At 38.6% G+C, this 57,256-nt stretch carries 61 protein-coding genes and 1 tRNA gene (2 of these 62 only partly in view); 8 read left to right on the top strand and 54 right to left on the bottom strand.

All coding sequences use genetic code 11. The features are described from left to right. Positions 1-287: the 5' end (the start) of a hypothetical protein gene (locus BMZ41_RS05575; protein ID WP_143001993.1), read on the bottom strand. Its footprint begins 346 nt before the window's first position; 287 of the gene's 633 nt are visible here — the first part of the coding sequence; its start codon is at positions 285-287; its stop codon lies beyond the left edge, outside the window. Continuing rightward, the gene (locus tag BMZ41_RS05570; RefSeq protein WP_090527545.1) at positions 256-1,560 is read right to left on the bottom strand and encodes a serine/threonine protein kinase; all 1,305 of its coding nucleotides are present in this window, start codon (positions 1,558-1,560) and stop codon (positions 256-258) included. Before BMZ41_RS05570 ends, BMZ41_RS05575 begins: the two co-directional genes overlap by 32 nt. Positions 1,561-1,798: 238 nt before the next feature. On the opposite strand from BMZ41_RS05570, the gene BMZ41_RS05565 reads away from it, so the two are divergent. Beyond that, the gene (locus BMZ41_RS05565) at positions 1,799-2,548 is read left to right on the top strand and encodes an adaptor protein MecA (RefSeq protein WP_090167320.1); all 750 of its coding nucleotides are present in this window, start codon (positions 1,799-1,801) and stop codon (positions 2,546-2,548) included. Between the two features lie 153 nt (positions 2,549-2,701). Here BMZ41_RS05565 and BMZ41_RS05560 read toward each other — a convergent pair whose 3' ends face one another. Next, positions 2,702-2,872, bottom strand: coding sequence for a DUF362 domain-containing protein (locus BMZ41_RS05560; protein ID WP_072917003.1), 171 nt, complete (start codon positions 2,870-2,872; stop codon positions 2,702-2,704). Between the two features lie 280 nt (positions 2,873-3,152). On the opposite strand from BMZ41_RS05560, the gene BMZ41_RS05555 reads away from it, so the two are divergent. Next, positions 3,153-3,359, top strand: coding sequence for a DUF1858 domain-containing protein (locus BMZ41_RS05555; protein ID WP_015550586.1), 207 nt, complete (start codon positions 3,153-3,155; stop codon positions 3,357-3,359). Between the two features lie 59 nt (positions 3,360-3,418). Here BMZ41_RS05555 and dnaB read toward each other — a convergent pair whose 3' ends face one another. The 3 genes from dnaB to BMZ41_RS05540 are packed head-to-tail and all read right to left on the bottom strand — an operon-like array spanning position 3,419 to position 7,291. Further along, positions 3,419-4,768 carry a replicative DNA helicase gene (dnaB, locus tag BMZ41_RS05550; protein WP_090167318.1) on the bottom strand — a complete coding sequence of 450 codons (1,350 nt, stop codon included), beginning with the start codon at positions 4,766-4,768 and terminating at the stop codon, positions 3,419-3,421. 19 nt (positions 4,769-4,787) lie between these two features. Beyond that, positions 4,788-5,237, bottom strand: coding sequence for a 50S ribosomal protein L9 (rplI, locus tag BMZ41_RS05545; RefSeq protein WP_090527542.1), 450 nt, complete (start codon positions 5,235-5,237; stop codon positions 4,788-4,790). Then, positions 5,234-7,291, bottom strand: a complete 2,058-nt coding sequence (locus BMZ41_RS05540) for a GGDEF domain-containing protein (RefSeq protein WP_090527539.1) — start codon at positions 7,289-7,291, stop codon at positions 5,234-5,236. The genes rplI and BMZ41_RS05540 overlap by 4 nt, the downstream gene beginning before the upstream one ends. A 308-nt stretch (positions 7,292-7,599) precedes the next feature. On the opposite strand from BMZ41_RS05540, the gene BMZ41_RS05535 reads away from it, so the two are divergent. Next, a complete protein-coding gene (locus BMZ41_RS05535; RefSeq protein ID WP_090167312.1) occupies positions 7,600-8,706 on the top strand; it encodes an ABC transporter ATP-binding protein in 1,107 nt (368 codons plus the stop codon). Positions 8,707-8,773: 67 nt separating this feature from the next. Further along, positions 8,774-9,667 (top strand): PucR family transcriptional regulator, encoded by an 894-nt coding sequence (locus BMZ41_RS05530; RefSeq protein ID WP_143071322.1) that lies wholly within the window; start codon positions 8,774-8,776, stop codon positions 9,665-9,667. A 30-nt stretch (positions 9,668-9,697) separates the two neighbouring features. On the opposite strand, the gene BMZ41_RS05525 is transcribed toward BMZ41_RS05530, so the two are convergent. The 23 genes from BMZ41_RS05525 to BMZ41_RS05415 all read right to left on the bottom strand — a co-directional run bounded on the left by BMZ41_RS05525 (position 9,698) and on the right by BMZ41_RS05415 (position 35,259). Then, on the bottom strand, positions 9,698-10,867 hold the full coding sequence (locus BMZ41_RS05525; protein WP_090527533.1) for a galactokinase: 1,170 nt from the start codon (positions 10,865-10,867) through the stop codon (positions 9,698-9,700). A gap of 2 nt (positions 10,868-10,869) precedes the next feature. After that, entirely contained in the window at positions 10,870-11,400 is a 531-nt protein-coding gene (locus BMZ41_RS05520; RefSeq protein ID WP_090167306.1) for a DUF6106 family protein, read from the bottom strand. 68 nt (positions 11,401-11,468) lie between these two features. Continuing rightward, on the bottom strand, positions 11,469-14,486 hold the full coding sequence (locus BMZ41_RS05515) for a beta-galactosidase, LacZ type (protein ID WP_090527530.1): 3,018 nt from the start codon (positions 14,484-14,486) through the stop codon (positions 11,469-11,471). An 11-nt stretch (positions 14,487-14,497) separates the two neighbouring features. Continuing rightward, entirely contained in the window at positions 14,498-15,310 is an 813-nt protein-coding gene (locus tag BMZ41_RS05510; protein WP_090167492.1) for a carbohydrate ABC transporter permease, read from the bottom strand. Positions 15,311-15,326: 16 nt separating this feature from the next. Continuing rightward, a complete protein-coding gene (locus tag BMZ41_RS05505) occupies positions 15,327-16,208 on the bottom strand; it encodes a carbohydrate ABC transporter permease (protein ID WP_177184166.1) in 882 nt (293 codons plus the stop codon). A gap of 90 nt (positions 16,209-16,298) precedes the next feature. Next, positions 16,299-17,657 (bottom strand): ABC transporter substrate-binding protein, encoded by a 1,359-nt coding sequence (locus tag BMZ41_RS05500; RefSeq protein WP_090527524.1) that lies wholly within the window; start codon positions 17,655-17,657, stop codon positions 16,299-16,301. Positions 17,658-17,890: 233 nt separating this feature from the next. Next, complete coding sequence (locus BMZ41_RS05495; RefSeq protein WP_090527521.1) at positions 17,891-18,826, bottom strand: helix-turn-helix domain-containing protein; 936 nt, start codon at positions 18,824-18,826, stop codon at positions 17,891-17,893. Then, positions 18,801-20,006 carry a pyridoxal phosphate-dependent aminotransferase gene (locus tag BMZ41_RS05490; RefSeq protein ID WP_090167296.1) on the bottom strand — a complete coding sequence of 402 codons (1,206 nt, stop codon included), beginning with the start codon at positions 20,004-20,006 and terminating at the stop codon, positions 18,801-18,803. Before BMZ41_RS05490 ends, BMZ41_RS05495 begins: the two co-directional genes overlap by 26 nt. 98 nt (positions 20,007-20,104) lie before the next feature. Continuing rightward, complete coding sequence (locus tag BMZ41_RS05485) at positions 20,105-21,490, bottom strand: sensor domain-containing diguanylate cyclase (RefSeq protein ID WP_090527518.1); 1,386 nt, start codon at positions 21,488-21,490, stop codon at positions 20,105-20,107. An 84-nt stretch (positions 21,491-21,574) separates the two neighbouring features. Continuing rightward, positions 21,575-22,393: a nickel pincer cofactor biosynthesis protein LarC gene (locus tag BMZ41_RS05480; protein ID WP_090167292.1), complete on the bottom strand. Its 819-nt coding sequence runs from the start codon at positions 22,391-22,393 to the stop codon at positions 21,575-21,577. 8 nt (positions 22,394-22,401) lie between these two features. Further along, the gene (locus BMZ41_RS05475) at positions 22,402-24,102 is read right to left on the bottom strand and encodes a methyl-accepting chemotaxis protein (RefSeq protein ID WP_090167290.1); all 1,701 of its coding nucleotides are present in this window, start codon (positions 24,100-24,102) and stop codon (positions 22,402-22,404) included. 155 nt (positions 24,103-24,257) lie between these two features. Then, the gene (locus BMZ41_RS05470) at positions 24,258-24,440 is read right to left on the bottom strand and encodes a hypothetical protein (RefSeq protein WP_090527515.1); all 183 of its coding nucleotides are present in this window, start codon (positions 24,438-24,440) and stop codon (positions 24,258-24,260) included. Positions 24,441-24,516: 76 nt separating this feature from the next. Further along, complete coding sequence (locus tag BMZ41_RS05465) at positions 24,517-25,449, bottom strand: D-2-hydroxyacid dehydrogenase (RefSeq protein WP_090167286.1); 933 nt, start codon at positions 25,447-25,449, stop codon at positions 24,517-24,519. A gap of 15 nt (positions 25,450-25,464) precedes the next feature. Beyond that, positions 25,465-26,340: an N-carbamoylputrescine amidase gene (aguB, locus tag BMZ41_RS05460; RefSeq protein ID WP_090167284.1), complete on the bottom strand. Its 876-nt coding sequence runs from the start codon at positions 26,338-26,340 to the stop codon at positions 25,465-25,467. 2 nt (positions 26,341-26,342) lie between these two features. Beyond that, a complete protein-coding gene (gene aguA / locus BMZ41_RS05455) occupies positions 26,343-27,437 on the bottom strand; it encodes an agmatine deiminase (protein WP_090527513.1) in 1,095 nt (364 codons plus the stop codon). A gap of 9 nt (positions 27,438-27,446) precedes the next feature. Beyond that, entirely contained in the window at positions 27,447-28,592 is a 1,146-nt protein-coding gene (gene nspC / locus BMZ41_RS05450) for a carboxynorspermidine decarboxylase (protein WP_090167280.1), read from the bottom strand. A gap of 18 nt (positions 28,593-28,610) precedes the next feature. Continuing rightward, positions 28,611-29,870, bottom strand: a complete 1,260-nt coding sequence (locus BMZ41_RS05445; protein ID WP_090527509.1) for a saccharopine dehydrogenase family protein — start codon at positions 29,868-29,870, stop codon at positions 28,611-28,613. A gap of 16 nt (positions 29,871-29,886) precedes the next feature. Continuing rightward, positions 29,887-30,774, bottom strand: coding sequence for a polyamine aminopropyltransferase (gene speE / locus BMZ41_RS05440; RefSeq protein WP_090527507.1), 888 nt, complete (start codon positions 30,772-30,774; stop codon positions 29,887-29,889). Next, a complete protein-coding gene (locus tag BMZ41_RS05435) occupies positions 30,774-32,228 on the bottom strand; it encodes an aminotransferase class I/II-fold pyridoxal phosphate-dependent enzyme (RefSeq protein WP_090167274.1) in 1,455 nt (484 codons plus the stop codon). Before BMZ41_RS05435 ends, speE begins: the two co-directional genes overlap by 1 nt. Before the next feature lie 168 nt (positions 32,229-32,396). Further along, positions 32,397-32,939, bottom strand: coding sequence for a rubrerythrin (gene rbr / locus BMZ41_RS05430; protein WP_090167272.1), 543 nt, complete (start codon positions 32,937-32,939; stop codon positions 32,397-32,399). A gap of 80 nt (positions 32,940-33,019) precedes the next feature. Further along, positions 33,020-33,523, bottom strand: a complete 504-nt coding sequence (locus tag BMZ41_RS05425; RefSeq protein WP_090527505.1) for a 5' nucleotidase, NT5C type — start codon at positions 33,521-33,523, stop codon at positions 33,020-33,022. A gap of 120 nt (positions 33,524-33,643) precedes the next feature. Next, positions 33,644-35,023 carry an aldehyde dehydrogenase gene (locus BMZ41_RS05420; RefSeq protein WP_090527503.1) on the bottom strand — a complete coding sequence of 460 codons (1,380 nt, stop codon included), beginning with the start codon at positions 35,021-35,023 and terminating at the stop codon, positions 33,644-33,646. 23 nt (positions 35,024-35,046) lie between these two features. Continuing rightward, entirely contained in the window at positions 35,047-35,259 is a 213-nt protein-coding gene (locus BMZ41_RS05415) for a hypothetical protein (RefSeq protein WP_090527500.1), read from the bottom strand. Between the two features lie 190 nt (positions 35,260-35,449). Between BMZ41_RS05415 and BMZ41_RS05410 the strand changes: the two genes are divergently transcribed. Then, on the top strand, positions 35,450-35,959 hold the full coding sequence (locus tag BMZ41_RS05410; protein ID WP_090167264.1) for a helix-turn-helix domain-containing protein: 510 nt from the start codon (positions 35,450-35,452) through the stop codon (positions 35,957-35,959). A gap of 119 nt (positions 35,960-36,078) precedes the next feature. On the opposite strand, the gene sfsA is transcribed toward BMZ41_RS05410, so the two are convergent. From sfsA to BMZ41_RS05320, 19 genes are all read right to left on the bottom strand, one after another. Next, entirely contained in the window at positions 36,079-36,729 is a 651-nt protein-coding gene (gene sfsA, locus BMZ41_RS05405) for a DNA/RNA nuclease SfsA (protein WP_330386131.1), read from the bottom strand. Then, the gene (locus BMZ41_RS05400) at positions 36,730-37,215 is read right to left on the bottom strand and encodes a hypothetical protein (RefSeq protein WP_090527497.1); all 486 of its coding nucleotides are present in this window, start codon (positions 37,213-37,215) and stop codon (positions 36,730-36,732) included. 71 nt (positions 37,216-37,286) lie between these two features. Then, positions 37,287-37,556 (bottom strand): DUF1294 domain-containing protein, encoded by a 270-nt coding sequence (locus tag BMZ41_RS05395; RefSeq protein WP_242870627.1) that lies wholly within the window; start codon positions 37,554-37,556, stop codon positions 37,287-37,289. 144 nt (positions 37,557-37,700) lie between these two features. Then, positions 37,701-37,865 (bottom strand): hypothetical protein, encoded by a 165-nt coding sequence (locus tag BMZ41_RS15565; RefSeq protein WP_176754469.1) that lies wholly within the window; start codon positions 37,863-37,865, stop codon positions 37,701-37,703. A gap of 215 nt (positions 37,866-38,080) precedes the next feature. Then, entirely contained in the window at positions 38,081-39,112 is a 1,032-nt protein-coding gene (locus tag BMZ41_RS05390) for a PDDEXK nuclease domain-containing protein (RefSeq protein ID WP_090527494.1), read from the bottom strand. Positions 39,113-39,261: 149 nt separating this feature from the next. Continuing rightward, positions 39,262-39,771 carry a hypothetical protein gene (locus BMZ41_RS05385; RefSeq protein WP_090527491.1) on the bottom strand — a complete coding sequence of 170 codons (510 nt, stop codon included), beginning with the start codon at positions 39,769-39,771 and terminating at the stop codon, positions 39,262-39,264. Positions 39,772-39,838: 67 nt separating this feature from the next. Next, complete coding sequence (locus BMZ41_RS05380; protein WP_090527488.1) at positions 39,839-40,708, bottom strand: DUF6017 domain-containing protein; 870 nt, start codon at positions 40,706-40,708, stop codon at positions 39,839-39,841. A gap of 240 nt (positions 40,709-40,948) precedes the next feature. Next, positions 40,949-41,203 carry a 30S ribosomal protein S18 gene (rpsR, locus tag BMZ41_RS05375; RefSeq protein ID WP_015550621.1) on the bottom strand — a complete coding sequence of 85 codons (255 nt, stop codon included), beginning with the start codon at positions 41,201-41,203 and terminating at the stop codon, positions 40,949-40,951. 46 nt (positions 41,204-41,249) lie between these two features. After that, positions 41,250-41,687: a single-stranded DNA-binding protein gene (locus tag BMZ41_RS05370; RefSeq protein ID WP_090167254.1), complete on the bottom strand. Its 438-nt coding sequence runs from the start codon at positions 41,685-41,687 to the stop codon at positions 41,250-41,252. Positions 41,688-41,711: 24 nt separating this feature from the next. Further along, positions 41,712-42,002 (bottom strand): 30S ribosomal protein S6, encoded by a 291-nt coding sequence (rpsF, locus tag BMZ41_RS05365; protein WP_028247183.1) that lies wholly within the window; start codon positions 42,000-42,002, stop codon positions 41,712-41,714. 146 nt (positions 42,003-42,148) lie between these two features. Then, positions 42,149-42,907 carry an NAD-dependent protein deacylase gene (locus BMZ41_RS05360; RefSeq protein WP_090167488.1) on the bottom strand — a complete coding sequence of 253 codons (759 nt, stop codon included), beginning with the start codon at positions 42,905-42,907 and terminating at the stop codon, positions 42,149-42,151. 45 nt (positions 42,908-42,952) lie between these two features. After that, positions 42,953-43,411 carry a divergent PAP2 family protein gene (locus BMZ41_RS05355; protein ID WP_090167252.1) on the bottom strand — a complete coding sequence of 153 codons (459 nt, stop codon included), beginning with the start codon at positions 43,409-43,411 and terminating at the stop codon, positions 42,953-42,955. Between the two features lie 14 nt (positions 43,412-43,425). Beyond that, positions 43,426-44,268 (bottom strand): 16S rRNA (cytidine(1402)-2'-O)-methyltransferase, encoded by an 843-nt coding sequence (gene rsmI / locus BMZ41_RS05350; RefSeq protein WP_090527485.1) that lies wholly within the window; start codon positions 44,266-44,268, stop codon positions 43,426-43,428. Next, positions 44,269-45,018 carry a tRNA1(Val) (adenine(37)-N6)-methyltransferase gene (locus BMZ41_RS05345; RefSeq protein WP_090527482.1) on the bottom strand — a complete coding sequence of 250 codons (750 nt, stop codon included), beginning with the start codon at positions 45,016-45,018 and terminating at the stop codon, positions 44,269-44,271. It abuts the gene before it with no gap. Then, entirely contained in the window at positions 45,018-45,896 is an 879-nt protein-coding gene (locus BMZ41_RS05340; protein ID WP_028247178.1) for a PSP1 domain-containing protein, read from the bottom strand. Before BMZ41_RS05340 ends, BMZ41_RS05345 begins: the two co-directional genes overlap by 1 nt. Beyond that, a complete protein-coding gene (locus BMZ41_RS05335; RefSeq protein ID WP_090527480.1) occupies positions 45,893-46,930 on the bottom strand; it encodes a DNA polymerase III subunit in 1,038 nt (345 codons plus the stop codon). The genes BMZ41_RS05340 and BMZ41_RS05335 overlap by 4 nt, the downstream gene beginning before the upstream one ends. A gap of 32 nt (positions 46,931-46,962) precedes the next feature. Next, the gene (locus tag BMZ41_RS05330) at positions 46,963-47,403 is read right to left on the bottom strand and encodes a YaaR family protein (RefSeq protein ID WP_090527477.1); all 441 of its coding nucleotides are present in this window, start codon (positions 47,401-47,403) and stop codon (positions 46,963-46,965) included. 8 nt (positions 47,404-47,411) lie between these two features. Continuing rightward, a complete protein-coding gene (locus BMZ41_RS05325) occupies positions 47,412-47,996 on the bottom strand; it encodes a nucleoside/nucleotide kinase family protein (RefSeq protein ID WP_090167243.1) in 585 nt (194 codons plus the stop codon). Positions 47,997-48,041: 45 nt separating this feature from the next. Continuing rightward, positions 48,042-49,409, bottom strand: coding sequence for an aminotransferase class I/II-fold pyridoxal phosphate-dependent enzyme (locus BMZ41_RS05320; protein WP_090527474.1), 1,368 nt, complete (start codon positions 49,407-49,409; stop codon positions 48,042-48,044). A 99-nt stretch (positions 49,410-49,508) separates the two neighbouring features. Here BMZ41_RS05320 and mobA point away from each other — a divergent pair, with 99 nt between their 5' ends. After that, positions 49,509-50,126, top strand: coding sequence for a molybdenum cofactor guanylyltransferase (mobA, locus tag BMZ41_RS05315; RefSeq protein WP_090167239.1), 618 nt, complete (start codon positions 49,509-49,511; stop codon positions 50,124-50,126). A gap of 17 nt (positions 50,127-50,143) precedes the next feature. On the opposite strand, the gene BMZ41_RS05310 is transcribed toward mobA, so the two are convergent. Both BMZ41_RS05310 and BMZ41_RS05305 read right to left on the bottom strand, forming a co-directional pair. Beyond that, positions 50,144-50,998 (bottom strand): hypothetical protein, encoded by an 855-nt coding sequence (locus BMZ41_RS05310; protein ID WP_090167237.1) that lies wholly within the window; start codon positions 50,996-50,998, stop codon positions 50,144-50,146. Then, positions 50,998-51,630 (bottom strand): type IV toxin-antitoxin system AbiEi family antitoxin domain-containing protein, encoded by a 633-nt coding sequence (locus BMZ41_RS05305; RefSeq protein WP_090527471.1) that lies wholly within the window; start codon positions 51,628-51,630, stop codon positions 50,998-51,000. Before BMZ41_RS05305 ends, BMZ41_RS05310 begins: the two co-directional genes overlap by 1 nt. Positions 51,631-51,824: 194 nt before the next feature. On the opposite strand from BMZ41_RS05305, the gene BMZ41_RS05300 reads away from it, so the two are divergent. Beyond that, positions 51,825-52,337: a hypothetical protein gene (locus BMZ41_RS05300; protein WP_090527468.1), complete on the top strand. Its 513-nt coding sequence runs from the start codon at positions 51,825-51,827 to the stop codon at positions 52,335-52,337. A 128-nt stretch (positions 52,338-52,465) separates the two neighbouring features. On the opposite strand, the gene BMZ41_RS05295 is transcribed toward BMZ41_RS05300, so the two are convergent. Next, positions 52,466-53,857 carry a D-alanyl-D-alanine carboxypeptidase family protein gene (locus BMZ41_RS05295; protein ID WP_090527465.1) on the bottom strand — a complete coding sequence of 464 codons (1,392 nt, stop codon included), beginning with the start codon at positions 53,855-53,857 and terminating at the stop codon, positions 52,466-52,468. A 155-nt stretch (positions 53,858-54,012) separates the two neighbouring features. On the opposite strand from BMZ41_RS05295, the gene trmB reads away from it, so the two are divergent. Then, complete coding sequence (gene trmB / locus BMZ41_RS05290; protein ID WP_090527462.1) at positions 54,013-54,657, top strand: tRNA (guanosine(46)-N7)-methyltransferase TrmB; 645 nt, start codon at positions 54,013-54,015, stop codon at positions 54,655-54,657. Positions 54,658-54,919: 262 nt separating this feature from the next. On the opposite strand, the gene BMZ41_RS05285 is transcribed toward trmB, so the two are convergent. The 3 genes from BMZ41_RS05285 to fliY all read right to left on the bottom strand — a co-directional run. After that, positions 54,920-54,992 (bottom strand) — tRNA-Lys (locus BMZ41_RS05285). Between the two features lie 216 nt (positions 54,993-55,208). Next, the gene (locus BMZ41_RS05280; RefSeq protein WP_090527459.1) at positions 55,209-56,753 is read right to left on the bottom strand and encodes a hypothetical protein; all 1,545 of its coding nucleotides are present in this window, start codon (positions 56,751-56,753) and stop codon (positions 55,209-55,211) included. Between the two features lie 9 nt (positions 56,754-56,762). Continuing rightward, positions 56,763-57,256 carry the 3' portion of a flagellar motor switch phosphatase FliY gene (fliY, locus tag BMZ41_RS05275; protein ID WP_090167225.1) on the bottom strand. Its footprint extends 118 nt past the window's final position, so 494 of the gene's 612 nt are visible here — the last part of the coding sequence; the start codon falls outside the window, past its right edge; the stop codon is at positions 56,763-56,765.

Genomic DNA, 57,256 nt, shown 5'->3' with positions numbered 1-57,256 from the left:
ATAGCATTAATATCCTCACTAAGGATATACTTAACGCCTTTATATTCATAAGCTAATAAATCACCTATCAAAATCTGCTTTACTCCCACCATACTTAATAATTGGCTGTGTTTACTTAACTCAATATAAATCACTTTCTGACCAAGCACTGAGTGAAGAAAATTTGCAAGTGACAAACACAGGTGGGTGACACCAACATTAGCTGAAACACCGACTACACAAAGCTTTTTGTTTTCGAATCGATTTTTTATTTTGTTATTGTTGCGTAGTAATAGAATCTTTTTCATTTTTAAAAATCGCTGAAAAAACATTTTCCTCATCCTTTGAAATATCTAAACTTTTGACTATAGGATACCTGTAGACCTTCTTTTTTAGGGTCTTTGCCAACAAGATACTGCTGATTTTGTCTGTGAAATTAGTTACGACATAAACACTGTCGTTTTTTATCCACTCAGGCATATCATCTTCCTGTTGCCACGGTGCTCCTCCGGTAACATAAATCACAATATCCGTTCCCATCGGAATGTTTTTATTTGTCCCGCAGTCAATTACATATAAACCCTTTGGAGGATTTTGATCTTCTACTGCCTCTCCATACTCGAACAGGCCCTTGAAGTTATCGTGGTATAAGATCCCCTGCTGTAGCTTGGTATTCTTTAGATTCATCCAAAGTCTTCGTACTGTGTCTTTTTCGTTATCCCTGTAATAGCAGTCAATTTTCCTTTTATTGAAAAACTGACATAAGGATATGGCTATACGTGTCGTACCTATGGCAGGACTTCCGCCAATTACTGCGATTCTCTTTTCGAGATGCTTCTCTCCGACTTTATCATTAACTCGATTATTCTGTAGACGCTCTAGCAGTTCTTTCAGTTCTGTGATTGAGCCAATTCTTTTATTAATATCTGCTTCTGTAGCACAGTCTACAATCTGTTTTATTTTAAAATCATCGTTTGCATAACTATTAATTTGCATGAAACCAATAACCTTACCAACACCATAAACATCACAACGCTCATCAAGATATTCACCTTCCAATTGTTCAGGCGCTGCCCAGCCTTTAGTACCTAGCGGCTTTGCGTTATTGGCTTCAGACTTTCTTACAGATATGCCAAAATCTATCAGCCTAATTGCATCCCCTTCCATAAAAACGTGTTCAGGCTTCATATCCCTGTATAGCACAGGCTCACTCCCTGCCGTATGTAAGGTTTCTACAATTTTACAAAGCTCTACTGCTATGTATAAAAGCTTTTCAGTTGTTAATTTGGTTTCTAACAAATACTCCCGTAGAGAAATTCCCTCTACATATTCTTCAACCAAATATATAATTTCTTCTGTATCTTCTACTTCAAAAATTGTGGGTATTTGGGATGATTTTATCCCTTGTAAAAGATTTGATTCGGATAGGATGCTGTATGCATCGGGATGGGCCTTGTGAATAGCCTTGAGAATCCTCAATGCTCCTATCGGTTTATAACGGACAAGTAAAACTGCGGTAGCTGCTGTCTGTTGCAGTATTCGAATTACTTCGTACTTGTCTTCAATACCTTTTGGTATCATAAACTTGCGCTCCTTCCTTTCGGAAAAAGCATCTCGCGGATAATTTTATATCACAGATAAAATTATATTGCAACCCCTAATTTGAAAATATTAATTTTTCAATAATGTTCTCTTTATAAAATTTTTAGATTTTTCTCACTATTTTTATGGATAGTTTCCTTTACTTTCCGATATAATATATATATAATAGTCGAACAAGAAATGTTCCAGCATCTTTTTCGATTCGGGAGGTGATTTTATGAAGATTGAAAAAATCAACGAGAACCAAATCAGATGCACCCTTTCTAGAGAAGATTTAATTAGCCGCCACATTAAGCTATCAGAGCTTGCCTATGGCTCAACCAAGGCACGTGAGCTTTTCAGAGAGCTTATGGAGCAGGCTTCATACCAGTACGGTTTCGAAGCGGAAGACATTCCACTTATGATAGAGGCAATACCGCTTTCATCAGAATCCATTGTACTTTTAGTTACAAAAGTTGAGAGTCCAGACGAGCTTGATACTCGTTTCTCTCGTTTCTCAGAATGTGACGATGATTACGATGACGATGATGTGGATGCTACAGATGCTCCTATTAAGCCATTTAACGAGGCAGCTGCCGACGATATTCTTAATATCTTCAACAGCTTAATCGAAAAGGCACAGGAAGCAATAAAAGCTTCACCAGAGAAAGCTGCAGCCAAGGGCTTGCCAGTAGACATTACAAAGATGTTCGTTTTTGACAATCTTGAAGATGTGCTTAAGCTTTCCGGTGTACTTGCTACTTTCTACAAAGGAAAGAATTCTCTTTATAAGAGTCCATTTGATAACAGATACTATCTTGTAGTTAGCAAATCAGATGATACTGCAGAAAACTACAATAAAGTATGCAACATTTTATCTGAATACAGCGACCAGCAAAACTTCGTAGTTGGTACAGACGCATATATGTCAGAGCACTATGAGACAATGGTCAAAGGAAATGCAATTCAGTCGCTGGCATTAATTTAACATCTAAAAATCCTGTTACATTAACAAGCATAATGATTTCTACGCTCAGCATAGAAAGCTTCGCTTAAGAAATATTATAGCTTGTTAATTACAGGATTTTTTTATTATAAAAAAAAGTGCCGCCGCAGCGACACTTTCTTTAATCGTATTTGATTAGCCCTGTGAAATAGCACCTGTTGGGCAAACACCAGCGCATGTACCGCACTCTACACAAGCTCCCTCATCGATCTGGAACTGTGAATCGCCCTGTGAGATTGCTCCTACTGGACACTCAGGCTCGCATGTACCGCATGATACGCATGAATCAGAAATAACGTATGCCATAATTAAAATCCTCCTTAAAAATCTAATCAATAAATTTTATCAATTAGTCAACTGATGAATACATCATACATCTAAATTGTGTCTAAATCAAGAACAGAATTGTATTTTTAGAAATACCTATAAAATCAAGGCTTACCGTTGTTCAGTTCAACTAACCAGCGTTGATTGTGGCGAACAACTTTGATAATTGTGTACACAACTTGGTGGTAATTGATGTTGCACAATTGATTGAAGCATGGTATCATTTGTTAGAATTTTTTACGAAAGGAAGGATTATAAAATGGCAAGAGTTTCTAAGGCAACTATGATTGGCGAGCTTCTTCAGATTGATGCTGATGTAGCTCCTATTTTACTTAATATCGGCATGCACTGTCTCGGATGCCCATCATCTCAGATGGAGACAATCGAGGAGGCAGCTATGGTACACGGTATCGATGCTGATGATCTTGTAGAAGAGATCAACACATTCCTTGATAGCAAGGCTTAATACGCATATAAAAAAGAGCTAGTATTTCACTAGCTCTTTTTTGTTTGCTTATATTCATTTTATTCTTCTCTATTATGATACTGACTTCTATCTCGATTTGCGAAACGAGTGTATTCTGGGAGCCATGTAAGCTCTATAGTTCCGATAGGACCGTTACGCTGTTTAGCAACGATGATTTCCGAAACACCCTTCATCTCTGAGTCGTGGTTATAGTAATCATCACGGTAGATGAACATAACCACGTCCGCATCCTGCTCAATAGCTCCGGATTCACGAAGATCCGAAAGCATAGGTCTGTGATCAGGTCTCTGCTCAACGGCACGGGAAAGCTGTGAAAGCGCAATAACAGGTACGTTAAGCTCACGGGCTAATGCCTTAAGAGAACGAGAGATATCTGAAATTTCCTGCTGTCTACTCTCTGACTTTCCAGAACCAGACATCAACTGTAAGTAGTCGATGATGATAATGGAAAGCCCAAATTCCATCTTATACTTACGACATTTACTACGCATCTGGCTAATAGAAATACCAGGGGTATCATCAATAATAAGCTTAGAATTACCGATTTTTCCGGCACCCTCGATAAGGTTCTCCCAGTCTGCTTCCTGGAGATTACCGGTACGGAGCTTTTGGGCGTCTACTCTTGATTCAAGAGCAAACATACGATTTACCAGCTGCTCCTTTGACATTTCCAAAGAGAATATGGCTGCGCAAAGATTCTCTCGAAGGGTAATGTGCTGTGCAAGGTTAAGTACGAAGGCTGTCTTACCCATTGAAGGACGCGCCGCAATAAGAATAAGATCTGATGGCTGCAAGCCTGCTGTCTGACGGTCCAAGTCAATGAATCCTGTAGGAATACCAGTAACAGCACCCTTCTGCTTTGACGCCTGATCAATCTTAGCGATTGCGTTCATAACAACCTGCTTAATTGGTACGTAGTCAGTCTCACCACGATTTTGAACAAGTGAAAAGATATCCTTTTCTGTCTGATTCAGGATAGTATCAACCTCTTCTGTACCTTCAAAGCACATGTTTTCAATATTCTGATTAACCTTGATAATGTTTCTAAGTAACGCCTTATCTTTTACGATATTGGCATAGCTTTTTGCATTAACAGTAGTAGGAACTCCAAGTACCAGCTCCTGAATATATTCAAGAGATGCTATCTCAGGTGAAACTCCCTTTTCCTTAAGCTTATTCTGCAGAGTGACCTCATCTACAGGCTCGCCTGCATTATAAAGCTCAACAATTGCCTCAAATAAAATACCGTACTGCTGGTGATAGAAATCATCCTTAAGAAGGATTTCTGAACACTCCACAATCACATCACGGTCAACAATCATTGAACCGATAACAGACTGCTCAGCCTCCAATGAGTTCGGCATTTGTCTGCGAATCACATCATCCATAACAATTATTATCCCCTAATTATTTTCCCTCTGAAACGTGAACTCTCAAAGTAGCTGTAACCTGTGGGTGAAGCTTAACCTTTACCTCATAAGTTCCAAGTGCTCTGATTGGATCTTCAAGAACAATCTTTTTCTTATCAATCTCCTTGCCATACTGCTTCTTTGCTGCTTCTGCAATTTCTTTTGTTGACACAGAACCGAAAGTTCTTCCGCCTTCTCCAGTCTTGATTGTAGTCTCTACCTTCCAGTCTTCCATTTCTTTTGCGAAAGCCTGTGCTGCTTCAAGATTCTCCTGAGCAACCTTTTCATCATGTTTATTCTGAAGCTTTAAGTCGTTAAGTGCTGCATTTGTTGCCTCAATACCGAGCTTTTTCTTGAAAAGCATGTTGCGAGCATAGCCTTCGCTTACTTCGACAACCTCGCCCTTCTTTCCAAGTGACTTAACGTCCTGAAGTAATATTACCTTCATAGTTTGATTTCTCCTTCTTCTAGCATTTTATCAATAGTCTCTTCCAAATCCTTGCGAACCTCTTCTAAGGTACGGTTCTGGATCTGTGCGCCTGCAATATTTACATGACCACCGCCACCCAGGCGTGCCATGATGCTCTGAACGTCAATCTCATCGATTGAACGTGAGCTGATATAAATCTTATCCATAAATTTTGTAAGAACAAAAGAAGCCTTTATTCCTACGATATTAAGAAGCTCATTAGCTGCTTGTGCTGCAATAACAGTTGGTGATTCAATCTGACCATCTGGCTCACACTCCGAAATAGCAAATGCACCTCTGAAGGTAGATGCATGACGGACAACCTCAGCTCTGGCCTTATAGGTCTCCATGTCCTCTCTGAGCATCTTACGAACTCGTGTAACCTCTGCACCGTTTCTCCTAAGGAAAGCGGCTGCTTCAAAGGTTCTAACACCAGTCTTTGTCATAAAGTTGTTGGTATCGATAAGGATACCAGCGTAAATACAATCAGCCTCTGTAGGGTTCAAAGTAATCTTCTCTGCGAAGTACTGAAGAACCTCAGCAATCATCTCGCTGGCTGATGAAGCGTATGGCTCGATGTAGGAAAGAATTGGATTTTCAATGGTTTCCTCCACCTGTCTATGATGATCAATTACTACGATATTTTTGTTCTTATATAGAAGTGCTGGGCACTCTACAATGCTTGGTCTGTTAGTATCAACTACCATTATAAGAGTATTGTCATTGCAAAGATTGATAGCCTGCTCACTGGTAATGAACATATCATTTGGATATTCTTCCTTCTCAGTGAAGCTTTCAACTACAGGTCTCATCGAACTTGTAATTGTATCAATAACAATGTTTACTGGCTTTCCGATTTCACGACCTGCACAATAAACACCAACGGATGCACCAAGACAGTCTGCATCGGAAAGATTGTGGCCCATAACGATGATTCTATCACGGGTCTCCATGATTTCGCGAAGCGCCTGTGCCTTTACACGGGCTTTAACACGAGTGGTTCGCTCTACTTCCTTACCGTGTGTTCCGTAGTAAGAAACGTTCTGACCATTTTTAATAACAACCTGACAACCACCACGTCCCAATGCCAAGTCGATAGCCATGTGTGCATACTGAGCATTCTGTGTATAACTGTCGCTGCCAAGACCAACACCAATGCTGACGGTGATGTCTCTGTCATTTCCCATTTTTATAGAAGTAATATCTTCCACAAGTGAGAACTTATCCTCTTCAAAAGCTTCCAAATACTTGCGCTGGAAGGTAATTAAATACTTATCCTTTTCAAGACGACGTACAATAGCATCGCCCTCGCCAAAGTATTTGTTAATCTTTCTATCTAATAATGCAAGAAGCATTGAGCGCTTTGCATTTTCTACCTGATCAAAAACTTCGTCATAGTTATCGATGTAAAGGAGTGCCATGACCATTGCCTGGTCGTTAATCTTTGCCTTTGTTTCCTGAACATCCGTCTCATCAAAAAGAACTATTGCTACAAGACCATCTTCGCTACCATCTATATTTGCCAATATTCCACTTCCAGATAATGGCTCTGTCATATCAAGGCGTTGAAGGCTTGCAAGATATTTTCTCTCATTGTATTCAATATGCATATCAAAGGTATCATCCTTTGCATGCTCGATGCCTTCGCGGGTAATCTCTGGGAATATTGTGGTAATTGATTTATTGTAAGTTTTGTTTTTGTCAGCTAAGGCACGAAACTCTTCATTCATCCACATTACTTTTCCAGTAGAATCCAAAAGCACATAAGGAAGTCTGAAGTTTTTAAGTAGCTCCTTCTGAACAGTACCATAATGTACTGCATATTCAATTATCGTGTTTTTGAATGCTTTAAGATTGGCTTTGTAATACGCAAAGGCGACTATTGCATAAATCAGCACAAAAATAGTCATAAACACCGCTGCGCGAGTGTTTACAAAGCTCACTATGATACAGCCTATTATGAAAATAATAAGCATGTACAGAGGAAATCTTAGATAACGCTTTAATCGATTCCTATACTTTAACGCTTCCATTTGTTAATTCTCCCAAAATAAACGCTTGATATAAGCATAATTCAAACGTGACTATTCTCCATAATTATCTAGTATTATAACATATAATTTCTTATTTTAATCAATTATTAATCTAAGTATAGAATAATTATCCAAAAACCTTTTTGGCTATTTGTGCACCTTTTACATAGGGTTGTTAAAATACCGAAAGGTTTTTGTATTTTTTGGTTATTCTAACATTGTTCACAATTCCTTCATTTTTTATAATTTTTATTAGTTGATGGGGGTAACCCAAATTTAAAGTAATTCAAAAAGAGAGGATTTTTATTATGGCAGACATTCAATTAAAAAACATTAATAAGAAATACCCAAACGGCTTCCACGCTGTAAAGGATTTCAATCTTGACATTAAGGATCAGGAATTCATCATCTTCGTAGGTCCTTCAGGTTGTGGTAAGTCTACAACACTTCGTATGATCGCTGGTCTTGAGGAGATTTCTTCAGGTGAGCTTCTCATTGATGGAAAGCTTATGAACGACGTAGAGCCAAAGGACAGAGATATCGCAATGGTATTCCAGAACTACGCTCTTTATCCACATATGACTGTTTATGATAACATGGCATTCGGCCTTAAGCTCCGCAAGGTACCAAAGGACGAAATCGATAAGAAGGTACGTGAGGCAGCTAGAATCCTTGACCTTGAGAAGCTTCTTGACAGAAAGCCAAAGGCTCTTTCAGGTGGTCAGAGACAGCGTGTTGCTATGGGTCGTGCAATCGTTCGTAATCCTAAGGTATTCCTTATGGATGAGCCTCTTTCAAACCTTGATGCAAAGCTTCGTGTTCAGATGAGAACTGAGATTTCTAAGCTTCATGATTCACTTGGAGCAACAATGATCTACGTTACACACGATCAGACAGAGGCTATGACACTTGGTACAAGAATCGTAGTTATGAAGGACGGTGTTGTTCAGCAGATTGATACACCAGCTAACCTTTATCAGAAGCCATGCAACCTATTCGTTGCTGGATTCATTGGATCACCTCAGATGAACTTCCTTGAGGGAACAGTAAGCGCTGATTGCACAACTATCCAGGTTAACGGCGCTAGCCTTCAGATTCCACCAGCAAAGTCAAAGGCTCTTAAGGAGAAGAACTATGGTGGTAAGGTAGTTATCCTTGGTATTCGTCCAGAGGATATCCACGATTCACAGATCTTCGTTGATACACAGGCTTCATCAGTTATCGAAGCTAAGATTTCTGTATACGAGCTTCTTGGTGCTGAGGTTTACTTATACTTCGATTATGCTGGAACTCAGGTTACAGCAAGAGTTGACCCACGTACAACAGCTAGAGGTGGCGACACAGTTAAGTTTGCTCTTGATATGGAGAAGGCTCACTTCTTCGATAAGGATACAGAGCTTACAATTGCTAACTAATCTATAGCGAATAAAAGCTTAATAGACTATAATTAGAGGTATCTTTTTGAAAGGTACCTCTTTTTTTATGGATTTTGAAGATAAGAAAAACAAACTATTAGATCAACTTAATAAGGCTACTGGCATTAATTTTGATATTACTGACTCTTCTTTGTCTGAAGACGAGATATTAAATAAGCTTAAAGAATTAGTTGTACACTTTAATGTTATAGATTCTAAAACAGGTTTGTACAGGCTCTTTCTATCAAAGGAATTAGCTTATTCTGATGCTCTTTCCTCTTTAAGCAGGTTTCATATTGATGAGGAACACCTTCGCCAGATATTCTATTTAGAGAGTCCTAATGAATATAACAAAGAAACCGTTTCTTTACTTAAAAGCTTACTTCCAGATTCAAAGGATGTTGTACTTGAGTTAGATTCTAGGCACTTAGCTTTAATTATTAATTTTGATACAGCGCCATCTTCAGAAGAGATTTTTCAAACTGCAAGTTCTTATCTTGATATGCTGGAGACCGAAGCCTTCACAGCCTTTAAGCTTAGCTATAGCAAGGCTGTCCTGTCCTTTAAGGAGCTTCCTAACGCTTATAACGATGCTATTACTGCTATGGAGATCGGAAACACCTTCAATAGCCACGGAAGAATATACTGCTATGAGGATTTAGGTTTAGGACGATTACTTTATAATGTCCCACCATCAGAAATTAAAGCTTATTTAAATAAGCATATAAATGTCGATGTTTTATCACAGATTGATGAGGAAACCTTATCTCTTATAAATGCTTTCTTCGAGAATGATTTGTCACTTGCTGAGACAGCCAGACAGACCTTCATTCATAGAAATACTTTGATTTACAGACTTGATAAGTTTGCGGATTTGACTGGATATGATGTTAGAAAGTTTAGAGATGCCATCACTGTTAAGATTTCATTGATGTTATTTAACTATATAAAAGCACAATAAAAATGCGGCCTATGGCCGCATTTTTTATATCTATGCTATTCTTCTAGCACCATCGCCAATGTCTACTACGTAGAATTCAGCGTCTAAGTTGTATTTCTCTTTGTAAGCCTTGCCTACAACCTCTTTGAAGTTCTCTACAGCATCGTTCTCTACGATTGCTACTGTACAACCTCCAAATCCGCCGCCGGTGATGCGTGCTCCGATTACACCAGGAACGCTCCACTCTGTCTCTACAAGGAAATCAACCTCCTCGCAAGAAACCTCGTAATCATCACGAAGTGATACATGGCTGGCATTCATAAGCTCACCAAACTTCTTGATATCGTTGTTGTTGAGAGCCTCTACAGCTGTGATTGTACGCTGATTCTCAGCTACAGCATGCTTAGCTCTTCTGTAGCAAACCTCATCCTTAATAGCGCTTCCGTACTTCTCAAACTCTTCGTTTGTAAGCTCACCAAGCTCCTTGATACCGCATACTGTTTGAAGATCCTTAAGAGCCTGTGAACTCTCATTTCTTCTGTCGTTATATGCGCTGTCTACAAGTGAATGCTTAACCTTTGAATTTGTGATAACAATCTTAGCATTTGGAAGCATAACTGATGCATACTTATATGATAAATCTGCACAGTCAAGGAAAATGGCGTGGTCTTTTTGTCCCATTGCAACCGCAAACTGGTCCATTATACCGCAATTACATCCATTAAAGTTGTTCTCAGAGTACTGTCCTACAAGTGCAAGCTCTGTCATAGTCTTATCTAAACCAAAGAAATCATTAAGAACTGTACCTGTAAGTACCTCTAAAGAGGCAGATGATGAAAGGCCTGAACCGTTAGGAATATTGCCCCAAACCGCCATTTCAAATCCTGATTTAATTTCTGCACCCTTCTCAATTAAAGCCCAAACAACACCAAGTGGATAGTTTGCCCAGTTGTATTCATCCTTGTTTGTAAGTTCATCAAGTGAGCTTTCGATCACTCCTACTCTTTCGATGTTTGCTGAATAAAGCTTAATTACCTTATCATCACGCTTTCTTGCTACTGCATATGTACCAATTGTAAGAGCGCATGGAAATACGTGTCCGCCGTTGTAATCAGTATGTTCGCCAATAAGGTTTACACGGCCTGGTGCGAAGTATGTGCGGATATCTCCACCCTCTCCGAACTTTTCTTCAAAGATAACTTTTAATTCTTTTTCGTTCATGATTATCCCCTGTAAATATCTCTCTTATTATATTTCTCCATTGCACTAAGCAACTTATCAGAAGGTGTGAATAATACTTTGAAATCGTTGCCTTTTGCCTCGCTGTGAGCCACTAAGATGTAATCTTTTAACTCTTCATTGTGGGCACTACAGTCGTATGTTTTTAACTTAACATGATCATACTTTAAAGATTCATTTGTTCCCATTGCAGCAACCATCTTTAATTGTGCAGATTCGACTGTTAAAAGCTCTTTCCTTTTTGAATTATCAATTATCTTTGCAATTGAAAGGCTTCCATTTGTATAATCATATTCATACTCTACATTTTTGTTATTCATAATTAAAAACAAATCAATTAGCATCATAACAACAAAAGCTATAAGGAATATGTACTTAAGATGGTTATCCATTACAGTAAATCCACCTAAGGTAACCAGACACATTGCCATTAATCCAAGCTTTCTTGTCTTATCCTGAGATGTTTCAAGAACCTTTACCGAGTCTTCTACAAAAGTGTCATTTGATTCAAACATAATTCGTCCCTCCATAATAAACAATTGTCGACCGCCATCTCTAAACAGCAGTCGACAATTATTATAGCTTAAATCCCCCTAAAACTAAAGGAAATCTGCATTTCTTTGCTATTATCGAGCATAAATTCTGGATGGGTTTTAGCACCCCATGTATCATCTCCTGCTACGCCCATCTGTGTACCCACTCTTACATGTGTAAAATGTGGATTTGGAAGCTCTGTTGGATGCTGTGCCTCATCTATTTCGTGCACAGTATATGGAAGGGCTGAAAATCCGAAATTTTCTGTAAGGAATAAAATTCCATCACCCTTATCATCTGTAAGCTTGGCATATCTTACCTCCTGATGATTTCCACACTCCTGAGGAACAAGGTATTTAGCCATGTTATCCTCTACCTTATTAGAAAATACACCTACTTTGGCATGATTTCTATCGTTATATGTCTCCTGCGGTCCCTTTCCATACCATTCAAGGTTTGAAAGCTCCTTATCAAAAGCAAACGCCATTGAAAGCTCTGGGAGCTCACCAATGTCCGCAGACTTAGGAAGTTTTAAAGTACAGTCAACCATTCCGTCAGAATTAACGACATACTCCACCTTACAGGTTCCTGCTGGCTTGGTTGGAAGGTGATATGTGTAAACCACCTTTACCCTATCTTCAGAAGCCTCTACAACAGGTGCTTCATTAACTCCCTCGTCCATGATATTTGTTGCAAGATATTTGCTTGCAAGCTTCCACTGACCTGCTCTAAATGGTAGCTGATTAGCTAAATCATTCTCTGTCATTGGTCTCCAGAAGTTTGGAAGAACAAATCTCTTCAGCAGCTCTTTTCCATGATACTTGTATGAGCTTAAACCTCTCTGTCCAACAAATAATACTTCAAAATCCTCGCCCTTTACGCCAAGATTGTGGAAGCCCTGTGTAACCTCAAGAGATTTCTTCTCACCTCTCTCATAGATGAATCTGCCAACTGTAGCCTGCCCATACGCCACCTCATGGCCCTTTCTAGCCCAAAGAGTATCCTCTGAAAGCACAAAGGAAAGTGTTACCACGTACTCATTATCCCTTGGTAAATCAAGCTCTAAGCCATAATCTATTGACTGAAGTGGTGGACAGTCGATTGTAAGCTCCTCTTCTGCAATAAGCTCTCCAATCTTCTCTACTGTGAGAATTGCCGTGAACTCATTTGTATTTGTAAACAGATTTCTGTTCTCAATGTGAGCCTTACCATCTTCTATAGTAATCTTTATATTCTGGTAATCATACTTAACTTCCTGCATTTTAGGGCTAGGAAGTCTACCCTTGCTATAGCAGATACCATCGCCTGAGAAGCTGCCATCATTAGGTCTATCGTCGAAATCTCCGCCGTAGCCCTCAAACTCTACGCCGTAGCAGTCCTTTTTTGTGATAGCCTGATCAATGTAATCCCAGATAAATCCACCCTGGAAACGAGGTTCTTCATAAGCAAGCTCAGTATACTTTGACATGGCTCCGCAGGAATTACCCATTGCATGCATATACTCGCAATTGATATAAGGCTTATCCTTGTGTTCCTGAAGCCATTTTTTGATGTTCTTTACATAAACATACATTGTAGATTCCATATCTGATAAATCTACACGTCTGTCATTAAACACACCTTCATAATGGACAAGTCTACCTCTATCGAGATTATGCAACATATCCTGCATCTTGCGTAAGTTCGTGCCGCCGTAGGACTCATTTCCTAATGACCATATCAAAATACATGGATGATTCTTGTCTCTCTGGAACATATTGTTAGCTCTATCGAGAACATTATCGGTAAACTCTGGTCTGTCACCAGGAACAGCATAGCTGTCATCTCTTACCTTAAGAATCTGAATAGGTGTCTGCCATGTTCCATGTGTTTCAAGGTTTGTCTCGTCTATTACGTACAATCCAAAGATATCGCACAACCTGTAGAAGATTGTCTGATTTGGATAATGGCTTGTACGAATAGCATTTATATTATTCTTCTTGATAGTAATAATATCCTGAAGAATTTCTCCCTCTGAAAGAACACGTCCTGTTGATGAAGAAAATTCGTGACGATTGACGCCCTTAAACACGATGCGCTTTCCGTTAATGTGCATCATGCCGTCCTTCATCTCGAATCTTCTAAAACCTACTTTTTCCTTCAAAACCTCAGCAAGACGACCTGTCTCACCGAAAACGTTAAGCTGTAAGTCGAAAAGAAATGGATGCTCAGCGCTCCAAAGCTTTGGCTCTCTAACGTGAAGTTCGAAATGGTTGCTACCTTCTGTTATGGTAATCTTGTTTAAAATCTCTACTTCATCATCTGATAAAGTCATCTGGATAAGTCCATCGCCTGTTGATTCCATATCGAGCACAAGAGTAGCATCCTTGTAGTCATCATCAAGGAGTGTCTGGATTCTGATATCTCTGATATGTGTAGCAGGAACGGTATACAAATATACCTCTCTAAAGATTCCTGAGAATCTAAAGAAATCCTGATCCTCACACCAGCTACCAGCTGTCCATTTGAATACCTGTACTGCCAGCTTGTTTTCACCATCTTTTATAAATGGTGTTAAATCAAACTCAGACGGAGTGAAGGAATCTTCACTATAACCTACATATTTTCCATTGAGCCAGAGTGCAAATCCGCTTTCCACGCCCTGAAATGATATATATACAGGCTGTCCCTTCATAAAATCTGGAACAGTAAAGTATTTTACGTAATTTCCTACTGGGTTTTCTTCTGTAGGAATTTCCCCCGGAACAAGAGCCTCGTGTCCATCCCATGGATACTGGGTGTTGACGTACATAATCTTGTCATACCCTTCCATCTGGATGTGTGCAGGGACTTTTATATCGTCCCAACACTTACAGTCTCTATCCTCTTCATAAAAAGTCTTGTCACAGCACTCGTAGTTTTTGGCATATTCAAACTTCCACATTCCATTAAGAGAATGCTTAAAATTGGATTTCTCACCATAAGCAAAATTCTCGCTATCGTAATACTCGTGGTCTGAGTGTGGAGCTAATCGATTTTCTTGAAAAATTCTAGGGTCTTTTACAATTGAATAATTGAATTCAGCCATAGTTTTTCCCCTTACTTGACACTACCTGTAATACCTTCTGCAAACTGCTTCTGAAGTACGAAGAATACTACCATTGTTGGAAGTGAACAGAATAATACTCCAAGCATTGTCATACCGTAATCTACTGTGTAACCACTTGATATATTAGCGATGAACATTGGCATTGTCTGCGCTCTGTTGTCGCTCATAACTACCTTTGGCCACATGTATGCATTCCATGCATTCATGAATGTGATAACAGCTGCTGCTGCATAGATTGACTTCTGAACTGGAACATACATCTTAAAGAAAATCTTCCATTCTGAAAGTCCATCAATACGAGCTGCTTCCATGATGTCAGGTGGAAAATTACGAGAATTCTGTCTGAACATCATAATCATGAATGGTGTTGAAATACCAGGTAAAATGAAAGCCCATACGGAATTTAAAAGCTTTGCCTTTGATACAAGTCCATATAAAGGAACCATTGTTGCAACAGCTGGAACCATCATAGCAAGAAGAAGTACTCCGAAAAGTCTATCCTTTCCCTTGTCATGGTAAAGCTCAAAACCGTAGCCCGCTATCGAACAAACAAAAAGTGTAAATACAGTCTGTACTATTGAGTAAAGGAATGAGTTTCCCATACTGCTCCAAAGTGTGCCCTGCACTGCATTCTTTAAATGCTCAAAATTTACTAAAAGCTGATTTCCAAATACAATTGAGCCTCTTGCCACGTTTATAGATTCATTTGTGGCTGCTGCAATCATCCAATAAAGTGGAAATACTGAAATAAACGAGCAGATAATCAAAAATATGTATGTAGGAATTAGCCTACGCTGTACCATTGATCTATTCTTTTTCTTAGTCACGTGTATCACCTACTTTCAAATTGATGAATGCTAAGATAGCAACCATTACAAATACTACAAAGGACATAGCTGATGTGTATCCAAAGTTGCCAACACCCTGTCCGAATGCCTGATTGTAGATGTAATGTGACATTGTAATTGTTGAGTTTGCAGGACCACCGCTTGTAAGGTTTACTGACTCATCAAAGAGCTGTAATGTACCGTTGATTGACATAATCGCTGTCATTACAATTGTTGGCTTAAGAAGTGGCACTGTAATGTTCCAGAATGTCTTCCAGCCATTTGCACCATCAATCTTTGCTGCCTCGTATACTGAATACTCAATATTCTGCAAGCCAGCAAGGTAGAACACCATATTGTAGCCTGTCCATCTCCAAATTAACGCGATAATAATTACCGCTCTGGCTGTACCTGCTGTTCCTAGGAAATTGATGTTTTCATTGGTAATACCAATGCCTTGAAGAATGGTATTGATAAGACCCTGTGTTGCAAACATTGATTTGAAAATCAAAGAATATGATACAAGGGATGTGGCACATGGTAAGAAGATACATGTTCTAAAAAATCCCTTGAATTTAAGGTCCTTGTTGTTAAGAAGCTGTGCTAAAAGAATAGCAAGCACCAACATTACTGGAACCTCTATTATTAAATAAAGGAATGTATTTTTCATTGATGTTTTGAAAATTACATCCTGTAGCATTCGAGAATAATTATATGTTAGTGGGTCTGCAAACTTGATGTTTACGCCCTTTCCTGTTTTAAATGATGTAATTAAAGCCTGTACGATTGGATAAAAACTCATTATAAAAATGAGAATTGTTGCTGGAGTAAGGAACAACCAGCCGGCTGCCAATTGTTTATTTGCAAGCGTCATTCCATGTTTTTTCTTATCCACTTTGGCATCCCCCTTCTTTAAAAAAGGGAAGTGGGCTAACCACTTCCCATACAATACAATATCTTTTAATTAAAGACCCATCTCAAATCTAAGGTTTGTCTCAGCCTCTTCAAGAGCCTGCTCTGTTGTGTAACCATTCTCGATTACGTTCTGAAGAGCTGTGCCAAGAGCTGTTCTTGCTGAGTAGTGATAATCAGACTGCTCTACTGTTGGAACATTCTGTGTGTATTCAACGATGTCAGCATAGATTGCCTGACCATTGAAGAAATCAACACCCTGCTGGTAAACATCTGACTCAGCAGCTGCTGCACATGTTCCGATAACACCACCGTTAAGAAGTGCCTCATCATATGTGATAGACTGTCCATCCTCAGCTGAACGACCACCAAATGTGTAAGCTAAGAAATCCTTAGCAAGATCTGTCTTCTTGCAGTTACCTGTGATATAAAGTGAAGATCCACCGTTTGAAGCATATCCTGGCTTACCTGTAAGTGATGGAGCTGGAACGATTTCCCACTTACCAGAGTTCTCTGAAACCTGCTTCATTGTTGGGATAATCCAGTTACCATTGAATACGCCAGCAACCATGTCACCCTGAATAGCCTGATCTGTGTAATCTGACCAGTCATTTGCAAGATAAAGTACATTGTCCTGTGCCATCTTAGCGATGATTTCAAATACCTCTACAAGAGCCTTGTTATCCTTGATATATGGCTCGCCATCCTTAAACTGTGATACGCCTTCCTCCTGAAGCATCATGTAGAATAAGTCATTTCCGCTGCCATCCATGCAAAGAAGGTGCTTTCCTGTAGCATCATAAACCTTCTGTCCGATTTCATCGAACTTCTCCCATGTGATGCCTGTAACATCATCAATTGAATAACCAGCCTGCTCAAGAAGGTCTGTTCTGTATGCGAAGATTGCTGTACCAGCATCTACAGGGAATCCGTAGTGCTTTCCATCGATTGTAGAATATGAAAGCTTCTCAGCTCCAAGTCCTGACCAATCACAATCTGCATCATCAACATCCTGCCATGCATCTGGATAATTTGTAACGTACTGCTGGATGTAGTGATCCTGGAAAAGTACGATGTCTGGTAATGTGCTGTAGTCACCAGCTTCTGCTGCAAGTGTAACTGCCTGCTCTACATCTGAAGACTGTGACTGTGTAATAACCTCGAGCTTGAAATCTGGATTAACCTCCTGATAATCCTTCTCAGCTGCCTTAAGTGCTGGGATGTTGAAATTCTCGTCCCAAGCGTATACTGTTAATGTGTTCTCATCTGCTGACTGTACGTCTGCTGCTGCAGCTCCGTCCTCTGTAGCTGCATCTGTTGTTGTGTCTGCTGCTGTGTCTGAGCCACCGCAAGCTACCATAGAAGCTGCCATAGCACCAACAAGCATGAGTGAAAGTAATCTCTTCTTCATTCTTTCCATTCTCCTTATTGTTTAAAAACTAGAGCGGCCATTTGTGCACTGTGCACAAATTCTTTCCCAATACTCGCTCCTCATATGGTCATAATACTAGTAAAGCCCAATTTAGTGTTTCATAGAATTGCGCTAAAAAATTGCAAATTCGACTACTTACCCAACTGTCTATAAGTGTTTTTGGCTTAAATTGTGGTTTAATTATGTACAAAAAAGGGATGGCAAAATTGCTTTTACCATCCCTTTTTAGCGCTAATCTTATAATTCTTTTTTGTTAATCCTAAATGATTCTCATCCTTCTTCCACTGATATGGAGTCTTGCCAGTAAGCTTTTTAAAGTTACGGTTGAAGGTAGATGGAGTCTGATATCCCACTCTGAATCCAACTTCTTCCATGGCATAATCCTTATTCTGGATAATCTCACAGGCCTTATCTATTCTTATCATGTTCAGGTAATCCAGCGGCTTCATGCTCATGCTCTCTTCAAAGATACGTCTGAAATGACTCTCCGAAAGCCCACATTCGTGTGCCACATCTGACATCTTTAAATCTTCAGCATAATGCTCAGCTATATAGCTTACACTCTTTTCGATATAAGAATTTAATCTTTTCTCCTCCAATGTAAGGCTTGAACTCATATCCTCGTTAATTCTCAGGAGCTCAACAACGAAGGCTCTTAAATATCCCTTTACTGCATCCTTGTAATACGGCTGCTTTTCACGGTATTCCTCAATAATATTTCGCACTATATTGGTCACTGCCTTATTCTGGTTCCACTGCACTACATAGCCTTGATTATTAATTCGCTTAATTACCTCCTCAGGAAGCATTCTCTTGAAGGACATCTCATTTCTGATGAAGCTGTCTAAGTCAATGTAAATGTACTCCCATTTACACACGCCCTGATTAAAGCTTTTAGTCTCATGTGGAATATTCTCTGGAATAATAGTAATTATTCCGCCCTTGTAAGGTACCTTTGATTCTTCGATTGTCAGGTGTCCATTACCCCAATAGCAGTATCCTATCTCCATATAATTGTGGAAATGAAGAAGATTCTCCTGCTCTGCTCCATAGCTACGTACCCAGGTGTCACCTAAAAGTGCCATCACATAATGACCATCTGGAATCTCATAATATCTATACTCAATTTGTTTCTTCTGCTTTGCCATACTCTTCTCTCACAAAACGTTTGAATACTTCGATGGATCTCTCCACCTTTTCAGTATCAATACAATACGCCATTCTAAAATATCCCGGGCAGCCAAAATTATCTGCCGGAACTAATATTAAATCATATTTCTTAGCCTTCATGCAAAAGGCATTTGCATCATCTTCCAATGCCTTAGGAAAAATATAGAATGTCCCACCTGGGCGAACCACTTCAAATCCCATTTCAACAAGAGCATCGTATATGATGTTCATATTAGTCTCATAAACGCTTAAATCACTTGTTTCATCAAGAACCTGACTTACTGCAAGCTGTGATGTGGATGCTGGACAATTGTGGCCTATTCCTCGGCTTATCTGTCCCATAATTACCGCAAGGATATCCGCATCTGTTGCCTTAGGATTAACTGCTACATAGCCAATACGCTCTCCCGGAAGGGATAGACTCTTTGAAAATGAGTAGCATGTCAAAGTATTATCGTAGTGTTTCGCAGGGTAAGGACACTGCTTCCCATCAAAAACTATTTCTCTATATGGCTCATCGCTGATAAGAAATATATCATGTCCATATTCCTCCTGCTTAGAATATAAAATATCAGCAAGTCGTTTAATAGTCTCTTCACTATAAACAATACCCGAAGGATTGTTTGGAGTGTTTATAAGCACTGCCATAGTCTTTTCGTTTATTACACGTTTAAATTCTTCAAAATTAATCTGGAAGTCCTCTGTTCTTGGAGGGACAACCTTCATGATGGCACCAGTTCTGCCAATATATTCAGTGTATTCAGGGAAAAAAGGTGCAAAAACAATTATTTCATCACCAGGCTCTGTAACAAGTCTAAATGCATGGGCAAGAGCTCCCGCTGCACCGATTGCCATAAAAATATGCTTTGCTTCGTATGGTACTCCAAATCTCTTGCTGATAGATTCAGCCACTGCTGCTCTCACATCCTCAATTCCAAGGGATGGGCTATAACCGTGAATCGCCATAGGATCCTTATCCTGATACATCTTCACAACAGCATCTGTATAGCCTGTAGGACATGGCACACTTGGATTTCCAAGACTGTAATCAAATACATTCTCGTATCCGATTTCCTTTCCCCTTGCTGTAGCATATTCACTCAGCTCTCTGATAATTGATTTCCCCTCTAGCATTTTCTTATAAGACTTGTTAATCATCGCATATCTCCCGTTTGACTAAGCCAGTTTCCAAGTTATTAGTCTAAATTTTACCACAAAAAAGCTGTTGCACAATATGCACAACAGCCTTTTTAACATTATATTTTGTGTCTACGTTCGTGTTCTCCAAAATAAGCTTCTTTATCCACATACATCAATTTATCGGCCTGATCAATCAAATTCTCCATATCCCTAGCATTATCGCTCCAAATTGCACCTGCAGCAATTGAAATAGTTTTCGCTTTCTTTCTAAGCTTCGACACTTCTTCTTCAAAATGTTCCTTTGTTATATTAGGGATAATGACAATGAATTCATCTCCGCCTATCCTATAGCAATACTTTTTCTTAAAGACACTGGCAACAACACCTGCAGTCTCCTTAATTAACTCATCGCCTTCATCATGGCCATAACTATCATTGATATTCTTTAATCCATTTATATCAATAAAACATACTCCTACTGATACATCCATGCCTTCCAGCATGCTAATTGTTTCATTGTATGATCTACGATTACCAAGATCTGTAAGCTCATCATGGGTATTTCTATACATCAATTCATTGGTAATTACGTAATTTCGAAGCTCCTCTGATATGAAAATACTGATTGATTCTACAACCTCTTTAACATTAATATCTAAATCAAGAGAATAATTATCTATCAGCAAATATCCTATGATATTTCCCCTGTCCTTTAATGCAGCGACTATGTATCGTGATATGGTTCCATGCAATACAGCCTTGTAAACTTCACTATTTTGAGCGTTTACCATAGCCACATCATCACAGATATACACATTATTATCTCCCATTTGCTTTTGCCAAAGGGTGTAAAAATCATATTGCTCCAGAATTTCTTTACCGGGAAGACCAGTACCTCCTATTTTATCAGCCCAAGCCAACACCTCTCCGCACTCGCCCTGATATGTTTCTAAAATAGCGGCTCTGTCTGCCTTTAAAATATTTCCAAGGGCTTTAAGCGTGTACTTTATTCCCTTTTTGAAATCGTTTGCCGAGAGATACTTAGCGCATTCCAAAATGAAATTATTGGACTTGGTGGTAATAACGCGATTTACCTCCTTGCGCTTTTCTGCTGTTACATCATGAATAATAAAAGCACAGAAGCCCTTCTTATAAACTGGTACAGCCCAAAATTCAAACCATCTATTAAACTGTGTATTATAAGTGCTGTTGATTACAGATTGGCGCATGATTGCTGCCTGATAGCTCAGGCGAATCCAATCCTCATCCCTGTTATTTACAGTATTGTAATAGGTTGATCCAATAAGCTCGCTGGTAGATTTTCCAACAAGACTGGCATATTTTTCATTGGCGAATAAGAACTGCATATCCTGTACGGTTCCAAACGGATCCGTGAGAACTTGAAAAATACAGCACGCATCAGGCAGGTCTCTTAGCATGTACAAAATATCCTGCGCTGAATAATCAATATTTGATAAAATATCGTTTTCCTTGTTTGACATTCTAGCCTCCCCCAAACCAGCTGTGTTTCACCCTTTTAATATACTATATTAAATATTGTGTCCAAAAACAATTTGTTTATCTATTTATTCCTGAATTATCATAGCTTTTAACACGCCATCTAAACCATAATCTCTTTTTCCATTTCCATAGCCAGTTTTTTCAATTTTATACTCTCTTGGAAGATTATTGGTTGTTCGAATAGCTGCTACCGTTGCAGCTCCCGTAGGAGTTACAAGCTCTCCTAAAACATCGATAATCTCTAGCTCAATATCGTTATCATTTACAATATTTTTTACTGCTGGAACAGGTACTGGCAGGATACCATGCTGGCATCTTACTGTGCCCTTACCATCATATAGCTTTTGGACAATCACATCTGTAATTTCCAGATTATCAAGACATACTGCGATTGCAATAATGTCTACTATAGAGTCTATAGCTCCCACCTCATGAAAATGTACTTCCTCCAAAGGCACCTCATGTGCTTTGGACTCCGCCTTTGCAAGAACTTCAAATATGTCCTTTGCAATCTTTCTCGCCCCATCAGTCATTTCGGTGCTATCGATAATCTCGTAAATCTCTTTAATCCCACGGTGATGATGTCCATGATGATGCTCGTGACCATGTTCATGATCACCATGTGACTCTCCATGAAGATGACCATAGAGATACTCCATATCGTGGTCGTGTCCGTCATGCTCCTTATCCAGCACCACATCAAAATCGGTGCATTCAATATCTCTCTTTTTTAACCGCTTTATAACGATATCAAATCCATCCGCTTTTATGCTTTTTAAAGCATCTAAAAGGACATGGCTGTCGGCGCCCAAATCTAAAAGAGCGCCAACTGTCATGTCCCCACTAATTCCTGAATTACATTCTAGATATAATTTTCTGTCCATCAAATCCTCTACTGGAAGAAAGCCATTTCCTCATCAAGCACCTTGGCAATTTTGGTAAGACCATTTGCCTTTTCTGAAAGAATTTCCATTGTGTCAGAAAGATCTTGCATAGAAGCTCTTGTTTCTTCTGAGCTAGCTGCGTTCTGTTGTGAAATAGCTGAAAGATTATTGATGGTCTCTGATATAACTGTACTAGCCTTCTCTGATTTATCAACGTTTTCAACAATTTCTTTTGTAAGAGTTACTGACTTGTTAATATCCTCAATAAGGAGATCAACCTGCTCAATGGTTCTGTGAATAGTACTACGCTGCTTACTGATGGCTTCTTGCACGCTGCCGGCTTCTTCCATTGTCTTATTAGAATCAGCTGCAAGTCCCTTCATTGCTTCCTGAATATTCTGAGCAGCTGCTGCGGACTGGTCTGCCAACTGACGGATCTCATCAGCAACAACAGCAAATCCCTTACCTGCTTCACCTGCTCTAGCAGCTTCTATACTTGCATTTAATGATAACAGATTTGTCTGTGCAGCAATAGCATCAATTATCTGTACAGCCTCACTAATTGTTGTTACGGCTGTGTTTGTATTTCCAATCAACTCTACGATTCCATCGATAGCAGCAATACTTTCTCTTGTAGACATTCTAAGCTCTGTCAGCTTATCCTGACTGGCCTTCGAATTATCCTGCATAAGATCTGCAATATTATGCATCTCATCTGTATTTCCAATAATAAGCTGAATTGCTTCGTTGATATCATTTACGCTTTCAACAGCTTCCTGTAAGGATTCAGCCTGTGAGGATGCACCTGTTGCTACCTGAGAAACTGCTGTAGTTACATTATCTGCTGTTTCCGTAATTGTCTCTATTGTGTCATACAGATACGCCGCTGAATCATCCACTTCGTTAGACGACACTCTGGCATTACCAATAACATCTCTGATTTTCTCAGCCATGTCAAACAAGGCATTTGACATTTCACCAAGCTCATCTCTTCTATTCTTAACCTTATCACTAAGATGAATTTCCAAATCACCTGTTGCCATCTGGCGAACAGCTCTAACGTTTTCATCAATTGACTTTATAATCTGTACGATATAAAGAACTGCGATTATAGCAAAAATAATTATGATTGCGAAGGAAAGAGTAACAGTCCAAGCTACTTTTTTACTTATATACTCTGTTACTGCTATTTTTTCCAAACCAACAAAGGCCATACCATAAATTGCACCGGTTTCATCTTTTAAAGGAATGTATGCTACGTAAAATGGCTGACCATTTATCATTACGTTTTCTGCTGAATATCTATTGCCTCCATTTAATACTTCCGCAATAACAGCATCTCCGGCTTTCGTTCCAACTGCTCCTTCGATACTTGAACGCTCACGAGTATCTCCTCTAAAGAAGGTATAATCATAACCTGTCTCTTCGTGCATTTCCTGCTCCAGTGTAAGATTCGCTATTTCCTCGGCAGTCATACTTTTCTCAATATAATCCAAAACCTGAGCGTATGATGCACAAGTTGCCATTACACCTGTTTCAACCTCGTATTCCATTCCTCGGCGCATATTGGTGGTTCCTACAATTGTTGCAGCCACACCTACACACACCAACGATATGATTAGCAATCCCAAAATAGCTGTTCTCAGTGAAGAAATCTTTACCATTTGGGCTAACTTATCCATTGTGCCAACATTTTCCTTGCTCTCCATATTCGACCTCCGTTTATCATCTCCCTGGCCGATTGAACAGTATTACTCCACAAAGCTAGAAAACCGACTATTTGGATTATAGCCTATAATTACGTACATACTGTGAAAAAAGTGTAAAAAAGGCAACTGTTGTAACATTGTGAACAGTTGCCTTTTTAATCATTATTATTATTTTTTTCTATTTCTATATTTACACTAAAATCGATGCCACTATCTTCTAATTTATTGCGGGTAATCTTACGCTGTGCTTCTCTAAGCATTTCCTTAACCGCTTCTAAATCATCGTAGGCATCATCAGAGCTATATGGTTTGTTTTCATCTTCAAACTTCCAATTCATATTTTGAATCCTTATCAGCTCTCCCAGTGAACCTAGTCTAGCAAATTAGTTTGAAGAAATGATGTCTTAATCTATATTATTTAAGGAAATCCTCAATCTGTCCCTCGATAATCTTCATAAGACGCTGGCGAGCTTCTACTGCTGCCCATGCAATATGAGGTGTGATAAGAAGCTTTGTACTGTCCTTGATTCTTACAAGTGGATTCTCAGGAGACATTGGCTCCACATCAAGAACGTCCAAACCTGCTGCTGCAATTTGTCCACATTCAAGTGCATCTGCAAGGTCTTTTTCCACAATGATTGGACCTCTTCCAACATTGATGAGGATAGCGTTCTTCTTCATCTTTGAAAGAGCTGCTTTGTCGATAAGGTGCATTGTATTTTCATCTAGTGGTGCGTGGATAGAAACAACATCTGATGTGGATAACAGTGTTTCAAAATCCACCTCTTTGTAGATATCTGAATGATTACGTCCACTGGTAGAATAGTAGATTACATTGGCTCCAAAAAGCTTTGCAATTTCTGCTACTCGGCTACCGATTGCACCAAGTCCTATGATACCCCAGGTCTTTCCTGCAATTTCATGGAAATGCTTTTCAAAGTGAGTAAACATTCTATCGTTTACATACTTCTCGCTCTTAACATACTCATCATAATAACTAAGATGCTCTAAGAGATAGAATGCTAATGAGAAAGTATGCTGAGCAACTGCCTCTGTTGAATATCCCGCTACATTTCTCCACTCGATTCCACGGCCTGCAAGGTAATCCTTATCAAGATTATTTGTACCTGTAGCTGTAACGCAAACAAGCTTAAGATTCTTTGCTGTGCTGATGGTAGCCTCGTTTACAGGCACCTTGTTAAGAACGATAATATCAGCATCCTCTACCCTGGCTGGCACCTCATCAGCAGCTGAGTAATCATAGATTACTACTTCTCCAAATCTCTCAAATCCTGATAAATCAATATCTTCTCCAATTGTCTTTCTGTCCAAAAATACAATCTTCATAATCTACCTCCTTAGTTACTTACAAATGTCACCATAACAGTCTGGTCTTCTGTCTCTGAAGATTCCCCAGCTAAGGCGATTCTCTGCTATTTCCTCTAAATCATAGGTGTGAATAAGCACCTGTTCTTTATCGCGGCTGGCATCCTCAAGAATCGCTCCTGTCTCATCTGTCATAAAGGAACTTCCATAGAAATTGAGACTGGATTCCTGTCCACCATTTTCCTTGCAAGGCTTTACCTCTTCAAGTCCAATTCTATTGGCAGCTATAACTGGCATAAGGTTGCTGCCTGCATGTCCCTGCATACAACGTCTCCAATGTGGCATGCTATCACTTTCAAGAATAGGCTCGCTACCAATAGCCGTTGGGTAGAAAAGAAGCTCCGCACCCTGTACTGCCATTGCTCTTGCTGTCTCAGGGAACCACTGATCCCAACAGATTCCTACTCCAATCTTAGCATACTTTGTATCCCAAACCTTAAAGCCTGTGTTACCTGGTGTGAAGTAAAATTTCTCCTGATAAAAATGGTCGTCAGGAATATGAGTCTTTCTATAAACTCCAAGTACTTCTCCATCTGCATCAATTATTGCCACAGAATTATAAAGTACATTTCCATCCTTTTCATAAAAGCTGACAGGAATAACTACTGAGAGCTCCTTAGCCACCTTCTTAAAATGGCATACAGCATCATTTTCCTCTACGGATTTTGCAAAATAATAGTATTCATACTGACGCTCCTGACAGAAATACTGTCGCTCAAAAAGCTCTGGGATAAGTATAATCTGTGCGCCTGAAGCTGCTGCTTCGCGAACCATTTTGTCCGCTTTTTTTATATTTTCCAAAACTACTGTAGTGCAGCTCATTTGAATAGCCGCCACTGTTACTTTTCTCATAGTTATTCTCCTGCTGGAATTTGTTGGGTGATGCAATGAATATTTCCACCACCTACTATTATTGCTCTGGCATATACTGGATAAATCTTTCTTTCTGGAAATAGTTTTCCAAGAATTTCCACCGCCACTTTATCATTCTCATCATTAAACTGAGGCAAGATAATTCCCCCGTTTGATATATAAAAGTTTACATAGCTGGCTGCTAACCTTTCGCCAACCTCACGAACATCTTCGCCTTCTTCAAATTCGTAGCCCTTAAGCTCTTCTTCATTGATACAAACAGGTTTCTTTGGGATAGGAAGCTTGTGAACTATAAAGTTTCTTCCTTTTGCATCTGTTTCCTTTTCAAGAACGTCTAGGCAGGCTTTACTCATATTATACTGTGGATCGTCCTTATCATCAGTCCATGCCAATACTACTGTTGCAGGGCCCGTAAAAGCACACACATTATCCACGTGTTCATTAGTCTCATCATTATATATTCCTGATGGAAGCCAGATTATCTTTTCAGCTCCAAGATATTCCTTCAGCTTATTTTCAATCTGATTCTTGGACATCTTTGGATTACGTCCTTTGCTAAGTAAGCAGGCTTCTGTGACAATTACAGTACCCTCGCCATCTGAGTGTATGCTACCGCCCTCCAATACAAATGGATGTGCATCGTAGCATTCCATTCCGAGAGCTTTACATATCTGAGATGCTGCTGCATCGTCCTTTTCCCAGTGGGCATAAAGACCATCATATTCTCCGCCCCAGGCGTTAAACTCCCAGTCAATTCCTCTCACTTCTACGCCGTTTACAACACAGGTAGGCCCTACATCTCTGGCCCATGCATCGTTTGTCTCTATCTGAAGTGGATGAATACTTGGCCATTTTTCAAAGGTCTCCTCTACTTCGTGAAGGTGGGCTTCATCAGCCAGCATCCATACCTCTTCGCTCTCTGAAATTGCTATTGCTATCTGAGAAAAAACTGCCTTTGCCTGCAATCCACCATATGGCCACGAACCTGGTCTTACCGGCCATATCATCACGCATCCACGGTGGGAAGCATACTCTGCTGGCATATAAAATTTATCTGCTTTAGGTGTACTTATCATAAAACCCCACTAGGACAGACGATTCTTGAAATCCTCATATCCAAATTTCTTAACTAACTGACAATCTCCATCCTGCTTCTGTAAATAAATGCTAGGAAGTGGGATGCCATTAAACGTATTATTCTTAACCATTGAATATATAGCCATATCCTCAAATACAAGGCGATCTCCAACCATAATCTCATTATCGAAGGAATAATCTCCGATGATATCTCCTGCGAGACAGGTATAAGAACTAAGCCTGTATTCATAAGGCTTCTGTCCCCACTCTCCTGAATCCTTAAGAGGTGGACGGTATGGCATTTCTAAAACATCTGGCATATGACATGCTGCAGATGCATCTAAAATTAATGTCTTTATCCCATTATCAACAATATCCAAAACCTCTGTCACAAGGTATCCTGCGTTCAAAGCAATTGCTTCTCCTGGCTCTAGATATACCTCTAGATTATAGGTTTCTTTCACGTCTTTTATGATACGAACAAGGCGATTTATATCATAATCTTCACGACTAATATGATGTCCTCCACCCATATTTATCCAGCTCATTTTGTCTAGATACTGTCCAAACTTATCTTTTACGACTTCAATTGTAGTCTCTAAATCATCACTATTCTGCTCACATAGCGTATGAAAATGAAGACCATCAACACCCTTTAATACATCAGGATTATTATCTATAGCCTGCTGTAAATTTGTAAGAGTAACGCCAAGTCTCGACCCTTTTGAACATGGGTCATAAATTGCCTGGTCCCCCTGTGTAGAACACTCAGGATTAATCCTAAGCCCGATAGAAACTCCTGCATCTAGACATTTATCCTTGTACTTCATCAGCTGTGCAACTGAGTTAAAAATAATATGGTCGCAAAGCTTTACCAATTCATCCATATCAGCTTCCTTGTAGGCCGGTGCAAATACATGATTCTCCTTGCCCATTTCCTCCTTACCAAGGCGAGCCTCATATAGACCGCTTGCTGTAGTACCTGCAAGATACTTACCTATTAATGGATAAACACAAAAGTTTGAAAAGGCCTTCTGGGCCAGCAGAATTTTACAACCTGCCTCCTGCTGCACCCTTTCTAAAACCTTAAGATTCTCTATCAATTTACCCTCATCGATTACGTATGAGGGTGTTTCCACCTGCGATAATATCATTTATTCCCCCGCTATCGATTAATCTACGAGAACTGGATTCTCTACTACCTGCCAAGGTAAGCCCCACTTATTAAGAGCTTCCATGTATGGATCTGGATCGAACTCATCTGTTGTGAACACACCTGGGTTCTTCCACTGTCCTGTTACAACCATCATAGCACCAATCATTGCTGGTACACCAGTTGTGTAAGAAATAGCCTGTGAGCCTACCTCCTTGTAGCACTCCTGATGATCGCATACATTATAAATATAGATAGAGCGCTCCTTACCATCCTTGATACCTGTGAAGATACATCCAATATTTGTCTTACCAACTGTTCTTGGACCAAGTGAAGCTGGGTCTGGAAGAAGAGCCTTAAGGAACTGAATTGGAACAATTTCCTGTCCATTGAAGTTAATAGGTGTAGTGCTAAGCATTCCTACATTTTCAAGGCAGTTCATGTGTGTAAGGTAGCTCTGACCAAATGTCATGAAGAAACGAATTCGCTTAACCTCTGGCATATTTCTTCCAAGAGCCTCAATTTCCTCATGGTGAAGAAGGTACATGTCCTTCACACCAACACCATCAAAGTCGTACTCTCTCTTGATGCTCATAGCTGGAATCTCAATCCACTTTCCGTTTTCCATATATGAACCTGGTGCTGAAACCTCACGAAGGTTAATCTCTGGATTGAAGTTTGTTGCAAATGGATAGCCATGATCTCCACCATTGCAATCAAGGATATCGATTGTATGAATCTCATCAAAGTAATGCTTCTTTGCATAAGCTGCAAATACGCTTGTTACACCTGGATCAAATCCTGTTCCAAGAAGTGCTGTAAGACCAGCATTCTTAAACTTATCTTCGTAAGCCCACTGCCAGCTATAATCAAAGTATGCTGAGAAGCCTAGCTCCTTGCATCTCTTCTCGTAGATTGCTCTCCACTTAGGATCATCTGTATCCTCTGGCTCATAGTTTGCTGTATCAATATAATCTACACCTGCTGCAAGACATGCATCCATAATTGTAAGATCCTGATAAGGAAGTGCTACGTTAAGAACTGCATCTGGAGCATAGTCCTTAATAAGCTTTGTAAGTGCCTCTACATCATCTGCATCTATCTGAGCAGTCTTGATAACTGTCTTTGTCTTGTCTTGAAGCTTTTCTTTCATTGCCTCGCACTTTGAAACTGTGCGGCTCGCAATCATAATCTCCTCAAAAATATCACTGTTCTGGCAGCACTTTGAAATTGCAACCTGTGCTACTCCGCCACAACCAATAATTAATAATCTTGCCATTTTATTACTCTCCTATTTATTCAATATTTTCCTTTGATTCTTTTTTAGCAGCCTTCTCTTCTTCGACCAATAAATCCTCTACATATCTAGGTAACATGAAGGCTCCCTTGTGAAGATTTGTTGTGTAGTACCAGGTCTGTAAGTTTCTTGCCTTCCAGCGCTTGGTATCCAAATCCTTCAGTGGATGATACTTCTTTGAAGCAAATCCAAACATCCAATAGCCTGATGGACATGTAGGAATGTTTGCCTGATAAACCCTGTTGATAGGGAAGCTCTTGTAGGCCTTTCGATGCATGGCTCTAAAGGCTTCCTCATCTTCATCGTAGAAAGGACTACCATGCTGATAAACCATGATTCCATCTTCCTTAAGTGCTCTATAGCAACTGCCATAAAACTCTCTTGTGAAAAGACCTTCTGCATATCCGAATGGGTCTGTTGTATCGTTGATAATCAAATCATATTTATCTCTGCATCGGCGAAGGAATCTGAGACCGTCCATATTTGTGACTGTAACTCGCTCATCATCAAATCCCTTTGCTGTCTCAGGGAAAAACTCCTTGCTGATTTCTACGAACTTTTCATCTTGCTCAACCACATCAATGTGCTCGATTTCAGGATACTGTGTGAGTACGCGGGCTACGCCGCCATCTCCTCCACCAATGATAAGCACCTGCTTTACGCAAGGATGCACTGCCATCGGCACGTGAACTACCATCTCGTTGTAGATGAATTCATCTGCCTCTGAGAAGATAATCTCACCATCTAATACAATCATCTTTCCCAGCTCCTGTGTCTCGAAAACATCGATTCGCTGGTACTCGCTCTGACCGCTGTACAACTGTTTATTTACACGGATGCTCGTCTTAACGTGCTCCGTTTCCATCTGTGAAAACCAAAAATCCATTATTTCTCCTTAATTACGCTAATAAGCTCAACCTCTGGGTCCTTAGTACCCTGAAGACTACAACCTTTTTCCTTGGCGAAATCGATATACTCAATGATTTCTTTTGTAATCCTCTCTCCAGGTGTCAAAATAGGAATACCAGGTGGATAACACATTACAAGCTCGGCGCAAATCTTGCCATCTGTGTCGTGTAATGGCAACTGCACCTTGTCAGCGTAAAAAGCCTGCTGTGGAGTCATAACGTTTTCAGGCTGAATGAACTCTCCGCAGTAAAGGTCGCTGGAGTCCTTTTCATAGAGACGCTTAATATCCTCTAAAGCTCCAACTAATCGCTCAATATCCTGAATTCTATCTCCAATGGAAATGTACGCCAAAATATTTCCGATATCACCAAACTCAATCTGAATATCATACTCATCTCTTAAAAGGTCATATACCTCAATTCCTGTAAGACCAATTCCCTGAGTATATATAGAAAGCTTAGTAACATCGAAATCGTAAACACTGTCTCCATCAATGAGCTCCTTGCCATAAGCGTAGAAGCCACCGATTTCATTAATCTCGCTACGGGCATACTCTGCCATGCGAGCTACTTTTTCAAAAGATTCCTCACCTCTTAAAGCGAGATTTCTTCTAGATAAATCCAGACTGGACAGCAGCAAATAAGATGCACTGGTAGTCTGTGTAAGATTTATAATCTGACGCACATACTCAGCATCCATATTTTCTCCGCAAAGAAGAATAGAACTTTGAGTAAGGCTTCCGCCAGATTTATGCATAGAAACAGCTGCCATATCCGCTCCTGCAGCCATTCCCGATATTGGTAAATTATCATTAAAATAAAGATGTGTTCCGTGAGCCTCGTCTGCAAGGACTTTCATTCCATGCTCATGGGCAATCTTTACTATTTCTTTCAAATTTGAACAAATGCCATAGTAGGTAGGATTATTTATAAGGATAGCTTTTGCATCTGGATTTGCATCCATTGCACGTCTAACTTCTTCTACCTCTACACCAAGGGCAATACCTATCTCTGGATTGACCTTTACTTCCACGTAAACAGGCACGGCGCCACAAAGCACCATGGCATTAATAACACTCTTATGGACATTTCTCGGAATAAGAATTTTATCTCCAGCTTTACAAACTGATAAAATCATAGTCTGAACTGAGCTGGTAGTACCATTAACCATAAGAAAGGCATGAGCCGCCCCAAAAGCATCAGCTGTAAGCTCCTCCGCCTCTTTAATAACAGAAATGGGATGTCCCAAATTATCCAGCGGCTTCATGGAATTTACATCCAATCCAACACACTGCTTTCCCAACAAATCTACAAGCTCGGGATTACCTCTTCCACGCTTGTGTCCGGGAACATCGAAGGGAACTACTCTCCTTCGTCTAAATCGCTCCAATGCCTCACAAATAGGAGCTGATTTCTGCTCGTATTTCTTCATTTACATTACCTTTTCCCTTAAGCTGTTGATGCTCTTCATCCTCGCATCCCCGCTAAAAATAAGGCGAGGGATGAAAAAGTCACCACTCGCCCATTATATATTACTTTGTCTCTAAGTGTTACTGTTTTCGACAGTTTTTTAAAGCAATTTTGACTTTAAAAATCTATCTTAATAGTTCTGCTCTCTAACCTCGAAGTAAGCCTTTGGATGCTTACATACCGGACATACCTCTGGAGCCTCTGTTCCAACAACGATATGGCCACAGTTACGGCACTCCCACATTGTAACACCGCTCTTCTTGAATACTTCCATGGCATCAACATTATGGAAAAGCTTACGATAACGATCCTCATGCTCTTTCTCGATAGCTGCTACACCTCTGAACTGGGCTGCGAGCTCAGGAAAGCCTTCCTCTTCTGCTTCCTTAGCCATTCTGTCGTACATATCTGTCCACTCAGCATTCTCACCCTCAGCTGCATGAAGAAGATTCTCAGGTGTAGTACCAACCCCACCTAATGCCTTGAACCAAAGCTTAGCATGCTCCTTCTCGTTGTCAGCTGTCTTTAAGAATAAAGCTGCAATCTGCTCATAACCTGCTTTCTTAGCTACTGAAGCGAAGTATGTATACTTATTTCTAGCCATTGACTCTCCAGCAAAAGCCTCCCAAAGATTCTTTTCTGTTTTTGTGCCTGTGTACTTATTCTCTGCCATTTTAAAATCCTCCTTTTACTGTCAAATAATTATGACCTTTCAAGTCCTATCTTACTTAATTTAATTGTGTAATGTCAATATTATGCTGCGGCAATCTCTTTTACAATTCCATTGATAGTTGTAAATAATGCCTGTGAATTCATCTTTCCAGAAACCATAAATCCAGTCCATTGTCCCTTAGTAGCATTAATACCGTTAAGGTATTTAATACCAAAGCAGTTTTTTGACATAACCCACTCTTCCAAATTCTTAGAGTAATCATCGATAAGAATAGAAGTATATTCATGATCTATGTATTTCTGCTTGGACTCTCCATATGGCACAAATATGATTTCCAAATATCCCAATCCATTATTTTTAAGCCATGCCAGCTTATCCCCAATAGAGTGATTATCCTGATAAACCGCTGAAAGAATAGAAACATCATATTCCTCTGATAATAGCTTAACTGCCGTAATCAGATTTTCTTCTGGTTCCAGACTCGCAAAATATCCCGGCTCAAAAGTCTCTTCAATTGATGCATCAACATTCCATTTAGCAATACAACCATCCATATCTATATAAAGCTTTATATTTTTATCCATAAAAGCCTCCTTTCTTCGCCCTCTGTTTTACCTCTGTTTTATCCTCTGTTTTATTCAGCTATAATTTTAAAAAAATTGGGTGCCCATAAATATGGGCACCCTCCTGGCCTGTTCAAAAAATCATATGAATTTCTTTAAAAACTGCCATTTTTTATCATCTAACGGACCATAACGTATAGGTATATCGATTTTTGTAGAGCCCCAGTAAACACTCTTTTCATGGGTAAATGTCCTGAAGCTATAAAATCCATGATAATTTCCCATACCACTGTTTCCAACTCCGCCAAAAGGCATGTGATGGTTTGCAATATGAAGGATTGTATCGTTTATGCAGCCTCCTCCAAATGGTAATTTGTTTATCAGGCTTTTCGCCAACGCTGCATCCTCGGTAAATATATACGTTGCAAGAGGATGTGGTCTATCATTTATTTGTTCCACTGCCTCATCAATATTATCGTAGTTTATCACAGGTAGGATTGGTCCAAATATCTCTTCTTCCATTGTTGGATGGGTGAAATCCGCGTCAGTTATAATAGCTGGTGATATTTTTCGAGACTGGGCATCTCCCTCACCATCAATTACCTTTCCAAGCTTACGCTCTTCCTCAATAAGCTTCATAAGCCTGTTGAAATGATGATTAGATACAATCTTTGGATAGTCTTTATTTAACAATGGCTTTCCATAAGTTCTATCTACTTCATCCTTAAGCTCAGACACCAGGGCTTCCTTCACTTTTCTATCAACTAAAATATAGTCAATAGAAATACATGTCTGTCCAGCATTCAAAAGCTTTCCCCAAATTATTCTTTTAGCTGCAAGTTTTATATTTGCTGAATCAGTCACTATACATGGACTCTTTCCACCCAGCTCCAACGAGACAGGTATCAATCTTTTCGATGCAGTTTTCATTATCTGTTTTCCTACACGTGGACTTCCCGTGAAAAAGATATATTGATAATCCTGATCTAATACTTCGTCATAATCGATTTCAGCCTTAGCGGAATAACAAAGCTCTTCTGGTAAAGACTCGTTTATAATCTCACGTATCACTCTTGCACAGTTTGGACTACTCTTTGAGCACTTTAGGACAACTGTGTTTCCTGCTGCTATTGCTCCTATTACTGGGGAAAACGCAAGAAAGACAGGATAATTCCATGGCGCCAATACGAGAACTACTCCGTATGGCTCCATATATATCCTGCTCTTTCCCGGAAATGTGCCAGAGGTTGTTTTTGCTTTCTTTGGCTTTGACCATTTTCCAAGATGTTTTCTTATGTAACCAAGCTCGCCTAAAACCTGAGCAATTTCTGCCATATAGCTTTCCGCTTTGGATTTTCCTAAATCTTCCTGAAAAGCTTCATATAAATCATCCTCGTGAGCACGAATCCCTTCTTCAAGTTTAGTCAACTTCTGCTTACGATATTCAATATCTCTGGTGCTTCCACTTCTAAAGAACTTAGTCTGTAACTGGACTATTTCTTTTATGCTTCGCTCCTTCATCTGCAAAAACCCCTCTGATTAAATTACGCATTTGCAATTAAACTTACTACTCCTACTACAAGTAATACAGGAAAAGCAATGTAAAGTAAACCACCAAAAACTAAACCCACAAGAATTAATGGAAGGAATACAATGTAAAGCAAAACTTTCATCAATCCCCATGTTGCTCTAAAAGCAAATCCAATCATCTTTCCAAATACCATAAAAAATAATACAAAGAATAAAAATGTAAACATATCTTTCACTCCTTATCTTAAAACCGTTCATCATTTCTACCTGTTCAGGTTTTTCTTTTATTGATTATATTCTAATCCCATATGTAATAATATTATATCTTTATTACAGTAAATACTCATATTCTATTTCGCTGAATAGAAAAAATAGATATAATATACCTAAATTTTTAATGTACTCACGGAGGTTTAAATGGGCAGAAAGTCAATTAGAGACGATAAGAATATATTTTTTGAAAGTAGAGAGGCGGCTGGTCTTACACGTGCACAAGCCAGTGAGCTCATTGGCACAATCAGTGAAAGCCGTCTGGAAAAATTAGAGACTGGTAAAGCGGCCATATATCCTGAAGATGTTGTTGATATGGCTAGTGCATATAAGAAACCTGAACTTTGCAATTACTATTGCACACATGAATGTCGCATTGGAAAAGAGTCTGTTCCTGAAGTAAAGGTTTCCTCTCTTTCTGAGATTGTTCTTGGAATGCTTTCAGCTCTTAACTCACTAGATAAGCAAAAGGATCGACTCATTGAGATTACCGCCGACGGTATTGTCTCAGATGATGAAATTCCAGATTTCGTTCATATCCAAAAACAGCTTGACCAAATCGACCATACTGTTGAGGCACTTAAACTGTGGGTAGCGAACACCATTAATTCCGGAAACATCAATGCTGATAGATTAAAAGAGTATTCTGAAAAATAATGGCTTGCATATATTTAAAGAGGAGCAGAAATGCTCCTCTTTTCTAGCTTTGTAAGTCTTGTTCTATATTTACAACAGCCATATCAATACTGTTGTGCAACACTTTCGCTTTTCCTGTATCATATAATCTCTAATCCATCCTCCCATACATTACAAGGCAAACATAATACTTCTACGCCTGCTTCTTTTGCTTCCTGTAAAGCTACCGCAAATTCTGGGTGGGTATCAATATTAGGTCTTACTTCTGTCACTTCCTCTACCTGAATTACAAAAGCCACCATTGCTTTGAAACCCTTATCAATCGCTTTTGCAAGTTCTCGCAGATGCTTTACTCCTCTTTCGGTAGGTGCATCTGGAAAATATCCTATGCCATCTTTTATAAGAGTGCATCCCTTAACTTCAAGAAGATATTTTTCCTCTCCTTTTTCCATATAGAAATCTATTCTGGAATCTCCGTACTTATACTCAGGCTGCACTACTGTATAGTCCTGTTTTAAAAGCCACTCTTTTACAACAGCATTTGGCGCCTGCGAATCGATATTGATTATACCTATTGGCGTGTCCACTGCCACCAAGTCATAGGGTGTCTTACGATCTGGATTACTTGCCTTCTCAAGATACACCGTTCTTCCTGGTAGCAATAATTCCTTACATCTACCGGTATTCTTTACATGTACTGTAATCTCTTTTCCTTCCAAATCTACCTGTGCTATGAACCTGTTTGGTCTGGATATGAACTTTGCTTTTACTATATTTGAGTACTTCATCATTTATTGATTTATAGCCTCTTGTAAGTGTTGTTCAACAATATTAAACATGCCATCTGGGGTGTTGTACAACAGTTCTCTCTGTTCGCTCTTTTTTGCGTATATCACGGCTCTTCCTGGTCTTTTTGACTTATGTTGTGGCACGTCAATCTTTCCTTTATGAATCATTACGTCCCACACCTGTCCATTCTTAACTGAATCGTGGAACATTTTACCAAGTCGAGCTCTGATTTGCTCAGGTGATTCTTTCCTTCCCTGGTTGCTTATCTCTTGAAATGTTGGAAGCTCCCATAAGCTAAAATATCCACTCTGTTCTGAGGCCTCCTGTTTTAAACAATCAAGTGCAACAATGTAATCAAACTCGTCATCCCCATACTGCTTCTGCAGCTGACTATAAATCATGTTGTTGACCGAAATCCCCTGTATCTCAGCCTGATGCTTTATCTTGTCATACATCTCCTGATTAATAGATAGATTAACTCTTGGCATTGTAAACTCCCCCTTTGTAAGTATTGTTCAACAGTTTTTCTGTCTTATATTTGAGTGTCGTACAACACTTCCTATCCCAGATACATTTTACTGTAAATAATCCATCCTATTACTACATGAACCATTAAAATAGCAGGCATTCCCACTACAAAATACCAGTGCTTTGTTTTATGACGGAAAAGGTGCATTCCTAAAAATGTTCCTATGCTTCCTCCAATAGCACTAATTAAGAAAAGTGTCTTCTCTGGAATCCTCCACTCATTTCTAATAGCCTTCTTCTTATCGAGCCCCATAGCTGCCAGTCCCAAGGCATTCATAATAACTAAATAATTGATAATCATGTTCATTATTCTCCCATAAAAAATACTATCTAAAATATATCATTTTTGGGTATTAAATCCTATCAATCTAACTCAGATTTTCTATAAATACAAAAAAAGAGCCAGGCTCTTTCGAACCTGACTCTGAAATGTCATATCAACTGATTACTCAGCTACGTATGGCATAAGTGCAATAATCAAAACACTGATTCTAACTTGCTTCTTTTCCGCATCACGTAGCTGTTTATCAGCAACACCTATTGTATTAAGTATTGCTTCTGTTGCAGCCTCATCATTTACTTCCGCTGTTACATTTTTTTCTGCTCTCATTAGTTCCTGTTATTTCTTCATATTTCTTTTTTTATCTGTCATTCTATTTAAATGTTTTCTTAATCAATATTCTAGAAATATCTCATCTTTATGTTTTAAAAATTCTAGAATGATATTATATTTCCATGCTAAAAATCCCTATTTCAAGGGCTTTTTCCCATTTAAAATTCTAGAATGACTTTCTAGAACATCTTTAGAAACTCTAGAATTGATTTCTAATTTTCTATTTCTGTATCATCGTTTAAGGCTTTTTCTACTAGTTTCCTCAACTCATTTTCATCTGGTAAATACAATTCATACTTCGATACGAACAAATTTGTATCCATACCATAAGTAGCATATTTAACCATCAATTCATCTTTTTCTCGCGCTAATATTAATCCAACTGGAGGTTTATCATCCGGCTCGTTTACTTCTTCAGCAAAATATCCCATATACATGTTCATTTGACCAATATCTTTATGCTCAACTTCATCAATCTTCAAATCTACCAAGAAAAAGCATTTTAATATTCTGTGATAAAAAACCAAATCACATTTAAATGTTTTATTATTAATTCTCATTGGATATTGTTCACCTACAAAAGTAAAACCTTTGCCCAATTCCAAGAAGAAAAATCCCAGCTGCTTCATCAGCCTTGCTTCTAATTCCGTTTCATCTATTACTATATTTGATGGCAAGTTCATAAAGTCTAATGTATAAACATCCTTTACGACATCCTCAGGTTTTTCTATAACTATTCCTTCCCTGGCAAGCTTTATAATTTCATTTTTATCTTTATTAGCGGCTAGTCTTAAAAATAAAGCACTCTTCTTTTGTCTATTTAATGATGTAACATCCCACTTTTCATCAATGCATTGACGCTGATAAAATTCTCTCTCAACGGGATTCTCGATTCTCATCAATATACAAACATGTGACCAAGTCAAAGATAATAATTCTTCATAACCATCTTTATAAACCTGATAAAATTGTCTCATGTTATATAAGTTCGGTACACTATAGCCTTTACCATATCTAAGTGTAAGGTCTTTTGATAATCGCTTAAATAGTTGTTGCCCATATATAGCATGTGGCTTTCCATCTTGCTCATATTCAACAATATACTGACCCATATCCCAATATGTTCCCAGCATACTTTTTATTAAAGCTCTTGCCACTTCTTGTTTACCTTGATCAATTCTTTGACCAATTTTATCTAATAGCACGCTATATTCTTTATCTTCATTTGGAATTATCTCTGCCATCGGTTCCTCCAACTCATTTGGTTTTATATCTTTAGTTTATGTTAAAAATCATACTACAGTGCTTTTGAAAAATCCAAGAATTAATTATTGGTAAAAAATATTTGTCGCGTGGCAAGCAATGATTTGGTCGGACAAATCACCTATCGGCCCTACAACACATTTTCCAAATGTGAGTTTTCTCGCTTTCGCTCGTTCTCAGTTCTTCTCTTTTCATCCATATAGAGCATTTCCAGATTTTTTCGTGCTACGTAATAATCATATATGTCTTTTCTCAGTTTCTTATATTCACGATACTCAGATTTCTTTATTTCAAGAATGGTTCCATATTCTTCACGCAGATTCTTTAGATTAAATAAATCTTTGTTACCCACTTCTTTGTATATTTCTCTCGCAGCTTCAAATCTAATAATCTCTGCTTCATGTTCTGAATAGTACTTTTTACTGTAGCCACTTGCCTTGTAAGCATCAAAGCAATTCTTATTCTTGGAGTAATTGATAATTGCATTCTGCATCTTTTTATTTTTCTCAAGCCGAGCTTCATGCTCCTTCATTGAATTTCTTAATTTATCAATCTGTTCTGTTCGTTCATCTGTTATTTTACAAAGTTCTTCATAAGATGAAATTTCTCTTTCTTGAAGAAATAAAATGGTCTTTGCCATTTGTTTTGCCCTTATTCAAATGCAATGGAATTAATCTAGTAGTTGCCACAGTCTCCCCCTCTTTTCCTTATATTCCTGCAACCATATCATGATTCACTTGCGACTGATAATAGCTTTTTATTGTTGTTGGAGCATTAAACAAACTAGCCAACATATATTTTTTAATATTCCTTACTTTTGTGCTGTTTTTTGACATGCATTCAACAACATACTGAACATGAAACATATTTAGCTTTTGTAGTTTTCTTTTTACTAATTCAATTGGATATCTGCAACTTGCTATAACGATGGTTTTGTCATTCCTAGACATAGTTTCAACCACCAATTCATAGATTCCCTCGTACAACTCACTATCCTCAGGATCATCATTTATCAATGCGTCTATTCCTAACTGATTGCGTATTGTATTTTCCATATCCATCGTATCTACATCGATATGATTAGATTTAATAACTCCATTAGTATTATTCTCTTTAGTATTATTAGGGTTTGCTTCCGATACTTCTTGAGGTTTGTGTTCTAAACTTTTAGAAGTTTGTTTTTCAAACTCCTTGGAAAATTCTTTATCTTCCTCAATTACAAAGCTCTTTACATGAATCATCGCTGGCTTACCTTGACCTTGCTGTTTCTTCTCAATCAACCCAATTCCAGATTCATTATCTAATTCCTTAAAGAGCTTGATTGCCTTATTTCTCCCAATATTTAATTGTTCCATTACATCCACTACTGAAAAATAAATATAAACACGATTATTTTTATCAAACCAGTGGTTTTTCGCTGATAATGCCATTCTATCTAGCATTAATCCATAAAGTAACTTTGCATCATTACTCAGATTCTTAAAACGTGGATTCGTTATTAATTCCTTTGGAATTCTATAAAATGTAAATAACTCTGATTCATTTCCATAAAAATACTTGAACTGAATATCGCTCATATCCGCTATCTCCCTCCTGTAGTCTGCTGGTATAACTGCGACAAAGGTTTAGTAGAATCTTTAAATGACAAATAAAAAAGACACCATTCGGATTTGAATCCAAATAGTGTCTTATTTGTTCAAGTATTTCTCCTGACCTAAGTATTATTACGTATCATTCTGTATTTTACCAAATGATTTTGGAGTCAATTTGGTGTCAAAACTGAATCAAAATCGTTCTAATACTCATAATATCAAGATTTACTCAGCTACGTATGGCATAAGTGCAACGTGACGTGCACGCTTGATAGCTACTGTAAGAGCTCTCTGGTGCTTTGCACATGTGCCTGTGATACGACGTGGAAGAATCTTTCCACGCTCAGAAATATACTTCTTAAGCTTTGCTGTATCCTTGTAGTCGATAACGTTATCCTTACCACAGAAAACACAGACTTTCTTTCTTCTATGCATTGGTCTTCTTCTCTGCTGACCATCGCCTGTCTTATTAAAAGCCATGATTTAACCTCCTATTGATGTTAGCCAAGGCTTTCGTTACCTTGACTTAGTTGAACGGTAATTCCTCGTCAATTCCATCAGGGATATTCATGAAGCCGTCGCCTGCGTCTGAGCTTGGTGCGAAATTGCTGCCACCGTCGAAGCTGCTTCCGCCACCCTGAGAGTTTTTGCTCTCTGCGAACTCAACATTCTCGCAAACTACATCGGTAGTGTAAACCTTCTGTCCTTCCTTGTTTGTGTAAGAACCAGTCTGAATACGACCTTCTACAACAAACTTTGTGCCCTTACGAGCATACTTCTCAAGGAACTCTGCTGTCTTTCCGAAAGCAACGCAGTTAATAAAATCTGCTGTCTGCTCATCGCCGTCTCTCTTAAATCTACGATCAACTGCAAGAGAGAATCTTGCAACAGCGCTGTTGTTTGCTCCACCGTAACGAACTTCTGGGTCTCTTGTGAGACGTCCCATAAGAATAACTTTATTCATAATTAATCTCCTTGTCTTATACTATTAAGCCTCGTCAGCTCTAACGCATAAGAATCGAAGTACGTTGTCCATGATGCGAATATTCTCTTCGATCTGTGCAGGTACGCCTGCCTCAGCATCAAAGTGGATGAAGTAATAGTAACCTTCATTCATCTTCTGAATTTCGTAAGCAAGTCTCTTCTTGCCCCAATCATCGACGTCTGAGATCTGTCCACCAAAGCGAGTGATGTACTCCTTTGCCTTTTCAACTGTGGCAGTTCTTGCATCGTCTTCGATCTTCGCATTAACAACGAGTGCTAATTCATACTTGTTCATGCTTTTCTACCTCCTTTTGGTCTATAGGCCAAGCTACAATGCATAGCTTAGCAAGGATATAATATCTTATACCACGAAATGAGATTTTAACATGTAAGAAGGTATTTTTCAAGGCTTTTCACATTTTTATTTGTATTTTTACGTATTTATAAGGTAATCCCTTGTAACTTGGCAAGTTCTGTGAAAACCTCGCCTATTCTGTCCTTTATAATCAGGGTGTTTTCTGACTCTCTAAATGCCAGCTCACTCTGGTTGATTATTACAATGTACTTTCCATTGAAGTAGTTTACAAAGGATGCTGCCGGATAAACCGTTAATGATGTTCCTCCAATAATCATCATATCTGCAGAGCCAATGGCTCTCACTGCCCCATTTACCTGGTCCTCTGGAAGTCCTTCTTCATATAATGTAATGTCTGCACGTACTACACCTCCACAGTAATCACAGGTTGGTATAGGCTCTTCAGAATCAAAAATATAATCCACTGGATAAGTGGTTCCACACTTCATACAATAATTTCTCAGTGCGCTGCCATGAATCTCATAAACAGCTTTGCTTCCGGCTTTCTGATGAAGTCCATCAATGTTCTGTGTAACAATACCGTTAAGCTTGCCCATCTGCTCCAGCTTTGCAAGATATTTGTGTGCATTGTTTGGCTCGATATTTCTTGTGTCCATCTTCTGTCTATGGAACTCAAAATATACCTTTGGCTCATGAATCAGACAGCTATGACTCAAAAGATATTCAGGCTGATACTTATCAAATCTTACATCGTGCTGATTATACAGACCGTCTTTACTACGGAAATCTGGAATACCGCTTTCTGTACTAACCCCTGCGCCTCCAAAGAAAACGATTCTTGAACTATCATCAATCATTTCTTTGAGTCTTTGGATATTATCCATGTTTACCAATACAATTCCCCCTCTCCATATTAATATTCAACTGCCCTAGAATGGCAGATAATAAACTATTACAGCACAAATTATTCCTATAACTCCGCCAGCTAATAATTCTGGCATGGTATGACCCATTTTTTCTTTAAACCTCTTGATATCAAGTGGCTGCTTTCCTTCTTCTTCGCGCTCATCATTGAGGTTGTTTAAGGCCTTTCCCTGTCTCTGTGTCTCAAAGCGAACTCCTCTGGCATCATATAAGGTTATAAATCCAAAGAAGAAAGCTAACGCAAATTCAAAAGAACCTGTGCCTATACATGCACCTGTAATTCCTACTAATGCAACTACTGTTGCTGCATGTGAACTTGGCATTCCACCACTTTCAACAAGGCGTTCCCTATTGAAACCGCAAATATAGCAGTCAATGATGATTTTCAGTGCCTGTGCAATAAGCCAGGCTGCTGCTGGTGCGATAAAGATTTTATTTAAGAATAAATCAGTCAAAATATACATTTCAATCTCCCTTGCTAATCAAGCAATGCATTGTAAATGTCTCGTTTACTAACTCCTCTATCTTTGGCAACGGCCTTCATGGCTTCTTTCTTATCCATTCCCTGGTTCAGATACATATCCATATGTTCCTGAATAGTCATCTCCTCGAATGCAGCTCTTGCCTCTTCAATCACTTCTGTCTTAGACTTTCCAGCAATTACTAATACATACTCACCTCTTGGATCCTTAGTCTCGTAAGACTTAAGCGCTCCTCCAAGTGTGGTCTTTTCCTTTTCCTCGTGCTTTTTTGTGAGCTCTCGGCAAAGAGTAATGCCTCTGTCTTCACCAAGTGTTTCTGTCAGCTCCTTTAAAGTGGCTATCAGATGATGTGGTGCCTCATATATGATTATAGTTCTTGTTTCACTTTTTAATTCTTCTAATATTCTACGGCGCTCCTTCTTATCTTTTGGAAGGAATGCCTCAAATGCAAATCTTCTGCACGCCTGCCCTGACATTGTCACAGCTGTGATACATGCGGCAGGACCTGGTACTGATGTAACTTCGATGCCTTCCTCGTAACACATTGCTACAAGCTCCTCGCCTGGATCTGAAATACCAGGTGTTCCAGCGTCTGTTACAACTGCAATATTCTGCCCCTCCTTCAACTTTGCTATCAATGTGTGGGCTTTTTCCACCTTGTTGAACTCGTGATAACTTGTCATTGGAGTATCTATCTCAAAATGGTTTAACAACTTTATTGAATTTCTGGTATCCTCTGCTGCAATTAGATCTGCTTCCTTGAGAATTCTCACTGCACGAAAAGTCATATCCTCAAGATTTCCGATTGGTGTTGCAACAAGGTAAAGTGTTCCGCTCATTTATTTCTCCATTATCATTCCATAAATATCATATATTTCTTTAGTGTACTGGCCTGGTGCATCGTACACAATAAGTGGTGACTCCACTGTAAGCTGTGGACCGCCTCCTTTAACGCCTTCGATGAGAACCATATTGGGTTCCTTATCTACAAACGGATATACGAGTCTCATCCTCTTTGGCTCCAGCTTGTACTGACGCATCAACGTGATGATTTCCACAAGTCTAAATGGTCGATGAACAAAATAACATCTTCCCATTTGCTTAAGAACTGCAGAGGTCTGGCTGATTACGTCCTCCAGTGAGCATAATAGTTCGTGTCTTGCAATAGCTTTGGCGTCATTTGGATTTTTTAAGCCATGGTGATTTGTCATATAAGGAGGATTGCTTGTCACAACGTTCATAGTGCTCTTTCCAAAAATGTTAGAAGCCTCCTTAATGTCACCCTCAATTATATCTATTTTATCACTTAATCCGTTCAATAAAACGGAACGATTTGCCATTTCGGCACTTTCTGGCTGGATTTCCAGACCAGTGAAATGCTCACCATCGGTCTTTGCCTCTAAAAGAATAGGAAGAATTCCAGTGCCTGTACCAAGGTCCAAAGCTTTTTCGCCTTCTTTAACTTTTGCAAACGATGATAGCAAGACAGCATCCATGCCAAAACAGAATTTGTCAGGATGCTGAATGATTTTATATCCGTTTATTTGAAGATCATCTACTCGCTCATCGTCGCGAACAAGATTTTCCATTAATTCTTATCCTCCAAGTCGGCAAGCTCCTTGGCCTCTTCCTTAGATACCTGTACCTTGCGCTTTCTAGGCTTGAACTTAAGCTGGTCTGTAGGATAATCCTTTACCTCCTTAAGATCTCCATCCTCGAAAAGTACACGGACTGTCTGGCGAAGAACGTTTACTGACTGAACTGTACCCTTGAAACCATCAGGTGTTGTGACTGTATCATTAATGCCAGGAAGACGACTGTTAAGGTACTCATAAGTCTCCTGCTCATTCTTAAGGCAGCACATAAGTCTTCCGCAAAGTCCTGAAATCTTTGTAGGATTAAGAGAAAGATTCTGCTCCTTTGCCATCTTAATTGAAACTGGTACGAAATCTGCAAGATAGCTCTTACAGCAAAGCTCTCTTCCGCAGATACCAATTCCACCCATAAGCTTTGTCTCATCTCTGACACCAATCTGTCTGAGCTCGATGCGTGTGTGGAATACTGCAGCAAGATCCTTTACAAGCTCACGGAAATCAATACGTCCATCAGCTGTGAAATAGAAAATAAGCTTATTATTGTCGAAGGTATACTCAGCACCAACAAGCTTCATCTCAAGCTCACGCTTTGCGATTTTCTCCTCGCAAATCTTAAGTGCTTCCTTTTCCTTCTCGATATTCTTAACTGCTTTTTTCTTGTCTTCCTCTGTGGCCTTTCTCATTATTTTCTTGATTGGGCCTGGAACCTCGTCATCTGAAATCTCCTTGTCTACTAAAAGGACTGTTCCGATTTCAACGCCACGAACTGTCTCTACAATAACCTGATCCTCTCTCTTGAGCTCTACTCCGTCTGGATCAAAGTAATATACTTTTCCGCCGCCTCTAAAGCGTACGCCGATAACCTTTATCATTTACTGTTCTCCTTGATTGATTCTATAAGAAGCGTAATGGTCAATTCGAAATTGACATTAGCATTTAGTCTGGCTCTTGCTTCTGCTATCGCATCAACAATATTGTTTAAGCCATAGTATGAGCAGCGCTGTGCCTGCTCCTGTATATCATATGAATTCTCCTTAAAAAGCAGGAGATTATCATTCAATGTCGCTTTATATAATAGCACATCTCTATACCAAAGGGTGATTAAATCTAGCATTTGTTCTACAAAGCCCTGAAATTTTTTCTCATCATCACCAGCTTTTTTATCGCTGTCATTGGCTTCTTTGATGGCTTTTACCTCATCTGATATCTGGTTTTCTTCCATTCTTGCTGCTCTTTTACAGAGGGAAACTACCTGGTCTTTAACCTCGTTAAAGCTGGAGTCTGTTGCCAGGGCTATAGCCTTTCCAACATTTCCCTGAGCAAAGGTAGCCACCATTTCAGACTGGTAATCTACAATCTCATATTTTGATTGTAATATCCTTTTTATACTTTCTGTATCAATGGATTTCATCTGAATCAGCACGCATCTTGATAGAATGGTCTGAAGAAATGCATTGTGATTTGCTGTCAGCAGAATAATAATTGCATACTCAGGTGGCTCCTCGATTGTTTTAAGAATCGCATTTTGCGCCTGAGGATTCATTCTCTCTGCTTCTTCAACAATATAGATTTTATATTTGTTACTGTAAGGCTTGATGTCTACATCATTAACAATCTGCGCTCTTACCGTATCTACGCTTATATTTGCTTTGCCCTCTTCTCTGTGGACATAGATAATATCTGGATTGTTATGGCTGATGGCCTGTTTGCAGGAATGACACTCTCCACAGGCATCATCTGCAGGATTCTCACATTGAAGCATTGTCGCAAATGCTTCTGCAAGCATCATCTTGCCTGAGCCCTTTTCTCCACTGAAAATATAGGCGTGGCTATGATTTCCTGTTTTAACTGCATTTTTAAGGAGGCTCTTAGCATCCTCCTGACCTATAATTTCACTGAAACTCATTAATAGTTATTCTCCCAATTTATCGCTAATTCTTAGGTGATGATATCTAGAAGAAGTCCTCTAATTTCATCTACTCTGTTTAAAATATCTAGGTGATCTTTTTCATCCTGAACAAGGGCTGTCGCTAGCTCATCCATCTTTTCATCCACCAGCTTTATCATTCCATAAACTCTGTGACGACCGCGGCGATCAAGGAAATTTTCTCTGGAAAACTTATGAGAGCGATTTACAACCTCGTTAAGAAAATCCTTTACCAATCCCCTGTAACGCTTCATATCTCTGATATCCATATGCTCAGACAATAGTTTTCCCTGAGTGGCTATATCATTCATGAGATTTGTCAGCTTCTCCTGAAGCTCAGCATCATCAATGGCTGAAGCTAGAGTGAACTTAAATGTGTCATCCACTGGGGCTGTTGATTTGGCTGATTCTGTTTGTTGCACCTGACTTACATCGCTTACTCTAATATCCATAAAAACACCTACCTGTTTATGAATGCTGCTATGTTATCGCTGGTAATTGCGCTGTCCTCGTTATTATTAAATCTATTTGTGATGCCAGCCTTTGAAAGATTTTCTTCTGAAAAATCCTGCTGGTCAGCAAGGAAACGTCTGCACATCTCCTCATACTTTGGATGCTCCTGAATGCGCTCGCGCTCAAGGGCTCGGCTAAGTCTTACTCCATCATCTACTTCTATATATATCGGCAATACCTTGTCTTCTCCGTAGTAATCACGGATTTTCATAAAGCTTTCCACTGTGCCAATCATAAGATAATCTTCATTATCCAAATCTACATTTCCATCATCTACCGTAAAATAAAACCATGGACCATGAACTGTATCGTATTTTCGAATTTCGATGACTTTGCCGTCTGCTACAAGCTTGTCCTTTTCTTCAAGGGTAACAAAGTTATATTCCTCCCCTGGCTTTTCATGGCTTCGCTGAGGTCTTGTTGTATACGAAACAATTCGTCTTACATTTATATCTTTTCTCTGGAGCAAAATTTTAAATATTGTGTCTTTTCCTGTTGAGCTCTTGCCCATTATGCAAAATATCTTACCCATACTGTCCTCTTGTCTTTTTATATATAAAGTATAATTTAACCCAATCTAATTGACAACGGCGATAGCTTCTCTTTCAATATCCATGCCTGTTACATGAAGTCCTTTTACCTTTGCCTCGACTATTACCTTTATAGCTTCTTCGCTAATTTCTTCTCCTGGCACTATAACTGGTGCACCAGGTGGATAAAGACAAACCATTGCAGCCGAAATTTTTCCCAAAGCTTTGCTCAAGGATATTATGTCTTCACGTCCGGCTTTTGCCTGATAAGTCTCCATTACTTTCTTATATTTTATATTAAGATCTGGGACTTCGATGTATCCATCGGTTAAAGTCGCATCAATTTCCTTTAAAGCATTTTTCAATCTTTCAAAGCCTTCTTTTGTGTCCATAATACTTGTCATTGCAAGTACATATGAAAAACTTGAAAGCTCCGTCTCCAGCTCATACTTTTCTCTAAGAATCTTAGCAAGCTCCACACCAGTTATATTTGTATTTTTTGTTGATATAATAAGCTTTCCTGGGTCTTTTTTGTCAGTCTCACCGCATATTAACTGAAGATGCTTTAGTTCTCCACTGATGCTGTAAAAATCATGAAGGTTATCCACATAATCCCTGAACAAATCCCCACTGTTTTCCAATATATCCAGACACTGACTTATTGAATTCATAAGCACATATGAGGGTGAACTTGTTTCAAATATATCCAATGCTTCTGAAACCCTGTTTAAATCAACTTGACTTCCAGAAACATGCATAGCTGCTGTCTGAGTAAGAGCTGGTAAAGTTTTATGCAGACTCTGAATCGTGATATCAGCGTCTTCTACTGACGAACCTTTAAACTCAGGATGAAATCCTAAATGTGCTCCATGAGCCTGATCCACAATCAAGATTATTCCTTTATCATGACAATACTTTGCTATCTCTTTTATTGGAGCATGAAATCCTTCGTAGGTTGGACTAGTAATTACAACGGCCTTAGGACAATCCTTATTCTTCTCTACGGCTGTTTTAATCTGTTCTAATGTAACTGCGTTGAATATTCCGTCATCAGTAATATCTGGCTCTACATAACTACATTTTAAATGTCTAAGCATTACTGCGTTATATACGCTTTTGTGGGAATTCCTCTGAATTATGATACTATCTCCTTCATTACAGCATGCATAAACACTGGACAGGTTTCCTACCGTTGAACCACCTACAAGAATTCTGCTCTCATCTGCTCCAAAAAGCTTTGCCATTCGTCCTTGTTCTTCGGCAATTACACCACTTGCATCATGCAAATCATCAACACCTTCAACCTCTGTCATGTCAATTTTACTGACACCCTCCAGCTGTCTTTTATGACCTGGCATGTGAAACGGATACATATTTGATTTTGAATAGGCTTCTAATGTTTTATTTAAACTCATAATTCTCTTTGTAACTTTAATTTTCCTTTGAAAATCTATATTATATATATTAAAGTTATATCCTACTTTTACATAATTAGTATGACAGCGGAGGACAACATGAACAGAACTTTAGTTATTCTTTGTGGTGGCGATAGCTCCCGCATGGGTACAAAAAAAGCTCTTTTACCATTTGAGGATAAGACTATGGTTGAATATATCTACGATAAATTCAGCCCTTTTTTCGATAAAGTTTATCTTTCTGTAAATGAAAGAGGCGACCTGTCTCATCTAGGTCTTGATGCTCAGGAGATTCCTGATATTTCAAGAAATGCTGGCCCTTATGGTGCTATCCTTTCATGCCTTACCATGCTTTCAGGTGACAGGGCATTTTTCATGTCTGTTGATACACCTTTCATGGATCCTCGTATTGCTGTTTATCTTTATGAACAGTCTTACAACTACGATATAACTACTTTTAAGTTTTCCGATAATAATCTTGATACTATTTGTGGTGTATTTAATAAACGCTGCATTGGTACTCTTTTTAAAAGCTTTTACTTTAATAAGTCTACAATGAGCTATATTCAGGATCGATGCTATACTAATCTTATTAACCTTGAGGAGATAGCTAATCTTTCTCCTGTTTCAACTGAGCAACAGTTTTTCAAGGTTAACGACAGACAGTCATATTACTATGCTGTTTTCTCAATTTTGAAGCATAACTTTGTCTGTTAAAAACCATATAAATATCACTAATCTAAGAAGCGTTTAAGCTGTGGCATCCAGTCTCCAAGGAAAACAAGATTAGCTTCCATAGCTTCCCAAATAGGTACTAAAAAGTTCATAAGACAAATATTTACGTCCGACCATTGAGGTTCGGACTTCTTTTTTTGTCGTAATTCCACTTTCCACTTTTTTTTCATATACGTATAATCACCATAGCTTTTTAACATATCTATCCTGCTATGATCTATGACGATCTTCTTTTCATCTAAAAGCTTAACAAGACTATCCTTAACCTTTCGTCCATTCACTGGACAGGTTGTCAGGATTTCATACGCTATATAATAATGATCCATATCATTAATCAGCTCGAGCTTCTCAATAATCTCAGCCATATGCTTTACCAACTCTTCTTCCTTTGGGTTAGTCAAAACATCTACCACTCTATTTTCATAAGCTGTCAGCTTAAGCTTAATTATTTCTGGTTCATTAGCTGCTCTATGTTTTCTAAAATATATGTTCAGTGGAATGTACATCTCATCCACTGTTATCTTTAATTTAATACCGGTTTCATCGACAGCTCCATTTACAATAAATGCCTCTAGCGCTGCCTTGGCCATAATCTCCTTTAATATATCCCTCATGTATAGAACAGCCATCTTATCGTCTATGTCCTTCACATACTCATAGTAAATGTTGGAAATACAAAAATCCTTGTATACCTCCGGACTAAACTCGTTACCGTTGCAGAGATATAGCTCATTACAATACTGCCCTTCTGATAAAAGCTCGATAATAATCTCTGCTACAGCTGCACTCAGGAGATTTTTAAAAGGAATATTCAGTTGCTCTGATTTTTCTTTTATCTGTAATCTTTTAATCATTAGAGCCACACACCTATCATGGACTGAACCTTCTTCAGCACTTTACGTTCCTTGGCGTATTCCATAAGCTTTGCTACATCCTTATCTTCATCCATAATGTAAGCCCATACGCCCTTTTTAAAATCTTCTCTATCTACCTTTTCCTGATATTTAAGAAAATCACAAATAAGACGTTCCTTAGTGTAGACTTTCATTTTTGCGCCTGCAAAATCTGCTTCAGTAACCCCAAGCTCCATAACTTCTGGCTCAGTATAATATGGTTCCACTATTGGATAATCGATATTAAAACGAGATTTACTGGTATTTTTATTTATTGCAATGCTCCATTTATAGGGTCTATCCTGGAAATAACCATATACATACATTGCTGATTCCATTGTAAGAATTCCATCCTCGCCAAAGAGCTTGTAAATCCACTGATCTTCAGTGCATTCAAAATACTTGGTGGTGTAGTAGCCATTTTTTACTCTTATGAGATACCCTTCCTCAACAAAAGCAAGTACTCTGCGATAATCCACTCCAAGCGCTTCTATACCGCTGGTTTTAACAAGGCCGCCATTTTCTTCTACTAGATCATTAATCTGTTCAAGCTGGTATTGTCTCTTTTCATCACGTGATAACAGCATTTCCATTTTTTCCACTCCTCTCTTCTTTGCGAGGTAATTATTTATAATTATCCCATTCTTAAAAAATCCTGTCAAACCCTTTAACTTCAAGGGATTCAGCGTATTTAACAATACATAAGGTCAATTATTGTCGTATATTTCATTATTATTAGTCCTATAATAGAGTTAGTACTAATATAGTTGTCGTTTAGGGGGTTAATATGTCTGAGGAAACAATTACTTTAAGAAAAAATCCTTCCCGTAAAGAATGCGAGAAGGTAATTAAAAAGATACTTATGACTGAGGTTTTAGAGCGTGGTACAAATGAGCACTTTAAAACTGCTGCTGATTTTATGAGCTATTTCCAATCCCTCTATCCTGCCAGTGCAAGTCTTACCAAACAGGTGCAGCGTGCGGTAAAATCTCTTGGTATGCCAAAGGATGAGCGCGGCTACTTTATTATTAATAAAACAGAGGATCAGCTTAATCAGGATAAAGAGATTGCTTTTCTCCTAAAGAAAACAAAAGCTGAGCTTGTTCCTCTTCCTGAATATGAGACTTTATTCCTTAAAGCTGACGGTAATTATAAAGATTATCTGTACCAGCTTCTTTCAGAGTCTGCCACTTTTGAAGATAAAGTTGTCACTATGATAAACTCTTCAAACGGCATATTATTGTATACTACAAATGCACATCAACTAGAAATCTTGATAAATAGTCTGATAAATAGATAGATTGTTTGTCTAATATAAAAAATTTTATTTAAGTCTATAAAATAGAAAAACGACAGTCATATGATTTTTGACTGTCGTTTTATTTTATTATTGTCGTTATTGTATTCTATTAAGACAAGTTATGTCGTTTATCTTCGTTTCCTGCGATTCTTACTGTTATCTCTGATTATAGTCATATTTGTTTTCTTGCGCTTTGTATGTCTGCTTTTATATCTGTGTCTAAATAATAGTATCTCGCTAGATTTACTCTTTATGTATGCTGCTAAAGCAATTAAAGCAATAACCCCAAGAATCATCAGACCAATTTTAGGATAATCAATCTGAATATATTCTTTTCCACTTCCGCCTTTTTCTACTGGAATGTTATCAAAAGGATAACTTTCTACCTCTGCATTTGTGAATACTAAATTAGCTTGTCCAACATTTCTCTCGGCATAAGTGTATTTAAGCTGACCTACAACTGATTTATCATTATCATCACTGAAAGGTACTACTTCTGAGGTTACATCTAAAACACTTGCTGTTTTAGGAATGACAATTAATCCGTTCTTATCAATCTTAATCAATTCGCTGTTTTCGCTGAGACGACCTGTAATATTAACATCGTCTTCTGAAATAGAAGCGAAATCAGCTACGTTATAGGTACTAAAATTATCGAAGCAATATTCGAATAAACTTGTTGTATCTGTATACTGATCTGTAACACTATCCCTCATTACTACGCAAATTAATGTCATTCCATCCTTCTTTGCGTATGTAACAAGTGTTGCTCCCGCTACTGCTGTATATCCTGTCTTACCACCAAGACAATACTCATAAAGGTACTTATTCGACTTGTAAAAATGAAGCATCTGATGATGATTGTTAAGAGGTGTAGGATCTGGATGCTTATTAGTAGGTGGTATAGTGTAATTTTTTGTTCCAACAATCTCCACAAACTTTGGTATTGAATATGCTGCTCTTGAAATAAGGGCCATATCGTGAGCTGAAGTATAATGCTCATCATCTGGAAGACCGTTTGTATTATTGAAATGAGTATTTGTACATCCAAGCTCTTTAGCCTTTGCATTCATCATCTTAACAAATGATGGAATATCTCCTGCAACATGCTCTCCCAAAGCATATGCACACTCATTTGCAGATTCTAACATCATTCCATATAGTGTCTGTTCTACGGTCATTTCCTCATCAACATCTCTTGCGATGCTTGATGATCCAAGCTCTGTTCCATATACCGCATCAGCAGAAAACTTAACTGTCTCGTCCAAATCACAATTTTCTAGGACTATAAGAGCTGTCATAATCTTGGTAATACTAGCTGGAAAATGAACCTCATCAATGTTCTTTGAATAAAGAATGGTTCCTGTTTCCTGCTCCATGATAATTGCTGATTCAGCGGTAACATCAACACTGCTAGGCCAATAATCAGCTGCTTTTACTTCTTTATAATTGCCTATTGCAAATGCGTTTGTTAATAATACGCATGCTAATACTTTGCTAAAAATTCTTTTAAATCTCATAACTTATGATTTCAATGCCTCTTATTCTTTTATATTCATAACATAGATTATAATTAAATTACCTTGCTTTAGCTACTTTTTTATCTCAAACTTGTGGCATTTATCTAGCTTTTTTATGATATAATTTTTTAGATTTTATGAATTCGGAGGTAAATATGAGATTAAGAAATATTCCTGGAGCAGATGAGGTTGTTACTAACAGTCCATATTGCATTAACAATCCTGCTCAATTTAAGGGTTTATATAAAAAAGAAATATTCAAAAATGATAATCCTATTCATATCGAGATTGGAATGGGCAAAGGACAGTTTATTACTACTCTTGCCAAGGAAAATCCTGATATTAATTATATAGGCATCGAACGTTACACCAGTGTTCTTCTCAGAGCTATTCAGAAGGTTGAAGAAGAGGATATTCCAAATCTTCGTTTTATATGCTTTGATGCAAACGAAATACTCGATATCTTTAGCTGCTACGAAGTAGATAGAATATACTTGAATTTCAGCGATCCATGGCCAAAGGACAGACATAGCAAGCGTCGCCTCACTTCTTCTAATTTTTTAAATAGATACAATACTATTCTTGCCAAGGATGGACGTATTGAATTTAAAACTGATAATAGAGGATTATTTGATTTCTCCGTTGAAGAAATTGAGAATCATCCTCTATGGAAGATAACTGAGATTACTTATGATTTGCATAATGATGCCACAATGAATCAGGGAAATGTAATGACTGAATATGAAGAAAAATTTTCTAGTCAGGGCAACCCAATCTTCAAATTAGTGGCTAGCCGATAAATTATAAATGCTGCTTGATGTCTTTCTAAGCTAAAATGTAAGCTTCGCTTACTAGAGCAACATTTTCCATCGCATAGCTCGGAAAATATTACTCCTATCCCGCAAGGCACCTTTCCTGCGAGCTAGGAGTTTTTCCTTTTGCTCGAGCTTGCCTAGTTTTCTTATGCCGCTTTTTACTTAGACCTTACGTATCTCGTAAGGTTTTTATTTTGTCATTTTACGCAAAAAAAAGACGCTGAATTTCTTCAACGTCTTTCCTTAGTGCGCGACCAGGGGTTCGAACCCTGGACACCCTGATTAAGAGTCAGGTGCTCTGCCAGCTGAGCTAGTCGCGCATATTTTGTTCATTGCCTCAGCAACGAAGATAAGTATATAGCCTTTTCTTCTTTTTTGCAAGTCCTTTTTATAATTTTTTTCGATTTTTTTTCTTTTTCCGTTTCGACTTTTTACAAAGAAATCTGAATTTACTATAACATTAATCACTCTCTTATATTTTCTTAGTTAATATAAAGATACCTGCCTCATTTTGAGACAGGTACCATTTTTATTCTTTATATATTTGCGAAAAGCTTTTCGATTTCTTCAGCACTCATTACTCTGTTAGGATCAGTTAGATCTACTCCTACATCAGGTATTACTACTTCATCTGTTTTCTCCTCAGCAGGTGGCTCTGGTTCAGGTTCTGGAGCTGGTTCTTCTTCTACTGCCCCTCCAACCTCTTCAAGTAATGCATCCAAATCAACACCTGCTGCTGGTTCCTCTGTAAGAATAATCTCTTCAGCCGGTGTGGCTTCAAGAACAATTTCTTCTGCTGGTTCTTCTGCTGGTTCTTCTGCCACTGGCTCAGGCTCTGCAGGTATTTCTTCTTCAACTGGAGCTTCCTCTGCTACTGGCTCTTCTAAGCTTATCTCCTCTGCTGGTGCTTCCTCTGCCACTGGCTCTTCTAAGCTTATCTCCTCTGCTGGTGCCTCCTCTGCTACTGACTCTTCTAAGCTTATCTCCTCTGCTACTGGTTCCTCTATGCTTATCTCTTCTGCAGGAACTTCTTCTGCTGGTGGTTCAAGTGAAATCTCTTCCTCAATCTGAACATCTTCAGCTAATGGTTCCTCTTCTACCGGCATGTCCAAATCTAATCCTAAGTCTTCAACCGGCTCTTCTACTGCTTCCTCCTCTGGTAAAGGCTCCTCCTCAACTGGCATATCCAAATCTAAACCCAAGTCTTCGACTGGTTCTTCTGCCACTGGCTCTTCTAAGCTTATCTCCTCTGCTGGTGCTTCCTCTCCTACCTGCTCCTCTAAACTAATCTCTTCGGATGGAACTTCCTCTGCTACTGGTTCTTCCATAATTGGTTCTTCTGGAATAGCCTCCTCTATAACAGGTTCCTCCGCTATAGCTTCTGGAACAGGAATCTCCATAGCTGGTGTTTCCATAGCAGGCATTGCCGGCATAACTGGTGCTGCCATCTGTACTGGCTGAGCCATTACTGGAATTCCATTTTGGATTTTACCTTCTATGCTAGAAATCTTTGAATTTAAATCATTTATTTTCTGCTGAATATCAAAATTACTTTCCTTCAGCAAGGCTTGTTGCTTCTCAAGAATCTGGCTATTATTTGCTTCAATCTTTTCTTTAATAGAAAACAGCTGATTAATAAGTTCATCATTTGAATTCATCAATGCATCTGTATTCTCTTTATTTCTTGAAATTGTAACCTTTGCAACGGCCTTTTGAGCATTAATAATATCTTCTGCTGGTAACGAGCTACTCTCTTCAATATTTCTAAGACGCTGCTCCATTTCATCGAAGCTTTTCTTTATTACGAGATACGAAGCTTTTTGTGCATTATAGATTTCATCATATTTCTGTGCTTCCATATCTTTTGATTTTAAAGACATGTCCAAAATTGCACTTATCAGAAAAAAAAGCGCAACAATCATCAGCAGTACACCAACGGCCATCAACATAAAGTTACTGGCAAAATTAATCATGATGTACAGCTCCATGACTATCAGTACTGCCACCGCTATTCCGGAAAGAATAACTTGAATTTTGTCCTTAGCTATTTCTCTCTGAATTTTCTTAGTATTCTCGTCCATTGCTCCTCCCTAGGCCTCATCTTTTTTATCAAATAGATGTACCATGTCCAATGCAAAAGAAATAGGATACAGCTGTACCATAACTGAATCTATTATTGTGCCGATTTTCAAATTAAATGTTATCTTTACAAAATCTATTTCTGGTGACTCAAATAACCTTTCAAATATCTTTACACTTTCTACATCGATGTTATCTGTCTTTGGTGGCGAAATATCTACCATTCTATTCAGAAGCTGTGACATCGAAGAAGCTGCGCTTCCCATCATCTGATTCATTGCTTCAGATACAGCAGATAATTGGATTTCTCCTATAGCATCTGGTCCTGCCACACCAGGGCCACCCATCATTAAATCAGCAATTATCTTAACATCATCTTCCTTCAGGATTAAAACATTACTACCTGATAATCCTTTTACATAGTTAATATGTACTAATACACACACATCATGATAATCATCAAGTGATTCACTCTTTCTGATTAATTCAATCTTAGGTGTAGTAA

It is taken from the genome of Pseudobutyrivibrio sp. UC1225, assembly GCF_900115215.1.
In the GTDB taxonomy this organism is placed as follows: Bacteria; Bacillota; Clostridia; order Lachnospirales; family Lachnospiraceae; genus Pseudobutyrivibrio.
This window is presented reverse-complemented; position numbering and strand designations above follow the sequence as displayed.

Excerpts from the sequence above, each read along its gene's own strand:
- BMZ41_RS05570 (WP_090527545.1), bottom strand. The coding sequence starts at position 1,560 with ATGATACCAAAAGGTATTGAAGACAAGTACGAAGTAATTCGAATACTG.
- BMZ41_RS05565 (WP_090167320.1), top strand. The coding sequence starts at position 1,799 with ATGAAGATTGAAAAAATCAACGAGAACCAAATCAGATGCACCCTTTCT.
- BMZ41_RS05560 (WP_072917003.1), bottom strand. The coding sequence starts at position 2,872 with ATGGCATACGTTATTTCTGATTCATGCGTATCATGCGGTACATGCGAG.
- BMZ41_RS05555 (WP_015550586.1), top strand. The coding sequence starts at position 3,153 with ATGGCAAGAGTTTCTAAGGCAACTATGATTGGCGAGCTTCTTCAGATT.
- dnaB (WP_090167318.1), bottom strand. The coding sequence starts at position 4,768 with ATGGATGATGTGATTCGCAGACAAATGCCGAACTCATTGGAGGCTGAG.
- rplI (WP_090527542.1), bottom strand. The coding sequence starts at position 5,237 with ATGAAGGTAATATTACTTCAGGACGTTAAGTCACTTGGAAAGAAGGGC.
- BMZ41_RS05540 (WP_090527539.1), bottom strand. The coding sequence starts at position 7,291 with ATGGAAGCGTTAAAGTATAGGAATCGATTAAAGCGTTATCTAAGATTT.
- BMZ41_RS05535 (WP_090167312.1), top strand. The coding sequence starts at position 7,600 with ATGGCAGACATTCAATTAAAAAACATTAATAAGAAATACCCAAACGGC.
- BMZ41_RS05530 (WP_143071322.1), top strand. The coding sequence starts at position 8,774 with ATGGATTTTGAAGATAAGAAAAACAAACTATTAGATCAACTTAATAAG.
- BMZ41_RS05525 (WP_090527533.1), bottom strand. The coding sequence starts at position 10,867 with ATGAACGAAAAAGAATTAAAAGTTATCTTTGAAGAAAAGTTCGGAGAG.
- BMZ41_RS05520 (WP_090167306.1), bottom strand. The coding sequence starts at position 11,400 with ATGTTTGAATCAAATGACACTTTTGTAGAAGACTCGGTAAAGGTTCTT.
- BMZ41_RS05515 (WP_090527530.1), bottom strand. The coding sequence starts at position 14,486 with ATGGCTGAATTCAATTATTCAATTGTAAAAGACCCTAGAATTTTTCAA.
- BMZ41_RS05510 (WP_090167492.1), bottom strand. The coding sequence starts at position 15,310 with ATGGTACAGCGTAGGCTAATTCCTACATACATATTTTTGATTATCTGC.
- BMZ41_RS05505 (WP_177184166.1), bottom strand. The coding sequence starts at position 16,208 with ATGACGCTTGCAAATAAACAATTGGCAGCCGGCTGGTTGTTCCTTACT.
- BMZ41_RS05500 (WP_090527524.1), bottom strand. The coding sequence starts at position 17,657 with ATGAAGAAGAGATTACTTTCACTCATGCTTGTTGGTGCTATGGCAGCT.
- BMZ41_RS05495 (WP_090527521.1), bottom strand. The coding sequence starts at position 18,826 with ATGGCAAAGCAGAAGAAACAAATTGAGTATAGATATTATGAGATTCCA.
- BMZ41_RS05490 (WP_090167296.1), bottom strand. The coding sequence starts at position 20,006 with ATGATTAACAAGTCTTATAAGAAAATGCTAGAGGGGAAATCAATTATC.
- BMZ41_RS05485 (WP_090527518.1), bottom strand. The coding sequence starts at position 21,490 with ATGTCAAACAAGGAAAACGATATTTTATCAAATATTGATTATTCAGCG.
- BMZ41_RS05480 (WP_090167292.1), bottom strand. The coding sequence starts at position 22,393 with ATGGACAGAAAATTATATCTAGAATGTAATTCAGGAATTAGTGGGGAC.
- BMZ41_RS05475 (WP_090167290.1), bottom strand. The coding sequence starts at position 24,102 with ATGGAGAGCAAGGAAAATGTTGGCACAATGGATAAGTTAGCCCAAATG.
- BMZ41_RS05470 (WP_090527515.1), bottom strand. The coding sequence starts at position 24,440 with ATGAATTGGAAGTTTGAAGATGAAAACAAACCATATAGCTCTGATGAT.
- BMZ41_RS05465 (WP_090167286.1), bottom strand. The coding sequence starts at position 25,449 with ATGAAGATTGTATTTTTGGACAGAAAGACAATTGGAGAAGATATTGAT.
- aguB (WP_090167284.1), bottom strand. The coding sequence starts at position 26,340 with ATGAGAAAAGTAACAGTGGCGGCTATTCAAATGAGCTGCACTACAGTA.
- aguA (WP_090527513.1), bottom strand. The coding sequence starts at position 27,437 with ATGATAAGTACACCTAAAGCAGATAAATTTTATATGCCAGCAGAGTAT.
- nspC (WP_090167280.1), bottom strand. The coding sequence starts at position 28,592 with ATGATATTATCGCAGGTGGAAACACCCTCATACGTAATCGATGAGGGT.
- BMZ41_RS05445 (WP_090527509.1), bottom strand. The coding sequence starts at position 29,870 with ATGGCAAGATTATTAATTATTGGTTGTGGCGGAGTAGCACAGGTTGCA.
- speE (WP_090527507.1), bottom strand. The coding sequence starts at position 30,774 with ATGGATTTTTGGTTTTCACAGATGGAAACGGAGCACGTTAAGACGAGC.
- BMZ41_RS05435 (WP_090167274.1), bottom strand. The coding sequence starts at position 32,228 with ATGAAGAAATACGAGCAGAAATCAGCTCCTATTTGTGAGGCATTGGAG.
- rbr (WP_090167272.1), bottom strand. The coding sequence starts at position 32,939 with ATGGCAGAGAATAAGTACACAGGCACAAAAACAGAAAAGAATCTTTGG.
- BMZ41_RS05425 (WP_090527505.1), bottom strand. The coding sequence starts at position 33,523 with ATGGATAAAAATATAAAGCTTTATATAGATATGGATGGTTGTATTGCT.
- BMZ41_RS05420 (WP_090527503.1), bottom strand. The coding sequence starts at position 35,023 with ATGAAGGAGCGAAGCATAAAAGAAATAGTCCAGTTACAGACTAAGTTC.
- BMZ41_RS05415 (WP_090527500.1), bottom strand. The coding sequence starts at position 35,259 with ATGTTTACATTTTTATTCTTTGTATTATTTTTTATGGTATTTGGAAAG.
- BMZ41_RS05410 (WP_090167264.1), top strand. The coding sequence starts at position 35,450 with ATGGGCAGAAAGTCAATTAGAGACGATAAGAATATATTTTTTGAAAGT.
- sfsA (WP_330386131.1), bottom strand. The coding sequence starts at position 36,729 with ATGATGAAGTACTCAAATATAGTAAAAGCAAAGTTCATATCCAGACCA.
- BMZ41_RS05400 (WP_090527497.1), bottom strand. The coding sequence starts at position 37,215 with ATGCCAAGAGTTAATCTATCTATTAATCAGGAGATGTATGACAAGATA.
- BMZ41_RS05395 (WP_242870627.1), bottom strand. The coding sequence starts at position 37,556 with ATGATTATCAATTATTTAGTTATTATGAATGCCTTGGGACTGGCAGCT.
- BMZ41_RS15565 (WP_176754469.1), bottom strand. The coding sequence starts at position 37,865 with ATGAGAGCAGAAAAAAATGTAACAGCGGAAGTAAATGATGAGGCTGCA.
- BMZ41_RS05390 (WP_090527494.1), bottom strand. The coding sequence starts at position 39,112 with ATGGCAGAGATAATTCCAAATGAAGATAAAGAATATAGCGTGCTATTA.
- BMZ41_RS05385 (WP_090527491.1), bottom strand. The coding sequence starts at position 39,771 with ATGGCAAAGACCATTTTATTTCTTCAAGAAAGAGAAATTTCATCTTAT.
- BMZ41_RS05380 (WP_090527488.1), bottom strand. The coding sequence starts at position 40,708 with ATGAGCGATATTCAGTTCAAGTATTTTTATGGAAATGAATCAGAGTTA.
- rpsR (WP_015550621.1), bottom strand. The coding sequence starts at position 41,203 with ATGGCTTTTAATAAGACAGGCGATGGTCAGCAGAGAAGAAGACCAATG.
- BMZ41_RS05370 (WP_090167254.1), bottom strand. The coding sequence starts at position 41,687 with ATGAATAAAGTTATTCTTATGGGACGTCTCACAAGAGACCCAGAAGTT.
- rpsF (WP_028247183.1), bottom strand. The coding sequence starts at position 42,002 with ATGAACAAGTATGAATTAGCACTCGTTGTTAATGCGAAGATCGAAGAC.
- BMZ41_RS05360 (WP_090167488.1), bottom strand. The coding sequence starts at position 42,907 with ATGGATAATATCCAAAGACTCAAAGAAATGATTGATGATAGTTCAAGA.
- BMZ41_RS05355 (WP_090167252.1), bottom strand. The coding sequence starts at position 43,411 with ATGTATATTTTGACTGATTTATTCTTAAATAAAATCTTTATCGCACCA.
- rsmI (WP_090527485.1), bottom strand. The coding sequence starts at position 44,268 with ATGAGCGGAACACTTTACCTTGTTGCAACACCAATCGGAAATCTTGAG.
- BMZ41_RS05345 (WP_090527482.1), bottom strand. The coding sequence starts at position 45,018 with ATGGAAAATCTTGTTCGCGACGATGAGCGAGTAGATGATCTTCAAATA.
- BMZ41_RS05340 (WP_028247178.1), bottom strand. The coding sequence starts at position 45,896 with ATGATAAAGGTTATCGGCGTACGCTTTAGAGGCGGCGGAAAAGTATAT.
- BMZ41_RS05335 (WP_090527480.1), bottom strand. The coding sequence starts at position 46,930 with ATGAGTTTCAGTGAAATTATAGGTCAGGAGGATGCTAAGAGCCTCCTT.
- BMZ41_RS05330 (WP_090527477.1), bottom strand. The coding sequence starts at position 47,403 with ATGGATATTAGAGTAAGCGATGTAAGTCAGGTGCAACAAACAGAATCA.
- BMZ41_RS05325 (WP_090167243.1), bottom strand. The coding sequence starts at position 47,996 with ATGGGTAAGATATTTTGCATAATGGGCAAGAGCTCAACAGGAAAAGAC.
- BMZ41_RS05320 (WP_090527474.1), bottom strand. The coding sequence starts at position 49,409 with ATGAGTTTAAATAAAACATTAGAAGCCTATTCAAAATCAAATATGTAT.
- mobA (WP_090167239.1), top strand. The coding sequence starts at position 49,509 with ATGAACAGAACTTTAGTTATTCTTTGTGGTGGCGATAGCTCCCGCATG.
- BMZ41_RS05310 (WP_090167237.1), bottom strand. The coding sequence starts at position 50,998 with ATGATTAAAAGATTACAGATAAAAGAAAAATCAGAGCAACTGAATATT.
- BMZ41_RS05305 (WP_090527471.1), bottom strand. The coding sequence starts at position 51,630 with ATGGAAATGCTGTTATCACGTGATGAAAAGAGACAATACCAGCTTGAA.
- BMZ41_RS05300 (WP_090527468.1), top strand. The coding sequence starts at position 51,825 with ATGTCTGAGGAAACAATTACTTTAAGAAAAAATCCTTCCCGTAAAGAA.
- BMZ41_RS05295 (WP_090527465.1), bottom strand. The coding sequence starts at position 53,857 with ATGAGATTTAAAAGAATTTTTAGCAAAGTATTAGCATGCGTATTATTA.
- trmB (WP_090527462.1), top strand. The coding sequence starts at position 54,013 with ATGAGATTAAGAAATATTCCTGGAGCAGATGAGGTTGTTACTAACAGT.
- BMZ41_RS05280 (WP_090527459.1), bottom strand. The coding sequence starts at position 56,753 with ATGGACGAGAATACTAAGAAAATTCAGAGAGAAATAGCTAAGGACAAA.